Annotated in this window: 48 protein-coding genes and 3 tRNA genes (1 of these 51 running past the window's edge); 30 read left to right on the top strand and 21 right to left on the bottom strand. The window is 61.7% G+C overall.

Going from position 1 to position 57,671, the window contains the following annotated elements; genetic code table 11:
* Positions 1-139: 139 nt before the first annotated feature.
* The 6 genes from ACTIGF_RS09495 (at position 140) to ACTIGF_RS09520 (ending at position 7,246) form a co-directional block, all read left to right on the top strand.
* A tRNA-Met gene (locus ACTIGF_RS09495) sits at positions 140-216 on the top strand.
* A gap of 160 nt (positions 217-376) precedes the next feature.
* Positions 377-1,153, top strand: a complete 777-nt coding sequence (locus ACTIGF_RS09500; protein WP_439636663.1) for a methyltransferase domain-containing protein — start codon at positions 377-379, stop codon at positions 1,151-1,153.
* Positions 1,154-1,195: 42 nt separating this feature from the next.
* Positions 1,196-3,325, top strand: a complete 2,130-nt coding sequence (locus ACTIGF_RS09505; RefSeq protein ID WP_439636664.1) for a tetratricopeptide repeat protein — start codon at positions 1,196-1,198, stop codon at positions 3,323-3,325.
* Complete coding sequence (locus ACTIGF_RS09510) at positions 3,322-4,254, top strand: UDP-glucuronic acid decarboxylase family protein (RefSeq protein ID WP_439636665.1); 933 nt, start codon at positions 3,322-3,324, stop codon at positions 4,252-4,254. Before ACTIGF_RS09505 ends, ACTIGF_RS09510 begins: the two co-directional genes overlap by 4 nt.
* A gap of 38 nt (positions 4,255-4,292) precedes the next feature.
* Positions 4,293-5,522: a class I SAM-dependent methyltransferase gene (locus ACTIGF_RS09515; protein WP_439636666.1), complete on the top strand. Its 1,230-nt coding sequence runs from the start codon at positions 4,293-4,295 to the stop codon at positions 5,520-5,522.
* 368 nt (positions 5,523-5,890) lie between these two features.
* A complete protein-coding gene (locus tag ACTIGF_RS09520; RefSeq protein WP_439636667.1) occupies positions 5,891-7,246 on the top strand; it encodes a DEAD/DEAH box helicase in 1,356 nt (451 codons plus the stop codon).
* 68 nt (positions 7,247-7,314) lie between these two features.
* Here ACTIGF_RS09520 and ACTIGF_RS09525 read toward each other — a convergent pair whose 3' ends face one another.
* Together ACTIGF_RS09525 and ACTIGF_RS09530 are read right to left on the bottom strand one after the other, a co-directional pair.
* A complete protein-coding gene (locus ACTIGF_RS09525) occupies positions 7,315-8,256 on the bottom strand; it encodes a pirin family protein (RefSeq protein WP_439636668.1) in 942 nt (313 codons plus the stop codon).
* 37 nt (positions 8,257-8,293) lie between these two features.
* Positions 8,294-9,232 (bottom strand): FkbM family methyltransferase, encoded by a 939-nt coding sequence (locus ACTIGF_RS09530; protein WP_439636669.1) that lies wholly within the window; start codon positions 9,230-9,232, stop codon positions 8,294-8,296.
* A gap of 107 nt (positions 9,233-9,339) precedes the next feature.
* Between ACTIGF_RS09530 and ACTIGF_RS09535 the strand changes: the two genes are divergently transcribed.
* Both ACTIGF_RS09535 and ACTIGF_RS09540 read left to right on the top strand, forming a co-directional pair.
* Positions 9,340-10,782 carry a M20/M25/M40 family metallo-hydrolase gene (locus tag ACTIGF_RS09535; RefSeq protein WP_439636670.1) on the top strand — a complete coding sequence of 481 codons (1,443 nt, stop codon included), beginning with the start codon at positions 9,340-9,342 and terminating at the stop codon, positions 10,780-10,782.
* Between the two features lie 111 nt (positions 10,783-10,893).
* Positions 10,894-11,508: an FMN-dependent NADH-azoreductase gene (locus ACTIGF_RS09540; protein ID WP_439636671.1), complete on the top strand. Its 615-nt coding sequence runs from the start codon at positions 10,894-10,896 to the stop codon at positions 11,506-11,508.
* A gap of 72 nt (positions 11,509-11,580) precedes the next feature.
* Here the strand turns inward: ACTIGF_RS09540 and ACTIGF_RS09545 are convergent, their stop codons facing one another.
* Together ACTIGF_RS09545 and ACTIGF_RS09550 are read right to left on the bottom strand one after the other, a co-directional pair.
* Positions 11,581-12,369, bottom strand: a complete 789-nt coding sequence (locus ACTIGF_RS09545; protein ID WP_439636672.1) for a hypothetical protein — start codon at positions 12,367-12,369, stop codon at positions 11,581-11,583.
* 71 nt (positions 12,370-12,440) lie between these two features.
* Positions 12,441-13,394, bottom strand: a complete 954-nt coding sequence (locus ACTIGF_RS09550) for a hypothetical protein (protein WP_439636673.1) — start codon at positions 13,392-13,394, stop codon at positions 12,441-12,443.
* Positions 13,395-13,769: 375 nt separating this feature from the next.
* On the opposite strand from ACTIGF_RS09550, the gene ACTIGF_RS09555 reads away from it, so the two are divergent.
* Complete coding sequence (locus ACTIGF_RS09555) at positions 13,770-13,895, top strand: hypothetical protein (RefSeq protein ID WP_439636674.1); 126 nt, start codon at positions 13,770-13,772, stop codon at positions 13,893-13,895.
* 25 nt (positions 13,896-13,920) lie between these two features.
* Entirely contained in the window at positions 13,921-14,550 is a 630-nt protein-coding gene (locus ACTIGF_RS09560; protein ID WP_439636675.1) for a glutathione S-transferase family protein, read from the top strand.
* Here ACTIGF_RS09560 and ACTIGF_RS09565 read toward each other — a convergent pair.
* The 3 genes from ACTIGF_RS09565 to ACTIGF_RS09575 all read right to left on the bottom strand — a co-directional run bounded on the left by ACTIGF_RS09565 (position 14,541) and on the right by ACTIGF_RS09575 (position 18,472).
* Entirely contained in the window at positions 14,541-15,179 is a 639-nt protein-coding gene (locus tag ACTIGF_RS09565) for a class I SAM-dependent DNA methyltransferase (RefSeq protein WP_439636676.1), read from the bottom strand. The two genes, ACTIGF_RS09560 and ACTIGF_RS09565, sit on opposite strands and share 10 nt — an antisense overlap.
* Positions 15,179-17,236 carry a prolyl oligopeptidase family serine peptidase gene (locus ACTIGF_RS09570; protein WP_439636677.1) on the bottom strand — a complete coding sequence of 686 codons (2,058 nt, stop codon included), beginning with the start codon at positions 17,234-17,236 and terminating at the stop codon, positions 15,179-15,181. The genes ACTIGF_RS09565 and ACTIGF_RS09570 overlap by 1 nt, the downstream gene beginning before the upstream one ends.
* A 66-nt stretch (positions 17,237-17,302) precedes the next feature.
* The gene (locus tag ACTIGF_RS09575; protein WP_439636678.1) at positions 17,303-18,472 is read right to left on the bottom strand and encodes a hypothetical protein; all 1,170 of its coding nucleotides are present in this window, start codon (positions 18,470-18,472) and stop codon (positions 17,303-17,305) included.
* Positions 18,473-18,770: 298 nt separating this feature from the next.
* On the opposite strand from ACTIGF_RS09575, the gene ACTIGF_RS09580 reads away from it, so the two are divergent.
* On the top strand, positions 18,771-21,323 hold the full coding sequence (locus tag ACTIGF_RS09580) for a TonB-dependent receptor (protein ID WP_439636679.1): 2,553 nt from the start codon (positions 18,771-18,773) through the stop codon (positions 21,321-21,323).
* Between the two features lie 398 nt (positions 21,324-21,721).
* Positions 21,722-24,268 carry a TonB-dependent receptor gene (locus ACTIGF_RS09585; protein ID WP_439636680.1) on the top strand — a complete coding sequence of 849 codons (2,547 nt, stop codon included), beginning with the start codon at positions 21,722-21,724 and terminating at the stop codon, positions 24,266-24,268.
* Between the two features lie 167 nt (positions 24,269-24,435).
* On the opposite strand, the gene aceB is transcribed toward ACTIGF_RS09585, so the two are convergent.
* The 3 genes from aceB to aceA all read right to left on the bottom strand — a co-directional run bounded on the left by aceB (position 24,436) and on the right by aceA (position 27,983).
* Positions 24,436-26,034 (bottom strand): malate synthase A, encoded by a 1,599-nt coding sequence (aceB, locus tag ACTIGF_RS09590; protein WP_439636681.1) that lies wholly within the window; start codon positions 26,032-26,034, stop codon positions 24,436-24,438.
* 17 nt (positions 26,035-26,051) lie between these two features.
* Positions 26,052-26,537, bottom strand: coding sequence for a ribonuclease E activity regulator RraA (rraA, locus tag ACTIGF_RS09595; protein WP_439636682.1), 486 nt, complete (start codon positions 26,535-26,537; stop codon positions 26,052-26,054).
* Positions 26,538-26,687: 150 nt separating this feature from the next.
* Positions 26,688-27,983, bottom strand: coding sequence for an isocitrate lyase (gene aceA / locus ACTIGF_RS09600; RefSeq protein ID WP_439636683.1), 1,296 nt, complete (start codon positions 27,981-27,983; stop codon positions 26,688-26,690).
* A gap of 144 nt (positions 27,984-28,127) precedes the next feature.
* On the opposite strand from aceA, the gene ACTIGF_RS09605 reads away from it, so the two are divergent.
* The 3 genes from ACTIGF_RS09605 to ACTIGF_RS09615 all read left to right on the top strand — a co-directional run bounded on the left by ACTIGF_RS09605 (position 28,128) and on the right by ACTIGF_RS09615 (position 31,166).
* Positions 28,128-29,528, top strand: a complete 1,401-nt coding sequence (locus ACTIGF_RS09605) for a helix-turn-helix domain-containing protein (RefSeq protein ID WP_439636684.1) — start codon at positions 28,128-28,130, stop codon at positions 29,526-29,528.
* 70 nt (positions 29,529-29,598) lie between these two features.
* Entirely contained in the window at positions 29,599-30,681 is a 1,083-nt protein-coding gene (locus tag ACTIGF_RS09610) for a hypothetical protein (protein ID WP_439636685.1), read from the top strand.
* Entirely contained in the window at positions 30,681-31,166 is a 486-nt protein-coding gene (locus ACTIGF_RS09615; protein WP_439636686.1) for a helix-hairpin-helix domain-containing protein, read from the top strand. Before ACTIGF_RS09610 ends, ACTIGF_RS09615 begins: the two co-directional genes overlap by 1 nt.
* Positions 31,167-31,181: 15 nt before the next feature.
* Here ACTIGF_RS09615 and meaB read toward each other — a convergent pair whose 3' ends face one another.
* The 7 genes from meaB to ACTIGF_RS09650 form a co-directional block, all read right to left on the bottom strand.
* The gene (meaB, locus tag ACTIGF_RS09620; RefSeq protein WP_439636687.1) at positions 31,182-32,150 is read right to left on the bottom strand and encodes a methylmalonyl Co-A mutase-associated GTPase MeaB; all 969 of its coding nucleotides are present in this window, start codon (positions 32,148-32,150) and stop codon (positions 31,182-31,184) included.
* Between the two features lie 60 nt (positions 32,151-32,210).
* Positions 32,211-32,726 carry a CC0125/CC1285 family lipoprotein gene (locus ACTIGF_RS09625; RefSeq protein WP_439636688.1) on the bottom strand — a complete coding sequence of 172 codons (516 nt, stop codon included), beginning with the start codon at positions 32,724-32,726 and terminating at the stop codon, positions 32,211-32,213.
* A gap of 69 nt (positions 32,727-32,795) precedes the next feature.
* Positions 32,796-33,311: a CC0125/CC1285 family lipoprotein gene (locus ACTIGF_RS09630; protein WP_439636689.1), complete on the bottom strand. Its 516-nt coding sequence runs from the start codon at positions 33,309-33,311 to the stop codon at positions 32,796-32,798.
* 178 nt (positions 33,312-33,489) lie between these two features.
* Positions 33,490-33,927, bottom strand: coding sequence for a peptidase S1 (locus ACTIGF_RS09635; RefSeq protein ID WP_439636690.1), 438 nt, complete (start codon positions 33,925-33,927; stop codon positions 33,490-33,492).
* A 301-nt stretch (positions 33,928-34,228) separates the two neighbouring features.
* Positions 34,229-34,660: a hypothetical protein gene (locus ACTIGF_RS09640; RefSeq protein ID WP_022701919.1), complete on the bottom strand. Its 432-nt coding sequence runs from the start codon at positions 34,658-34,660 to the stop codon at positions 34,229-34,231.
* 191 nt (positions 34,661-34,851) lie between these two features.
* Positions 34,852-36,993 (bottom strand): methylmalonyl-CoA mutase, encoded by a 2,142-nt coding sequence (gene scpA, locus ACTIGF_RS09645; RefSeq protein ID WP_439636691.1) that lies wholly within the window; start codon positions 36,991-36,993, stop codon positions 34,852-34,854.
* A complete protein-coding gene (locus tag ACTIGF_RS09650) occupies positions 36,990-38,957 on the bottom strand; it encodes a methylmalonyl-CoA mutase family protein (RefSeq protein ID WP_439636692.1) in 1,968 nt (655 codons plus the stop codon). The genes scpA and ACTIGF_RS09650 overlap by 4 nt, the downstream gene beginning before the upstream one ends.
* Before the next feature lie 143 nt (positions 38,958-39,100).
* Between ACTIGF_RS09650 and ACTIGF_RS09655 the strand changes: the two genes are divergently transcribed.
* Complete coding sequence (locus ACTIGF_RS09655) at positions 39,101-39,922, top strand: DUF2793 domain-containing protein (RefSeq protein ID WP_439636693.1); 822 nt, start codon at positions 39,101-39,103, stop codon at positions 39,920-39,922.
* Between the two features lie 19 nt (positions 39,923-39,941).
* Here ACTIGF_RS09655 and ACTIGF_RS09660 read toward each other — a convergent pair whose 3' ends face one another.
* Positions 39,942-40,955 carry an alpha/beta fold hydrolase gene (locus ACTIGF_RS09660; protein ID WP_439636694.1) on the bottom strand — a complete coding sequence of 338 codons (1,014 nt, stop codon included), beginning with the start codon at positions 40,953-40,955 and terminating at the stop codon, positions 39,942-39,944.
* 212 nt (positions 40,956-41,167) lie between these two features.
* On the opposite strand from ACTIGF_RS09660, the gene ACTIGF_RS09665 reads away from it, so the two are divergent.
* Positions 41,168-41,572 (top strand): response regulator, encoded by a 405-nt coding sequence (locus ACTIGF_RS09665; protein ID WP_439636695.1) that lies wholly within the window; start codon positions 41,168-41,170, stop codon positions 41,570-41,572.
* Here the strand turns inward: ACTIGF_RS09665 and ACTIGF_RS09670 are convergent.
* Positions 41,566-42,948 (bottom strand): sensor histidine kinase, encoded by a 1,383-nt coding sequence (locus tag ACTIGF_RS09670; RefSeq protein WP_439636696.1) that lies wholly within the window; start codon positions 42,946-42,948, stop codon positions 41,566-41,568. The two genes, ACTIGF_RS09665 and ACTIGF_RS09670, sit on opposite strands and share 7 nt — an antisense overlap.
* A gap of 189 nt (positions 42,949-43,137) precedes the next feature.
* Positions 43,138-43,212, bottom strand: a tRNA-Thr gene (locus tag ACTIGF_RS09675).
* A gap of 116 nt (positions 43,213-43,328) precedes the next feature.
* Here ACTIGF_RS09675 and ACTIGF_RS09680 point away from each other — a divergent pair.
* From ACTIGF_RS09680 to ACTIGF_RS09720, 9 genes are all read left to right on the top strand, one after another.
* Positions 43,329-43,478, top strand: coding sequence for a hypothetical protein (locus ACTIGF_RS09680; RefSeq protein WP_439636697.1), 150 nt, complete (start codon positions 43,329-43,331; stop codon positions 43,476-43,478).
* A 152-nt stretch (positions 43,479-43,630) separates the two neighbouring features.
* Positions 43,631-44,908, top strand: a complete 1,278-nt coding sequence (gene murA / locus ACTIGF_RS09685) for a UDP-N-acetylglucosamine 1-carboxyvinyltransferase (protein WP_439636698.1) — start codon at positions 43,631-43,633, stop codon at positions 44,906-44,908.
* Positions 44,909-45,355 carry a DUF2948 family protein gene (locus tag ACTIGF_RS09690; RefSeq protein WP_439636699.1) on the top strand — a complete coding sequence of 149 codons (447 nt, stop codon included), beginning with the start codon at positions 44,909-44,911 and terminating at the stop codon, positions 45,353-45,355.
* Positions 45,356-45,383: 28 nt separating this feature from the next.
* Positions 45,384-45,857 (top strand): UPF0262 family protein, encoded by a 474-nt coding sequence (locus ACTIGF_RS09695; protein ID WP_439636700.1) that lies wholly within the window; start codon positions 45,384-45,386, stop codon positions 45,855-45,857.
* Between the two features lie 2 nt (positions 45,858-45,859).
* A complete protein-coding gene (locus ACTIGF_RS09700) occupies positions 45,860-46,282 on the top strand; it encodes a low molecular weight phosphatase family protein (RefSeq protein ID WP_439636701.1) in 423 nt (140 codons plus the stop codon).
* 153 nt (positions 46,283-46,435) lie between these two features.
* Entirely contained in the window at positions 46,436-46,654 is a 219-nt protein-coding gene (infA, locus tag ACTIGF_RS09705) for a translation initiation factor IF-1 (RefSeq protein ID WP_009800516.1), read from the top strand.
* 7 nt (positions 46,655-46,661) lie between these two features.
* Positions 46,662-47,246 (top strand): Maf family protein, encoded by a 585-nt coding sequence (locus ACTIGF_RS09710; RefSeq protein ID WP_439636702.1) that lies wholly within the window; start codon positions 46,662-46,664, stop codon positions 47,244-47,246.
* Complete coding sequence (locus ACTIGF_RS09715; protein WP_439636703.1) at positions 47,243-48,307, top strand: ribonuclease E/G; 1,065 nt, start codon at positions 47,243-47,245, stop codon at positions 48,305-48,307. The genes ACTIGF_RS09710 and ACTIGF_RS09715 overlap by 4 nt, the downstream gene beginning before the upstream one ends.
* Positions 48,304-48,504, top strand: a complete 201-nt coding sequence (locus ACTIGF_RS09720) for a DNA gyrase inhibitor YacG (RefSeq protein WP_022701932.1) — start codon at positions 48,304-48,306, stop codon at positions 48,502-48,504. Before ACTIGF_RS09715 ends, ACTIGF_RS09720 begins: the two co-directional genes overlap by 4 nt.
* A gap of 63 nt (positions 48,505-48,567) precedes the next feature.
* Here the strand turns inward: ACTIGF_RS09720 and ACTIGF_RS09725 are convergent, their stop codons facing one another.
* A complete protein-coding gene (locus ACTIGF_RS09725; protein ID WP_439636704.1) occupies positions 48,568-51,234 on the bottom strand; it encodes a TonB-dependent receptor domain-containing protein in 2,667 nt (888 codons plus the stop codon).
* 194 nt (positions 51,235-51,428) lie between these two features.
* Here ACTIGF_RS09725 and ACTIGF_RS09730 point away from each other — a divergent pair.
* The 4 genes from ACTIGF_RS09730 to ACTIGF_RS09745 form a co-directional block, all read left to right on the top strand.
* Positions 51,429-51,504: transfer RNA gene (locus ACTIGF_RS09730), tRNA-Phe, on the top strand.
* 348 nt (positions 51,505-51,852) lie between these two features.
* Positions 51,853-54,714, top strand: a complete 2,862-nt coding sequence (locus tag ACTIGF_RS09735; protein WP_439636705.1) for a S8 family peptidase — start codon at positions 51,853-51,855, stop codon at positions 54,712-54,714.
* A gap of 127 nt (positions 54,715-54,841) precedes the next feature.
* A complete protein-coding gene (locus tag ACTIGF_RS09740) occupies positions 54,842-57,400 on the top strand; it encodes an EAL domain-containing protein (protein WP_439636706.1) in 2,559 nt (852 codons plus the stop codon).
* 216 nt (positions 57,401-57,616) lie between these two features.
* On the top strand, positions 57,617-57,671 hold the start of the coding sequence (locus ACTIGF_RS09745; RefSeq protein WP_439636707.1) for a hypothetical protein. It continues 386 nt past the right edge of the window; the window shows 55 of its 441 coding nt (coding positions 1-55); the start codon lies at positions 57,617-57,619; the stop codon falls past the right edge of the window.

Raw genomic sequence — 57,671 nt, forward strand, 5'->3', positions numbered from 1 at the left:
GTAGGTCGCCGCCCGGTCCGCTAGACACGATGCAATTACATTCTCCTTTGCAGTGTTAAATGAGACCGACGCCGTTACTCAGAACGACGTTTGCTTCTGCAGCCAATTTGTTGTTAAAACAAAAGTGTTGCAGCCCTGATGCGGGGTGGAGCAGCCCGGTAGCTCGTCAGGCTCATAACCTGAAGGTCGTAGGTTCAAATCCTACCCCCGCACCCAAAATTAAAAAGCCCCGCGCCATTTGGCCGGGGATTTTTGCTTATCTACTGTCAATTTTGAATTTTCCCGCTCCAGCAGCACCTTGCCCCTTAAAAGCCAAGGGTTCGTCGAGTAGGTTGGATGCCTCCTATGCGGAGTTGTGAGTTCGGGGAAGGTGTTTATGGCGATTACGGCGATAGAATACGCCTTGTTCAAAGAGTTCAGGGACAAGCAAGTGCTGCCTTTGCAAGGCAGCGTGCTCGAGCTTGGCGAGTCCAACTGGTATGGCGATGTGGATATCAACCGCCTGAAGGGCGACATTCAAAAATACGCCGCTGAAACCCAAAGAGCGAGCCTGAATGAACGGCTTGGAGCAACCCTGCGCCCCTCAGCAAAGCAGGCGGGGTGGGAGCAGGCCAAGGTCTTCTGGTCCACCTTCCTGCAATATTCCAATTATAGCGCCATTGATTTTCACGGCACCGAGATCGCCTTGAAACAGGATTTGAACAAGCCGCTCAAGCTCAAGGACAAGTTCGACATGGTGCTCAATCTGGGCACGGCCGAACATGTATTCAATCAGGCGCAGGTTTTCACGAGCATCCACAAACATACAAAGCCCGGCGGACTGATGGTCCATGGGCTGCCGTTTACCGGGTATGTGGACCATGGGTTCTATAACTTCCAGCCTACCTTCTTCTGGGATTTGGCTAAAGCGAACGCTTACCAGGTCCTGGCCTTGATCTACGCCGAACTCAAACCGCTCAAGCTGGTTCAGCTGCAGAGCCGGGAAGCCATCATCGCAATGTACAAGAAACAGGCGCTCGGTGAGAATTCTCTGCTCTACGCCGTAATGAAAAAACCCGAGATCAACGCCAGCTTCAAGCCTCCCATGCAGGGCTATTATTTTGACGATGATGTCTCATCGCTGGTCTCTGCTGGCTGGTCTGCAATGCGATAACATCATGAAATCGCATCAAATCTTTCAAGGCGGAGAATGGGCGTGTCGGTAGCCAGAGCGCTGAGGGCCGCGGAAAAAGCGTTGAAATCCGGCCGATTTGAAGAGGCCGAAGCCCAGTTCGAGGCGATTTTGTCCAGCTACCCGCAAAATGCACGGGCGAGGGCGGGGCTCAAACACATCATGGAGACGCCGTTCAGTGCGCAGCTGAATGACACTGAACGGCATGCCGCAGCGCAACTCGCTTCGCTTGTCCAGAGCGCCAATCCACTTGAAGCCGCAGTCTTCGCCGAGGCCATGCTGGCCAGTCATTCTGGAAGTTTCGCCGTCGCCCAGGTCATCGCTGAGCAGTGCGCGCGGATCCAACGCTATGACCTGGCGGCCAAGGCTCTGCGCCAGGCCTTGGGGCTGCGTGATGCTCACCCACGCACTTGGTATAATCTCGCTATATGCCAGAATAAAAATCTGGACCACGCCGGAGCTATGGACGCGTTGGAAAAAGCGCTCGAGCTTCGACCGGACTATGATGAAGCCCTGCGTCTTCTGAAACTCACGGCGCTGAAATGCTCCAACGAGGAGCGGGCGCTTTGGGCCGTTCAGACATTGAGTGAGCGCCACCCCGAGAATGCTGGATATCTGTGCGACCTGGGCGACATGTTGGTGCGACTGGGCCGGTATGACGAGGCGGATCAAGTGTATCAGAAGGCGATAGCCTCAGATCCGACTCATCTGGAGAGCCAGCTCGCGACATGCTTGCGACTGAATCCGATCATGACCTCAAAGGCCATGATAGCGCAAAGCCGGGCGGGCGTTCATAAGGCGCTCGGCGTGCTCACATCGCTCGAGGCTTCTTTGGACCAAGTGCCTCGGCGCCTGTCTGACGAACCCTATTTCCTCGCGTATCACGCTGAGAACGATGCGCCGATCAAGTCCGAAATCGCTGCGACCTTGCGCTCCAGCTGCCCGGGCCTGAACTTTGAAGCGCCGCATGTGCGCAACTGGGCGGGCCCGGCTGAGAAGATCCGGCTGGGCGTGTGTTCGGAGTTCCTGTCCAATCACACCATTGGCAAGCTGTTCGGCGGCTATATCGAAAAGCTCGACCCAGAACGCTATGAGATCACATTGATCCGGCTGCAGAGCTCCAAGCCCGATGACATGTCCCGTCGCTTCGCGGGGCAGGCGGCGCGTGTCGTCACTTTGCGCTCTGAGCTTGTCCAGCAGCACACTCAGATAGCGGATCTGGAACTTGATATCCTTTTCTATCCAGATATCGGCATGAGTCCAGATACCTATAGTCTGGCCTTCGCACGGCTGGCGCCGATTCAGATGGTGAGCTGGGGACATCCGGACACCACGGGTATAGATACGCTCGACTATTATCTGTCAGCAGACAGTATCGAGGCTTCCGATGCGCAAGCGCATTACTCGGAACGTTTGATCTGCTTTGAGCGGCTCCCCTGTTATTATCAGGCGAAAACCTTGCGGCCTGCGGATCTGGATCGCGTCGCCCTGGGGCTGCCGGCATCCGGACGCCTGTATGGTTGCCCGCAGACCTTGTTCAAGTTCCATCCTGATTTTGATGCAGTGCTGAGCGCGATCGTGGATCAGGACCCTGAGGGACATATCGTACTGTTAGAGGGGCGGGTGCCGAGTTGGGTGCGAGCCCTGAAAGCGCGATGGGCGCAATCCGCCCCCTCCTTGCTGGAGAAATGCGTGTTTCTACCGCATCAACCTCAAGAGGCTTTCCTGGCGCTGATGCAGAGTATGGATGTGCTGCTGGATCCGATACATTTCGGCTCTGGAAACACGCTGTACGAAGCCATGTCCATGGGAGTCCCTATCGTGACCTGGCCGGGAGATTTCATGCGCGGGCGTATTGTGGCTGGCGCGTATGCCCAGATGGGAATCGAGAATCCTCCGATCGCCTCGTCTCTTGATGAGTATGCTCCACTTGCAATCAGCCTGGCTCAGGACGAAGGGCGTCGAGCGACATTGTCGGCGCAGCTGAAAGAGGCTGCCGGCGCTCATTTGATTGAGGACGATCTGGCCATCGAGGAGTTTGACCAGTTCGTCCAGGCGGCCCTTGATGCGCGACGGGCTGGAAAACTATTGCCAACACGCTGGCGCGGCAGTGACGCAACACTGTCCAGTGATCTGAGAGAAGGTGTGTCTTGAAACCAACCGTGCTTGTGACCGGTGGAGCAGGATTTCTAGGCTCGCATCTATGCGACAGGCTGATCGCAGCCGGTAATGATGTCTTGTGTGTGGACAATTTCTACACGGGCAATCGGGACAATATCCGCCATTTGCTGGGGCATCCCAGTTTTGAACTGATGCGCCATGACGTGATGCTGCCTCTCTATGTGCAGGTGGACCAGATCTATAATCTCGCCTGTGCGGCCAGTCCTGTTCATTACCAGACCGATCCGGTGGGAACGACCAAGACCTCGGTGATGGGGGCGATCAACATGCTCGGCCTTGCAAAGCGGCAACAGGCGCGGGTGCTTCAGGCTTCCACCAGCGAAGTGTATGGCGATCCGCGTCAACATCCGCAGCGCGAAGACTATTGGGGACACGTCAATCCGATTGGCGTTCGCGCCTGCTATGATGAAGGCAAACGGTGCGCGGAGACCCTGTTTTTTGATTATCACCGCCAGTCAGCAGTCGATATACGCATCATTCGCATCTTCAACACCTACGGTCCGCGATTGCAGATGCATGATGGTCGCGCGGTCGGCAATTTCATCTTGCAAGCCCTGCGCGGCGAGCCGCTGACAATCTATGGTGACGGAAGCCAGACCCGCTCCTTCTGCTATGTCGATGACCTGATTGAAGGCATGGTGCGCACGATGGACCAGAATGATGCGGTGGGGCCTGTGAATTTGGGCAATCCCGTGGAATGCACGATCCTTGAACTGGCTGAAACCGTGCTGGAGCTGACCGGATCAAAAAGCGAGCTGGTCTACAATCCGCTGCCTTTCGACGATCCCGTCCGGCGTCAACCTGACATTTCCCTGGCGCGCAAGCTGCTGGACTGGTCGCCTCAGGTTGAACTGAAGGACGGCTTACGAGAAACAATCGCTTACTTCAAAACACTGCTGTAATTCAGGCCGGTTTCCCTGCTGGCGACAAGGTGACGGACATGTCCTCCAACAAAGCCCAATCAGCCCAGTTCGTGGCGACGCTCTGCCCGGTCTGTCATCATGGCGTGGCCGTGAAATTCCTGGATGCCGGGCGACACCCCCTTGCCACGCTGGGATGGCCGGACAGTGAAGCGGCGGCGAAAGCCATGCCCGGCTTGCCGCAGGATTTCGTTCAGTGCCCGAAGTGCACACATGTCTGGAACCGCTCTTTCACATACGATGATGTGCCCTACACCAACAACGCCAACCGGATGTTCAATACGGGCGGTTTGTGGAAGGGGCATCTGGCGCAAACGCGTGATCTGATCCTGGACCGCCTGGACGCTTCACCGACGGTGATCGACATTGGCTGCGGAGAGGGGCATTTCGTCAGGGGGCTGGCAGAAGGACGCTCTGGTGCGGGTCGGTTTATCGGCTTTGATCCCAACACCACCCCGGAAAGCGGCAAAGGTGTGGAGTTTCACGCCCGCTATTTCAATGCGCTTGATGATTTTGATGCGTTCAAGCCCGATGCGATCACCATTCGCCATGTGCTGGAGCATCTCACCGATCCCGCCTCACTGCTGGAAGAGCTGGCCTGGGCGGCGAGCCGGGCGGGCAAGACCTGCTACCTGTTCGCCGAGACCCCCTGTATTGATCGTGTTCCAGAGACCCTGCGTCTGGCGGATTTCTTCTATGAGCACATGTCGCACTTTACGACGCGCTCCTTCCGCGCGCTCATGGAGCGGGCAGGAGACGTGATCACGCTGGAGCAAGGCTATAACGGCGAGGTGGTCTTCGCTCTCGTCAAGCTGGGCGTTCCAGAGGCGGCGCTTGAGCAAGCGGCTTCGGCCGGGGCGTTCTTTGACACGGTTGATGTCTCTCGCCAGACAATTTCCGACACGCTCTCAAGCCTTCACGAGGGCAGGAAACGGGTGGCGATTTGGGGCGGTACTGGAAAGGCGGCGGCGTTCATGCATCAGTTCGGCGTGGATCCGGATCGTTTTCCGATCGTGGTGGATTCTGATCCGGCCAAGGTCGGGACTTTCGTTCCGGGCCTTGGACAGGAAATCCAGGCGCCTGACGTGCTCAAACAAGCGCCAGTGGATGTGATCATTATTCCGACCCAGTGGCGGGCCAAGGACATCGCTCATGAAATTGAGCGCAAGGGTATCGAGGCAGGCCAGCTCCTTATCGAGCATAATGGGGGGCTGGTGAGTTTTCACACGGACCCGCACCCCTATCGCTGAAGGGCCGCTTCTGCCTGGTCCCACCCTCGCAATCCAAATGCCGTTGTCAGTTCAGAGCAAATTCGAAGCGCCCCAAGATTTATCTCGTGGCGTTTTGTCGTCGGCTAGAGCTCAACAGAGAGGTGCGCTTGCGAAATGATCGCTTGCGTTATCGGGCAATTCAGCGCACAGAGGCGGCACGCGAAGCACGCGCCCAGCATGAGGCTGGTTGCGCGGCGACGGATCAGCCGGAGTGAGAGCACTCCCGTTATGAGGTCCGGGCGGGGGCGATATTCGTCCCAGAACGGCGGCTGAACGATCCAGTTGTCTATATTTTTGAACGAAATAGCGCCCGGAGATCGTCCGTGAGCGCTGCTAAGAGGTTATCTTTGACCCGATTTACAGATCTTGGTCTGAACGACTCCATTCTCTCGGCGATCGCCGAACAGGGCTATGAAACGCCCACCCCCATCCAGGCGCGCGCCATCCCCCAGGTGCTCGCTGGCCGTGACCTGATCGGTCTGGCGCAAACCGGCACCGGCAAGACCGCCGCCTTCGTGCTGCCGCTGATCCATCAATTGCTGGCGGAAAACAAACAGGCGCCGGGCCGATCCTGCCGCGCCCTGATCCTGGCGCCGACGCGAGAGCTGGCCGCCCAGATTGAAGAGCAGGTTCGCGCTTATACCGCGCACACGCGTCTGACGAGCGCCGTGATCTTTGGCGGCGTCAAAGCCGGCCCGCAAATCCGGGTGCTGGCGCGCGGGGTCGACATTCTGGTGGCGACGCCGGGACGTCTTCTGGACCATCTGGGCGAGCGCAAGGCCCGTCTCGATCTCACAAGCTTTGTGGTGCTGGACGAAGCGGATCAGATGCTGGATCTCGGCTTCATCCCCGCGATCCGCAAACTGCTGCGCCTGGTCGGCAAAGAGCGTCAGACGCTGATGTTCTCCGCCACTATGGTGCCGGCGATCCGCCAGCTGGCGGACGACTTCCTGTCCAATCCGGAAACGGTGGCGGTGACCCCGCCCTCCAAACCGGTGGAGCGGATCGACCAGAAGGTGCTTTACACCGAAGCGGCCGACAAACCCGAAGCGCTGATTGATCTGATGGCGCCGGAAGCCGGCAAGCGCACGATCATCTTCACCCGCACCAAGCATGGCGCGGACCGGGTGGCGAAGCGTCTGGTGAAATACGGCCACAAGGCCAACGCCATCCATGGCGACAAGAGCCAGAACCAGCGCACCCGTGCGCTCGATGCGTTCAAATCAGGCGAGTCCCCCGTGCTGGTGGCGACCGATATCGCGGCCCGCGGCATTGATGTGGACGGCGTTGATCTGGTGGTCAATTACGAGCTGCCCAATGTGGCCGAGAATTATGTCCACCGCATCGGCCGCACCGCGCGCGCTGGCGCGACCGGCCGGGCTGTCGCTTTGTGCGCGCCGGACGAGCGCGTGATGCTCAAGGATATTGAGAAGACCATGGGCGTGCCTATCGCCGGCCTCAACGATGCGCCGCCAATGCCCAAGGGCGAGGCCGCCAAGTCCAAGAGCCGACGCCGGGGTGGTCGCCGCGGTCAGGGCCAAGGCCAGGGTGATGGCGCGCCGTCCGGTCAAAAGCGCGGGGGCGCTTCCGGCAAGCCGCGTCAGGGCGGTGAGGGCGCACGCGGCGGCGGCAAGCCTCAGCGTCATCGCCGAGGCGCGGGTGGAGGTCAACGCCGCGGCCCGAGCGCCACAGCCGCCGAATAAGGCGCACGACGAGACACGAGAACGGGCGCGGTTTTTCAAACCGCGCCCGTTTTGCGTTTGGCTGCGCCTCAGCTCGTCGGGTTTTCTTCCGTGCAGGCGGGCGGTTCGCCCGGTTCGGGATCGCCGGGCAGGGGGATGTATTCGTTTTCCTCGACCGGCATGCGGAAGGGCGTGTCCTTGAAGCCAGCGGCGATCGAGGCGCGCCAATCGGTTTTGGCTTGTTCGATCCGCTCTTTGCTGGTGGAGACGAAGTTCCATTCCATATAGCGCTGACCCAGGGGCTGGCCGCCGAGCAGCATCAGACGGGAGTCTTCCGTCACGCTGACGCGCGCTTGAATCTGGCCAGGTGTGAAAATCGCCATATGGCCGCCGGAAACGGGCTCGCCCGCAGTTTCAACGCGGCCTGAGACCACATGCAGCGCCAGCTCTTCATGGCCTTGAGGCAGGTCAAATGTCGCGCCCGCTTTCGCTTCGATATGGGCGTAGACGATGGGCGAGTGGACCTTCACCGGCGATGTCTGACCGTAGGCGCTTCCCAGGATCAGTCGGAAGTGTGCGCCGCCGATCTCGAACGCGGGCAGATCCTCTGCGCCATGATGATGAAACTCGGGCTCGATCTCCTGACAGTCTTCAGGCAGGGCGACCCAGACCTGAATGCCGTGCATGAACATGCCCTTGGCGCGGGCTTCATCGCCCGTGCGCTCTGAATGGGTGACGCCCTTGCCGGCCGTCATCCAGTTCACATCACCGGGATAGATGGTCTGATGCACGCCCAGACAGTCGCGATGGTCCATCTCGCCGTCAAAGAGATAGGTGACCGTCGCCAGTCCGATATGCGGATGGGGCCGTACATTAATGCCTTCGCCGGGGTTGAAACGCGCCGGCCCCATCTGGTCGTAAAACACGAAGGGACCCACATGGCGGCGCTGTGCGACAGGCAGGATGCGCGTGACGCAGAACCCGCCCAGATCCTTGCTCTTGCCTTCAAGAATGCGTTCGAGTTGGCTCATCAGGTGTCCTCTGGGCTGGGTGGGAGAGCGCAGAAAGCTAGCGCACGTCCCGGTCCAGGATGACGTTCATCCGGGTGCTTTGACGGATACGATATCCTTTGCTCAGCGCCAGTGCGGCGGCGTCGGGCGTCGTGCGGCCATCGGCCATGTCGGCGCGCTCCAGGATCAGCAAGTCCGGCCAGCGTGTCTTGTCGGCTTTCGCGAAGAAATGGGACAGGATGGCGGCTTCCCCGCCCTCGACATCCACCTTCATGGCGTGAGCCTTGGTGAGTTTGAGTTCGTCCATCAAGGTCAGAAGGGTGGTGACGCGCACCGCTTCGCCTTCAGATCCGCCCAGACGGGCCTGACCATGATTGCCCGAGATCATGCGCATGACCTCTTCGCCCTCATAGTCAGCAAGGGCCACGCCCGCCATCTCGATCTGGCCGAGGGCGTTCTGGCGTGCATTGAAGCTGAGCCTGCGGCGCATTTCGCGCTGGGGCTCGACCGCGATGACACGCGATTTGTCGCCGCCCGCCAGCGCCGCCACAAGTGCATACGCGCCGGCGTTGGCGCCAATATCCATGAACGCCTTGCCAGGGCCCATCACGCCGCGCAGCGCTTCGAGCTCAGCCGGGTCAAAGCATTGCGGCGTCATGAAAAGCCGCTTCTCCGACAGATTGTCGGTGGGGTGCAGCCGCAGCTTCAAGCCAAGCGCCTGAACATCCGCCACGCCCGCTTTCATGCCGCTGAGCGCCAGAGGGCGCGCGGCGCCGGCCAGCCGCAAGCCGGCGCGTGAGGCCGGCAAGGCGCGTCCGATGGCGAGCCCGATCTTGCTGACAAACCCTGGCGCATACGCGCCATATCCGGGGGCGGGCGGTTCATGAGACACAGGCCCGCCCTGGCTCCGCTTCACTTCAGGCGGAGCGGGCGGAATCGTCAGCATTTCGTCGGTGTCAGGCAAAGCCTGGTCGGAGTTTGAAGCGGTCTCGGTCATGCCATGACTTATAAACGCAAATGAGGCCGAGCGCCTACCACGAGATCAGGTTTCCAGTTTCGCTGGGCGCCTTTATGGTCACCTCAATTCTGAGGAGGAGAGACATCATGCTGCGCACGTTTGCGGTCGCCGCCCTGGTATCAACGGCAGGCCTGGCGCATGCCCAGACCGAGCCGTTCGATCTGGGACAAGATAACCGTGAGATCGCCCAGGCTCTGGGACAGGCCGCGCTCGAGAGCGATCTGGCCTATGAGATCACCGAGTCGCTGACCACCGAAGTCGGTCCCCGTCTGGCGGGCACGCCGCAAGAAGCGCGGGCGCGTGACTGGGCGGTCGAGATGCTTGAAGGGCTCGCGTTTGAAAACGTTCGGGTCGAGCCGTTCGAGCTTGATCTGTGGACGCGCGGGCATTCCGTCTACGAGGAAGTGGCGATCACGATGCCGTATCCACAGCCGATCTATGCGATCTCTCTGGGCGGCGCCGGCGCGACACCTGAAGGCGGGCTGGAAGCGGAAGTGGTGTTCTTTGAAAGCTATGACGCGCTTCTGGCGTCTGACGCGGACGAAGATGCGCTCGATGGCAAGCTGGTCTTCGTCAATGACCGCATGGTCGCCAGCCGCACGGGCGAGGGGTATGGCTGGGCCAATCGCAAGCGCCGCGACGCCTGGGTGCTGGCGGAAGACCGCGGCGCAGTCGGCGTGCTGATCCGCTCTGTGGGGACCAGCACCAACCGTTTTGCGCACACTGGCATGATGAGCTTCCCTGACGGGCGCCGCCCTGACATTCCGGCCCTGGCCGTTTCAGCGCCGGATGCGGACCAGCTCGAGCGTCTGCACGAGATGGGCGAAACCGTTTCGATCAATATGCGCACTTATGCCGGTTGGCGGGGCGAGGCGATGAGCGGCAATGTCATCGCCGAGATCACCGGGTCTGAAGCGCCGGACGAAATCATCATTATCGGCGCGCATCTGGATAGCTGGGACACCGCCACAGGCGCCCTCGACGACGGTGCAGGCGTGGGCATCGTCACCGCCGCTGCGCGCCTGATCGCGGAAAGCGGACATCGTCCGCGCCGCACCATCCGTGTGGTGCTGTTCGGCGCCGAGGAGGTGGGCCTGGTGGGCGCACGCGCCTACGCCAACGCCCGCATGGAAGACGGTACGGTGGGCGATCACATAATCGGGTCAGAATCAGATTTCGGCGCTCGGGAAGTCTGGCGCCTGCGGTCCAATGTGGGCGAGCACGCCGTGCCGGAAATCGACGCCATTCACCGCGAACTGCAAAGCCTGGGGCTGGTGCGCGGCGACAATTCAGGCGGCGGCGGACCTGACATGATCCCGTTGCAATTTATGGGCGTGCCCATGGTGCGGCTGGAGCAGAACGGCGAGGACTATTTCGAGTTCCACCACACGCCAAACGACACCTTCGACAAGATCGTGCCTGAAGAAATGGCGCAGAACGTCGCCGCCTGGACCATGATGGTCTGGCTGCTGGCCAACAGCGAGACGGACTTCCGCCCACAGGCGCCGCAAGCCGAGGCGAGCCAGTAATTCCGTTCTGGAAGCAATGAGCTTCCAGAAGCTGGGCTACACGCGGGATCGGGGCGTAGGCATATCTCCTCACATCAGGCGGCGCCGCCGCAACACATGATGGAGGTGATTATGTCTGCGCCCACTATTCTTCAGGTCAATTCCAGCGCCCGTCTCGAGGGCTCGGTCAGCCGCGAACTGTCGCAGCTGCTTTCCCGGGCCCTGGCCGGTGAGTCCGGTGCGGTGACCGTTCGCGATCTCGCCGAGACGCCAGTGCCGCAAGTGGATGCGGACTGGGTCGGCGCCAATTTCACCGATCCGGCTGAGCGCACCGAAGCACAGCGCGACATTCTCAAAGGATCGGACGCGTTGGTGGGTGAGCTCAAGGCCGCCGACCAGATCGTCATCGGCATGCCGATCTACAATTTCTCCATTCCCGCTGGCCTGAAGGCCTGGATCGACCAGATCGCGCGGGCGCGAGAAACCTTCCGCTATTCCGAAGCCGGGCCTGAAGGTCTGCTGACCGGCAAAACAGCCTGGATCGTGGTGGCGTCAGGCGGGGTGCCTCTGGATTCGGGCGTGGATTTCGCGACGCCGTATCTGCGTCAGGTGCTGAACTTTGTCGGCATCACTGATATTCGCGTCATTGACGGCTCGCGCTGGGATTTCCGTGAGGAAACCGATCGCGAGGCGATCCGCGCTCTGGCCCGCACTGCGGACGTACAGCCTGCGCAAGCGGCTGAATAAAGACGAGGCCGCGAAGGCGGCTAAGCGCGATGAGATCAGAGCAAGTCTGAGGTGTTGAGCATTGGCGGGCGTTCAGAGCGTCCGCCAATCATCCCTCACACCGAGCTGGCGGAAAACCTCCGACCAATAGGCCTGTAGAAGATCGCGCTGCTCAGCGCTCCAGCCCCGACGTTCGATCAGGTAAATCTCGATCCGGACGCCAGCGAGCACGTCGCCATATTCATCCTCGATCAACGCCGCGACACGGCCGGGCGGCGGCAGGCGGTTCGCCAGATCAGAGCGGGCGCGGCCATAGACGCTGAACAGGCGTGAATTCTGCAGCATGTCGGAGACAAGGATGACCGTGCGGCGCGGGGTGTCGGGGTCAAACCCCTCTTCCAGCGCCAGATCGGCCAAGGCCTCGATAATCGGGCTCGCCGGGCTTTCCTTGGGCTCCACAAGATCGGCGAGGGCGCTTTGCAGCGGGCCTTCAAACAAGGCCTGATAGCGCGCCTCGACCCGGGCCGGATTGCGATAGAGCGGGTTGATCTGGTCGCCACGGCCGGGATTGCACAGCGAGAAACTGTTGGTGTTGATCAGCTCGCCGCGCGCATCCAGCTCGTACAGGGACAGACGCTCGCCGATCTCCAGCCGGTCGCGGCTGTCGAGCGCAAGTTGCTCGATGCGGGCGGCCTGTTCAGGAGAATAAAGGTCCGTCTTGTCGATCACCAGCGCCATATGGGCAGGCTGTTCGCCGCTCAGGCATAGCGTATTGGGATCATATTCAGGGGGTTGCAGCACCAGCGCGGCATAGCTGATCGCGCCCAGCACACCGGCCACGATCACAATATTGATGATACCCAGGATATCCTTGCCGCGCATATGTCTGACGCCCCCTCTGCCAGCCGATAGCGAAGGGCATCATGGGGCGCCCGCCCGCATATGGCTAGACGTTATCGGCCCGGAAAAGGCGGTTTGTCCGACCCGCTCGCCTCCACCGGATCGGTGAGGTCGGTGTCCGCCGCCTGCTCATAGAGCTGGATCGAGCGTGAATTGTCGGCGGCGAAAAACTTGTCGATCTTGCGCTTGAGCGCGATCGCTTCACGACGCGTCGGCCCGCTCAGGCTTTCTTCGATCTCGACGGCGCTATCGGTGTTTTCGCGGTGGGTATGCGGCAATTGCTTGAGCACGCCAGACAAATGCGCCGCCGCGTTGATCGCCCGGCGCTGGGCGGTGCCATAGCCGATCAGGCGGTCGTCAAAGGTTGCGCCCTTGAATGCGGCGATGGCGGCGAAGGTGATGCCCAGTCCAAACAACAAGAGCCCTTCCAGCGTCTGGATGCCGGTTCCGGCCATGGCTGAACTCACGGGCGCCAGGATCGCCCCGGTCGGTTCCGCCAGATCGCCAAGCGCCAGAGTCGCGGCGTTGATTTCCAGCAGATCGCGGTAAAGCGCGGCGGTGTAGTTGAGAAAGACCACGAAGCCCAATGCCAGGGGCGTGCCGATGATGGCGGCGGCGAAGGAGAAGGGGCGGTCAGGGTTTTGCAGCAGTCGCAAACCCAGAAACCCGATCAGGAAGAAGGCGGTGATGACATTGGTGAAGGCCACGGTGATGGCCTGGATCCAGCCGCCCAACAGGCCCAGATCCGAACTTTTGGAGAAGAAGTATGCGTTGATCAGCCCTTCCACGAGCACCATCCCGGCCAGGATGGAGAAGTGCATGATATGGCTTTCAGGATAGGTCGCAGAGCGATTGACCCATTTGTCGCGCGGCAGCGCTTCTTCAAACATCCGTCCGCGGGTCTGGCGAAAATGCAGATAGGCGTCAAAACAGGCCGAGGCGCGGTAATACGCATCCGTCAGTCGATCAACGATCTGATGGGTCTTGCGATCAATTTCAGTATCCATGACCTCGTCCGAATCCTCCGACCGTCCCCGGTTGAAGCCGAGGAGGTTGTTCGTGATCGGCCGATCTTGGGTCTCAATCGTATCGCGTAGGGATTGTTCGTGCATGGTCCGGCCCCTTTTGAGTAAGTCTGTTCACAGCGCCCAAGAGTTAACCATGTCCTGACAATCGAGCTTAAGTTGGGCGAAATCAAATAAAACCAGGCGGAAAAGCGACGAAATGTGTCCTTTTATGGGACGCACTTCACTCTGTTTGCCTCCATGAGCAGGTTTGGCGCATCAGCGCCGTTAACATAGATGAACAACCTGGCGGCTGAACCGGAGCTGAACATCCAAACAGCCGTGTCATGCTCGCGCTCAGATTCGCGGGCGCTTCCGGTGCTGGCGACTCACAGTCAGCTCTGGGGCCTCTGGCTTCGCGAAGTTGTGACCCGGGCGCTGGGCGTGCAGATTGAAGCGCGTCTGGGCGTGGCCGATACTCGGCCGCAAGCGTTCGCCAAGTGACGCCAGAAAACCGGGAGAACCGTCCATGAAGTTCTATGATTGCGCCACCGCACCCAGCCCGCGCAGGGCGAGAATGGTCATCGCTGAAAAACGCGTAGACGTAGAGACCATCGAGGTGGATTTGCGGTCCGGCGCGCAATTCAGCCCTGATTTCATGGCGGTCAATCCCGGCTGCACCGTGCCGGTGCTGGTGACGGATGACGGCGAGAGCTTGTGTGAGAATGCGGCCATCGTTCGCTATCTCGAAGCGCTCTATCCCGATCCGCCGCTTCTGGGGGTGAGCCCGATCGAGCAGGCGCGGGTGGCCGAATGGGTGTTTCGGGCCGAGTTTGAAGGCCTGGTCAGCGTTATGGAAGTGCTGCGCAACACCTCCAAATCCATGAAGGATCGGGCGCTTCCGGGGCCGGAGCCGGTGCCGCAAATCCCGCAGCTCGCTGAACGCGGCATGATGCGCGGCCAACGGTTTTTCAAAACGCTCGATGCACGACTGGCCCAAACACCCTGGCTCGCGGGAGACGCCTTCAGCTTCGCTGACATCACCGCCTTCGTGTTCGTGGAATTTGCAGCCTGGGTGAAGATGGTCCCCGGCGAGGAGCTGGAAGCGCTGGCGAAATGGCGGGACGCCTGCAAGGCGCGGCCCAGCGCTCAGGTCTGACGTTTTCGCGTTAGCCACACGCTGGCGCCGCCGCATGTGTCATCCCAGAAGCGGCGGTCGATGACTTCCAGTCCGGCATCCTCGAGTACGCGTTCAAAGCGTTCGGGGGAGAGGCTGGCGTGAAACAGTGGATCTCCGAACATGTCGCCCCAGGCGACGCCATCGCCGTCTCCACTGGTGAACATGAAGGGCGCGCCGGGCGCCAGTGCAGGGCTGACGCGCGAAATCAGGCGCGCCTGATCGTCTGCGGGCAGGTGAAAACTGGAATGCCAGGCGAGGGCGCCGTCATAGGGGCCGGTCAGCTCCACCGTCCTCATATCGCCGACGCGCCAGCTCTGATCCGGCCAGTGCTCGCGGCAGAGCGCGATCATGGCCGGCGCAATATCCACGCCTTCAACTTTCAGGCCGTGTTCGATCAGGTGAGCGGCGATGGGGAACCCCGACCCGCAGCCCAGATCAAGTATGCGCTCGCCCGATCTTGCAGATGCAAGAAAGCGGGCCATCCAGCCTGCTTCCAAAAATGTTTCTGAATACCGCCGTCGAGCATCAAACCGTTCGGCATGGCGCTCATAAATGTCCGCGATTGCGGAGGCGCCGCGCGCCTCCGCTTCTGACTCGCGATCCGTCATCAGTCTTCAGCGTTCGCCGGATCGTATTGCTCGAACCAGGCGAGGACATGCCCGGCTTTTTGCAACAGGCGCGAAGGCCGGCTGTCCGCAATGCCGTGATAGGCGCCGGGAATCCGCACCAGGCGGCTGTCGATCCCGCGGATCTGCAAGGCATTGTAATATTGTTCGGATTCAAACACCGGCGTGCGGCGGTCTTCGCCGCCCACAAAGACGAGGGCCGGCGTCTCCACATTGCCCACCAGCGAGAGCGGGCTGCGGCGCCAGTATTCCTCCGGCGCGTCCCAGGGCGTCACGCCGAACCAGTAACGGTAGATGCTCGGGCCGATATCCGCGGCGAGGGTGAAACTGGTCCAGTTGATCACCGGTTTGCCCACGGCGGCCGCAGCGAAGCGGTCGGTCACGCCGATCAGCTGGGCGGTCAGGACGCCGCCGCCCGAACCGCCGGTGACGAACAGGCGGTCTTCATCCACGAACCCGCGGGCGATCAGCGCATCAACGCCGGACAACAGGTCGTCCACATCCTGACCGGGATAGGCCTTGTCGATCTCATTGGCGAAGGTTTCGCCATAGGAGGTCGAGCCGCGCGGATTGGTGTAGAGCACCACATAGCCCGCCGCTGCGTAGAGCTGGACCTCGCCAGAGAATTGCGGGCCATAGGCGGTGTGCGGGCCGCCATGGATCTCAAGGATCATCGGGTAGGTCTGGCTGGGGTCAAAGCCGGGCGGATAGGCGATCCAGCCTTCGATTTCCTGACCGTCCGCAGAGCTGTCCCAGGTGAAGCGTTCCACTTCGGCCAGGTCGCGGAGGCCCAGCACATCCGCGTTCACATCGGTGAGACGGTTTGCGAGGCCGCGCCGTGTGCCGACGCCTACATTGGCGAGGTCGCTGGCGCTGGCGAGCGTCGCCGCCCAGCGGTCATTGTCGGACACGGTGAAGATGCCCGAGGTGTAAGGCCGCCCAAAGGTCGTGCCGCCCAGATCGTCACGCACACGGTCGAGTCCGCCGTTCAGACCTGCATAGCCCAGAATGGTATGGCCGCGATCATCAAAGCGAACCCAAAGGCCGCGTCCGCGTTCATCCCATTCGGCCTGGTCAATACCACGATCAAGATCAGACAATAGCTCACGAGGCTCGCCGCCATTGAGCGAGACGACTTTCAGATCCGTATCCGCATGTGAGGTTTCAACGCGCGGAGTGGAGATATAGGCGAGCGTTTCGCCGTCCGGTGAGATGCGCGGGCTGGATTCTCCGCCCGGATAATCGGTGATCTGGACCGGGTCGGACGCATCGAGCGCGATGGAGTAGATGTCGGCTTCGCGGAAATCAAAGCCATCCGCTTGCCGTCCGCCGAGCGAGTAATACAGCGCTTGGGAATCCGGGCCCCAGCTGACGCCTGAAATGGAGCCGTCGCTCACTTGTGTAAGCTGTCGCGGAGCGCCGCCGTCTGCGGGGGCGACGAAAATTTGTGTGAAACCTGAGGGCAGCTCGCCTGCGCCGTCAAATTCATAGCGTGTGGTTTCATCCACCAGCGCCGGATCCGCCCATTCGGCGCCGCGCGGCTGAGCCGGCATGCCGATATCAACCTGGGGCTCAGGCGCGCTCATGAACATAGTGAAGGCGATCCAGCGTCCGTCCGGTGACCAGCTCAGATTTCCGGCGCCGCCTGGCAGATGTGCCAGGGTGGCGCTGCGTCCACTATCCACCCACACGGTCTTGAGCAGGCTTTGCCCGTCTTCATTGGCGATATAGACAAGCTGGTTTGAGTTCGGTGACCAACGCGGCGAGGAGTAATCACCGGCGCCGGTGATCAGCGGACGGTTCGAGCCGCCGTCATAGGGCGCAATCCACAGCGCGGACCGCGTCTGGTCGGTCATGATGTCGTTGGAGCGACGCTGATAGACGACAAATCGTCCATTCGGGCTGATTTGCGGGTCACTCGCCATTTCCAGACTGAAAATGTCGGCGGCTTGCAACGGGCCGCCCGCGGCTTGGGTCGACGCGAAAGCGCTGGGGGTCGCCAGCGCGCAGGCCAGCGAAGCAAGGAGTAGACGGTTCATCGTGGACGCTCCTAATCTCTGATCTGGCAACGTAAGGCGCTGAACTGCTTAAGGGCAAGGGGGAGGTTATCGAGCCGAGTTGAGCAGTCGCGCGCGTGTGAGCCGAAAGGGCGCTGCCGGATGGGGCAATTGCCCGACGGCGCGTCCTGCGAACAATTGCGCCCCGGTCCGCGTCGCCGCGCGAAACGTCTCCCAACTCTCAACCCGGTTGAAATACACCGCGCTGCCGCCACGTTTTGCACTGGCGAGCAAGCGCTCGATGTCCAGACGGTCATTCTCGGTCAGGCGTTCCGGCAGGTCTGCGCCGATGGCGTCCACGCCCAGATTCTCAAACCGACTCCAGAACGGCCAGTCCGTGCGCACATGCACATAGAGTTTCGCACTCTGCGAGCGCAGGATGCGCAAGGTTTCATCCAGCACGGTTGAGGGCGGGTCCGCAGGGGCGTCCTTGATCTGGACCCAGACAAGCTGCCGCAGTTCGGCCGGCAGGTCGGCCAACGCCATGACATATTGCGAACGCGTGCGCGGATTGCTCAGCGAGGTGTAACCCGCCGGCACGATCAAAGCGCATCGGGTGCCCGTCCGGACCAGGTCTTCAAGCGCTTCCGCAGCGTCGCCAAGCACCGCCATGTCCACCGCCAGACGTGCGTCGGGCTTGAGATCGGTCAGCATCAGGTCGGTGTTGCGCGCCTGATAGGGGGAGTCCACGTCTGCATTCACTGCGCGCACGAAGTAACTGGCGACCGCTTCCCGCTTCTTGTCCCAGACCGGTTGGTAAAACAAGGAGAAGGCCTTGTTCTGGTTGGGTTCTGTCTGGACGGTTTTGGATTGGCGGGGCTCGTCGATCTCGGCGGACGCCATCGTCGCGGCGAATTCCTCAACGCTCAGCTGTTCGCTTTTGGCTTCAACCTTGAGCTGGTTGATGAAGGCTTCCCCAAGGAAGAACTGTTCCATTTCATGGCTGATCTTGTTGGTCAGCTTTTGCGCTTCCGGCCCGGACAGGGCCTTGAAGATCACCAGATACCCGCTGGCGCATTGAATGATCAGGTCGTCTTCGGCCACCCGCTTGTCGATAATGGAGCGAGAGGCGATGAAAACCCGCTCGCGCCATTCCGGCCAACGATCGCCCGCCGCATCGCGCACCCGGTCCATATTCACGAACTGGTAGCGGCTTACGTCAATCTGCTCCGCGCTCGCCAGATGGCGCTTGAGCTGGGTCATCACGTCGTCGTTCACGCCCGGGCCTTTCCTTGTTCCTTCCGATCTTAACCGTGAAGGCGTTGTCAGAGCGTAACTGTTTTCAGCTGCGGCTCTGCGCGCTGGGCGAGGGAAGGATGCTGCAATCTGTTGCTGCGCCGCACCGGTAATAAATTATTCAAACAAAAAGGCCTTTTTCAGCCATTCTCGATTGAATGGCGCGCATGCAGCATCTTTTTATTGCGTTGCAAATCAGTCATGGTCCGCGCGTCCAGCCTCAGGCTGATCAGATAGACAAGCAGTCAATGAAGACTGCGTTCAATCAGGGAGAGTCTCCATGGTGCCATCCTTTAATCGGATCGCCTTGCTTGCAGCGGCGTCGAGCCTGACGCTCAGCGCAGCATCTCAAGCGCAAGTTTTTGATCAGGTCGGCGGCGGCGAACGCCGTACGGTCGACGTGATCACGGTCACCGCCCAGCAACGTGAAGAAAGCGCACAGGACGTTCCGATCTCCATTGGCGCCTATGACACCGAAGCGCTGGCCAACGCTGGCGTTCGCGACATCAAGGATCTGCAGGCGATTGCGCCGGGCCTGATCGTGACCTCGACCCAGTCCGAGACCATCACTACCGCCCGTATTCGCGGCATCGGCACCGTGGGCGACAACTTCGGCCTGGAAAGCTCGGTCGGCGTCTATATCGACGGCGTGTTTCGCGCGCGTAACGGCGTGGGCTTCAACGACCTGGGCGAGCTTGAGCGGATCGAAGTCCTGCGCGGCCCGCAAGGCACGCTGTTCGGCAAGAACACCTCCGCCGGCGTTCTGAACATCGTCACCGCAGGCCCGGAATTTGAAAACGGCGGCGCTCTTGAAGCGACCGTCGGCGATTACGGCTACTCGCGTCTCAGCGGCCATCTGACCGGCGCCATCATCGAAGACGTCCTGGCGGGCCGTCTGTTTGCGGTGCAAGGTCAGCGCGACGGCTATATGGACCTGTATGTTCAGGACCAGAACGGCCAGTACACGGATACGGACTCTGACGATCAGGGTTTTTGGTCCGTGCGCGGTCAGCTGGAGTGGACCCCGAGCGAGTCTGTCACCGGGCGCCTGATCGCTGATTACACAAAGCGTGATGAAGTGTGTTGTTCGGCTGCGTCCTGGGATTACACCCCGGCCGGCATCGCACTGGTGAATTCGGTTGGCGGTGACGCCCTGTATCCGGCGGATCCGGAGGAGCGCGTCGCATTCTCCAACCGTACATATGAGCAGATGGTTGAAGACTGGGGCATGTCCGCGGAGTTCGATATCGAGCTGCCGATCGGTACGCTGACCACCGTCACCTCCTTCCGCAACTGGGAGAATGCACGCAGCCAGGACATCGACTACACCAGCGCGGACCTGGCCTATCGCGACAGCGACAGCAACTACACCGATATCGAGCGCCTCTCCCAGGAAGTGCGCCTGAACGGTCAATGGGGCGATCTCGACTGGCTTGTCGGCGCGTTCTACTCCCATGAAGATCTTGTTCTGGGCGACGCCATCCGGGTCGGTGACGACTGGGAAGCCTTCCTTGGGCGTTCGCTGACGGCTGGCACCGTGCCGCCGCTGGGAACTCCGGCGGGCGTCAGCGCCGTTCTGGCTCAACTGACGGGCGGTCTGATCAACATTCCGCCGGGCTCCGCCTATGTCGGCGGCCAGGGCGTCAACCAGGACGTTTATAATCAGACGGCTGACAGCTGGGCGGTCTTCACCCACAACGCCTATCGTCTGACCGACAATCTGACGGTGACCGCAGGCCTGCGTTATACGCATGAGAGCAAGGACGTTTACGCGACGTTCGACACCAACCAGCCGCTGGCTTGTGCGGCTGTCGAGCAAGCGTTTGGTTTTGATCCGATCAACGGGTTCATCGCCGCAGCTACGGCTCAGAACCTGCCGGCAGCAACCATTCAGGGCGGCGCCACCGCCATCGGCAATATCTGTCTGCCGTATCACCGCTCCGGCCTTGATGCGAACGGTTATGATAACCAGCGCACGGACGAGGAAGTCTCCGGCACCCTGCGTCTGACCTACGACATCAATGATGACGTCATGGTCTTCGGCGGCTATTCGCGCGGCTTCAAGGCGGGCGGTTTCAACCTGGACCGCCAGCTTAACGGCCCGATCGGCGCGGACGGCTATCTGAACTCGGACAATTCGTTTGCGGCTGAAACCGTGGATTCCTACGAGATCGGCTTCAAATCCCAGCTGTTCGGCAATGTGGTCCAGCTCAACGGCTCGGCGTTTTTCCAGCAAGTCGGCGACTTCCAGCTCAACACCTTCAACGGCATCGCCTTTGTGGTTGAGAGCATCGATGAAGCTGAAACCTATGGCGTGGAACTGGACTTCTTCTACGCCACGCCGATCGATGGTCTCGATCTGACGGCGGGCTATGCCTACACCAACACCGAGTACACCGAGGTGAATACGGGCGACCCGCTTGTGGATGCGCTGCAAGGCCAGGATTTCTCGCTGGTTCCTGATCAGACCTTCACCACTCAGGTGATCTATTCGCGTCCGGTGTTCGACAACCTGCTGGCCAGCGCCAGCGTGGATGCGCGCTGGGCGTCTGAGTACAACACCGGTTCCGACCTGGATCCGGAAAAGGTTCAGGACGCTTTCACCACGGTGAACGCCCGTCTGGGCCTTGGTCGTGAAGACGGCGCCTGGTCGGTCGAGCTGTGGGGCCGCAACCTCACTGACGAGACCTACGCACAAGTGGCGATCGACGCCTTTGCTCAAGGCCGCCGCGCGGGCTCGGGCACGTCGCTCGACGCACGCGGCACGGCCAGCTATGCGGCCTTCCTGGGGGCTCCGCGCACCTGGGGCGTGACCCTGCGTACGGAGTGGTAAAACCCCACTTCGCGACTTAGCTGCAGATGCGAAAGGCCGGTTCCGAGAGGAATCGGCCTTTTCTTTTTTGTGCTTGTGTGATTCTGACGCTGAGTCGGCTGACGGGTTATGCTGCACGTGCAGCGCGTGTTTTCAGTAAATAATCCAATTGGACTGTGCGACTGCAGCATAGATTGACGTTCGCGTCATCGTGACTGTGCCGCAACAGTTGTATATCAAAATTCAAAAAAGCACCCTATATGGCCTCTGTGGGAATGCTTAAGCGCTATTGGGTGCTTCCATGCCTTTGCAAAATCAGTCACCTTTGTATGGACATTAGTCAGCGATGAATGGCGCGGACTCGCGCCCAACGGCCACCGGCGATGCCGGACGCGCTGAATTAGGGAGGAGACAAATTCATGATGTCTAAGTTCACGCGCACCGCTCTTTATGCGGCCGCATCCACTTTCGTGCTGGGCGCGGCTGCGCAGGCGCAGGTCTTTGAGCAGGTCGGGGGCGGCGAGCGCCGCACTGTCGACGTCATCACTGTTACGGCGCAACAGCGTGAAGAAAGCGCACAGGACGTGCCGCTGTCCATCGGCGCCTATGACACTGATGCGCTCGCCAACGCAGGTGTGAAGGACATCAAGGATCTGATCTCGATCGCACCGGGTCTGATGGTGACCTCGACCCAGTCCGAGACCATCACCACCGCCCGTATTCGCGGTATCGGCACCGTGGGCGACAACTTCGGCCTGGAAAGCTCGGTCGGCGTCTATATCGACGGCGTGTTCCGGTCCCGGAACGGCGTCGGCTTTGGCGACCTTGGTGAAATCGAGCGCATTGAAGTGCTGCGCGGACCTCAGGGCACGCTGTTCGGCAAGAACACCTCCGCCGGCGTTCTGAACGTGGTTACAGCGGCGCCTGAGTTCGAAGCGGGCGGCAGTCTGGAAGCCTCGGTCGGCGATTATGGCTACAGCCGTTTCAGCGGTTCGATCACAGGACCGGTTTTTGAAGACGTTCTGGCCCTGCGCCTGTTCGCCGCCTCGGGCGAACGTGACGGTTTCCAGCAATTGATCCTGGATGACGGCAACGGCCCGGCGGAAGTCACCGATTCTGAAACGCAGCAGTATTACACCTTCCGCGCACAGGCCTTGTGGACGCCGAGCAATTCTGTCGAAGGTCGCTTCATCGCGGATTACTCCAAGCGTGACGAGCTTTGCTGTTCGGCGGTGCAATGGGATTACGCCGCAACGCCGGCTGTCTTCGTCGGCTCTGTCGGCGGGCAGGTGATGCAACCGGCAGACCCTGAAGCGCGCGTTTCCTATGCGAACCGCGAATATGCTCAGAACGTCGAGGATAAGGGTGTCTCCGCCGAGTTCGACATTGAATTGCCGATCGGCACGCTGACCACGGTCACCTCCTGGCGTCAGTGGGAAAACAGCCGGACCCAGGATATCGACTATTCGACCGCCGACATCGCCTATCGGGCTGACGGCAATTACACGGATCTGAGCCGTTTTTCCCAAGAAGTCCGCCTGACGGGCATCTGGGGTGATCTGGACTGGCTGGTCGGCGGCTTCCTCTCCCATGAGGAGCTGGAGCTGGGCGACGCCATCCGGTACGGCGATGATTGGGAAGCCTATCTGGGCCGCCTGCTGACGGCGGGCAGCGTGCCGCCGCTGGGCACGCCTGCAGGCGTTTCCGCAACGCTGGCATCCATCGCAGGTCTTGCTCCGGTCGCGGCTCTGATCGGTGTGCCGGGGGCGCAGGGCTTCCTGCCTGTTCCCGCGCCGGGCGCGGCCATTCCTGAAGGCACGGGTGTGGCTGGCGACGTCTATGACCAGACGGCTGAAAGCTGGGCGCTGTTCACTCACAACACCTATCGTCTGACGGATAATCTCAGCCTGACCGCTGGTTTGCGCTATACGCATGAAACCAAGAACGTGTTCGCTACGTTCAATACAAACAGTCCTGCGGCTTGCTCCGCGCTGGAAACGGCCTTCGGCCCGGATCCTGTGGCGGGCCTCGTCGCCGCTGCGACTGCAGCAGGTTTGCCGGCGGCGTCAATTTCCGGTCTGGCCACGGCTGCAGGCAATATCTGTCTGCCCTACGCTCGGACGGGACTGGATCAGACCGGTTATGACCGTGAGCGCACGGACGAACAAATGTCCGGTACGATCCGCCTGACCTATGATTTCTCGGACGATGTCATGGGCTATGTCGGGTATTCGCGTGGCTTCAAGGCAGGTGGTTTCAACCTTGACCGTTCGTTCAACGGTCCGATTGATCCCGTGCGTGGATACACCGATGTGGATTCCGGGTTCGCGCCTGAAATCATCGACGCTTACGAAGTCGGCTTCAAATCTCAGCTGTTCGGAAATGTCCTGCAGCTGAACGCCAACGCGTTCTATCAGGAAGTCGAGGACTTCCAGCTCAACACCTTCACCGGCATTTCCTTCGTGGTGAACTCCATTGAGAGCATTGAAAGCTACGGCGTTGAAATCGACTTCGCCTACGCCACGCCGATTGACGGCCTCGATATCACGGGCGGCTACGCCTATGTGAACGCCGAGTATGGCGATGAAGCCTCGATCGCGCCGAATCTGCGTGGCAATCAGATTTCTCTGTCGCCGGAAAACTTCCTGACGGCGCAGGTGATCTATGAGCGTCCGCTTTGGGGTGATGTCTGGGGTCTGGCGAGCCTGGATGCCCGTTATGTCAGCGAGTACAATACGGGCTCTGACCTGGATCCGGAAAAGGTGCAGGACGCCTTCACCATCCTGAATGCGCGTGTGGGTCTGTCACAGGCAGACGGCCAATGGTCTCTCGAAGCCTGGGGCCGCAACCTGACCGACGAAGCCTATGCTCAGGTGGCGTTCGACCAGTTCGCTCAGTCTGGCGGCTTTGGCGCCTTTATGGGCGCTCCCAGAACCTGGGGTGTGACGCTTCGCAAGGAGTGGTAAGATCAAGACAACTGATTGGCGAGAAAAGACCAGTCAGGGAGGACGGCGAGGGCCGGAGCGAAAGCTCCGGCCCTTGTCTTTTGCGCCGCCGGTTTGAGGCGCGGGCCTGCCGCAGAACAAAAAAAGGGCGGCCCTCGGGCCGCCCTCAATCAGTCATTTCGCGTCGCTCAACGCGACTGGATTTTCTGGTAAGCGGGCAGGGTGAGGAATTCCTCAAACGTGTCGCTCAGCGCCAACTCCGCCAGGATGTCAGCGGCTTCTGAGAAGCGTCCGCCAGCCCAGGCGTTGTCGCCGACTTCTGATTTGATCGCGTCAGACGCCTTGGCGATTACCGTCTTGATGCGATCGGCGTCGATCAGTTGACCATCATCGGTCTTCGCGCCGTGCGTGCGCCATTGCCAGAGCTGGGCGCGGGAGATCTCCGCCGTGGCGGCGTCTTCCATCAAGTTATGAATGGGCGCTGCGCCGCGCCCTTGCAGCCAGCTGGCGATATAGCGGATGGCGACATCGACGTTGCCGTAGAGACCCGCCTCGGTGATCGTGCCCTCGCAAGGCTCTGTCAGCGCGACTCGGTCTTCTTTGACCTCTGGTTTTTTGTCGAGTTGGTTCGGGCCGGGCATAACGGCGTCAAACGCCGCCATGGCCACCGGGACCAGCGCGGGGTGCGCCACCCAGGCGCCGTCATGGCCGATACTGGCTTCGCGGGTCTTGTCCGCTTTCACCTTTTCAACGGCCGCTTCATTCGCCGCGTCATCGCCTTTGACCGGGATGAAGGCGGACATGCCGCCCATGGCGTGGGCGCCCCGGCGATGGCAGACGGCGATCACGCGCTGGGCGTAGGCCGCCATGAAGGGGGCGGCCATGGTGACCTGGGCGCGATCGGGCAGCACTTTGCCGCTGTCTGATTTCTGGCGCTTGATATAGCTGAAGATGTAATCCCAGCGGCCGGCGTTGAAGGCGGTGATGTTCTCACGCAGCTCGTAGAGGATTTCGTCGAGCTCAAAGGCCGCCGGCAAGGTCTCGATCAGCACCGTGATGCGCACCGTGCCGCGCTCAAGTCCCAGATGTTCTTCGCAATGGCGGATCACCAGCGACCAGAGGCGCGCCTCAAACCGCGTTTCCAGCTTGGGGATGTAGAAATAGGGCCCGGAGCCGTTTTTCGCGGTGCTGGCATGGTTGTGGAAGAGATAGAGGACAAAGTCGAAAAAGCCGCCTGACACCGGCGCGCCATCGACAGTGACATGCGCTTCATCCAGATGCAGGCCGCGCGCACGGGCGATCAAAACCGCCGGATCCTCTTTCAGCGCATAGGACTTGCCCGATTTCTCATCCGTGAAACCGATGGTGCGCGCATTGGCGTCACGCAGATTGATCTGGCCCTCGACCATGTTCTCCCAGGAGGGAGTCGAGGCGTCCTCGAAGTCGGCCATGAAGCATTTCGCGCCGGAGTTCAGCGCGTTGATGACCATTTTGCGATCCACAGGGCCCGTGATCTCGACCCGGCGATCCTGGAGATCAGCGGGGGCGGCGGGGACTGTCCAGTCGCCCTTGCGGATGGCTTGGGTCTCAGCCGGAAAATCGAGAATTTCCTCGCCTGAATCCAGACGCGCCTGGCGCTTCAGCCGCTCTTGCAAGAGCGCGAGGCGCTCATCGTCAAAACGGCGGTGTACGTCAGCGAGCAGGGTCAGCGCGTCCGGGGTGAGAATCTGTTCAAAGCGGGGCTTCATCGGGCCATGGATGACAAGGCCTTCGGGGGCGACGCTCATGAGGCGCTCCTATGGTTTCAGGTTTGCAGATGCAGCGGCTCGGCGGAGACGATGACGCCGTCCCGGTCAGCATAGAGCCAGTCGCCGCGGCGCACGACGGCGCCCGCCACGGTGACCGGGACGCCGCGCACGCCAAGATCGCGCTTTTCGGTTTTCATCGGGATCAGCGTCAGGGCGAGTACGCCGAGCGCTTCTTTTTCCAGCTCCGCCACATCGCGCACGGCGCCATTGACGATGACGCCCGCCCAGCCGTTGTTGGCGGCCTTGCCGGCGAGGTCTCCGCCCAGCAGCGATCGCTTCAGCGATCCACCGCCGTCAACGACCAGTATGCGGCCGGATCCAGGCTCATTGACCGCTTCGCGAACGCGCGAATTGTCTTCATGGGTGCGGATGGTCTCCACCTGGCCGTAGAAGGCCTGTTCGCCGCCATACGATTTGAGGACGGGCGCGAGCACTTGAACAGTCTCGGGGAACGCGTCGCATAAATCGCAAACCGGGGTCATGGAGGTCTCCTGGTCAGGGGTAAGCAGAGGTGGAAAACTCGGGTCCGGAAATGCTTGAGAGCGCCGGGCGGGCATCCAGCGGCCCGCCACAGCGCCCTCAGTCAGGGATTGCGTGTCCACCAACGCAATCCCTGAGGTCGATAGAGCGGATTATTCCGCTGCGTCGGTCTTGAACTGGTCGGTCTCGGTGGAGGCGCCCATGGCGGTGGTCGAGGCCTTGCCGCCGGACAGGGTCATGTTCACGAGGTCGAAATAGCCCGTGCCCACTTCGCGCTGGTGACGGGTGGCGGTGTAGCCATCCTTCTCGGCGCCGAACTCGGCCTGTTGCAGCTCGGAATATGCGCCCATGCCGCGATCGCGGTAGCCGGAGGCCAGCTGGAACATGCCGTAATTGAGCTGGTGGAAGCCCGCCAGCGTCACGAACTGGAACTTGTAGCCCATCGCGCCCAGCTCACGCTGGTAGGTTTCGATGGTGGCCTTGTCCAGATTGGCTTCCCAGTTGAAAGACGGCGAGCAGTTATACGCCATCATCTTGCCGGGATATTCTTTCTGCACGGCCTCGGCGAAGCGCTTGGCCTCATCCAGATTGGGCTTGGAGGTCTCCCACCACAGAAGGTCGGCGACTTTGGCGTAAGCCAGGCCACGCTTGATGCAGTGGTCCACGCCCATGCCCGGCTTCAGGCGATAAAAGCCTTCTGCGGTGCGGCCCGCGTCATAATCGATGAACTCATGGTCGCGCTCGTCAACGTCAGAGTTGATCAAGGTGGCGGATTCCGCATCGGTGCGCGCCACAGTCAGGGTCGGCGTGCCCATCACGTCGGCGGCCAGGCGCGCGGCGTTGAGGTTGCGTTCGTGCTGGCTGGTCGGGATCAGCACTTTGCCGCCCAGGTGTCCGCATTTCTTTTCTGCGGCGACCTGATCTTCGAAGTGAACGCCCGCGGCGCCGGCTTCGATGAAGGCTTTCATGATCTCATAGCAGTTCAGCGTGCCGCCAAAGCCGGCTTCAGCGTCGGCCACGATCGGTGCGAACCAGTCGCGGCTGGCTTCACCGTTCTCGGCGACTTCAATCTGGTCGGCGCGTTGCAGGGTGCGGTTGATCTTCTTGGCCAGCTCAGGGGCGGAGTTCGCCGGATAAAGCGATTGGTCAGGATACATGGCGCCGGCGACGTTGGCGTCGGCGGCGACCTGCCAGCCAGACAGATAGATCGCCTTCAGGCCTGCGCGCACCATTTGCATGGCCTGGTTGCCCGACAGGGCGCCCAGCGCGTTGATATAGGGCTCGGTGGTGATCAGCTCCCACAGCTTGGCCGCGCCGCGCTCGGCGAGGGTGTGCTGGATCTGCACGGAACCACGCAGCTTGAGAACATCCTCAGCGGAGTAATTGCGCTCAATGCCGTCAAAGCGGCCTTTTGCGGCGGCGGGAACCAGATCATAAAACGTCGTCATCGGGGTTACCCCTTCATTGCAAGATTTGTTGTCAACGACCTTACAACGCAGTTGCAGCGTGGCCATGACCTCATTGCATAAAAAGAGGATACGAGGTATACGATACACACTTGTCATAGTGTGTGGATGTAACAAAGTTTACAAATGAGCGCGTCCCAGGAAAAGCTTTTCGCCGGCGCCCGCTTGCGTCGCCTCCGTAAGGAGCTCGGCCAGACACAGGCTCAGTTCGCCGAGAGTCTGAATGTCTCCGCCAGCTATCTCAATCTGCTTGAGCGCAATCAGCGCCCGGTTACAGCGCGTGTCCTGTTGTCGCTCGCAGATGTTTTCGATGTGGATGTGCGCGCGTTCGCCGCGGAGAGCGATCGTCAATTGCTGGCGGACCTCAAGGAGGCCGCCGCTGATCCGGTGCTGAAGAGCGCGGATCTGGACGCGCGCGACGTGCAGGAGCTGGCGGACGCCCATCCGCGCGCCGCCGAAGCGCTCGCCAAGCTTCATCAGGCCTACCGGGAGAGCAACGCCGCCGCAGCCGATCTGGCCCTGCGCGCGACCGGGGAGGAGGGAGCGTCCATTCTCAGTCCGCTTGAGGAAGTGCGCGACGCGCTGGACGCCGCTTCAAACTATTTCCCTGCTATTGAAGACGCTTGCGACCGGTTCCGCGCCGGTCTGGATGAAACGGTTGATCTGGGCGCGGCGCTGACCGCGCGTTTGAAGTCCTCTCATGGCGCCGCTGTACGCCTGTATGACGACGCGGTGATGGGCGGCGCCTTGCGGCGGTTTGATTTTCACGCGCGCAAGCTGTTGCTCTCTGACTTGTTGGAGCCGTCGGGCCGGGTGTTTCATCTGGCGGTGACCTTGGTCAATCTGGAATTGGGCGATGTGCTTGACCAGGAGGCGCACCGGGCGTCCGGGCTCAGCGATGACGCACGCGCCATGCTGCGGTCGACCTTGGCGAGTTACGCCGCCGCTGCACTGATGATGCCGTACCAGACCTTCTTCGAGGCGGCGGAGCGCAGCCGCTATGACATCGACGCCTTGCGCCGCCGATTCGAAGTGAGTTTTGAGCAGGTCTGCCATCGCCTGACCACGCTGCATCGTCCCGGCGCGCGCGGCGTGCCGTTTTTCATGATCCGGATCGATCAGGCCGGCAATGTGACCAAGCGGTTCGGCGGCGGGGTTCTGGCTTTCGCCCGTTCAGGCGGCGGTTGCGCCCGCTGGCGGCTCTATGATGTGTTCCGAACGCCGGAGCAACTGCATGTGCAGGGGCTTGAGCTGACCGATGGCAGCCGCTTCATCTCCATCTCCCGCGCGGTCACCCGCCCTCTGGCCGATGGCGGGGCGGCGCTGAACGCGGTCGCGGTGGGATGCGAAGTCAGCGCCCAGGACCGTATCATCTATACCCCTGGCGAGCGCTTCACCCCGATTGGCCTGTCCTGCCGTCTGTGTGATCGGAACGATTGCGCCGTGCGTGCGTTTCCCCCTATGCAACGCGCCTTGCGCGCTGATCCTCATCTGCGCGGCGCCGCGCCGTTCAGTTTTGGGGAGTAATAAGCTTTTCCATCCTTGGGAGTAGGTCGTATGATCACACTCCTTCAGCCGCCGATTCCGGATCGCCGCCATGCTGTCTCCACGTCGAAAAGCCGCTCTCATCGCGGGCGCAGTGTTCCTTGTGCTCGGGGGTGTCGCCATCCACGCCAGTCCGATGTCCGCTCAGGTGCTTGAAGAGCGCCTTCAAAGCGCTGCGGATGACGCGCTGTACGCCATGCGCGCGGATGAATGGGCGCGTGTCGAGATGAACGGGCAGTCCGCCACGCTCAGTGGTCTGGCGCCGTCGCGCCAGGCGCGTGATTCTGCGTTGCAGGCGGTCGCCACCGCCAGCTGGGCGGGCGGCGTCGTCGCAGGCGGCGTGACGGAAGTGGTCGACCAGACCCGTTTGCCCGGCGAAGCGGGGAGCTTCGCCTTGCGGCTTGATCTGACGGGCGGACGCATGCGTCTGGACGGTCTGATTCCCGATGCCGAAACCGGTGAGCGCCTGGCTGATCTGGCGCGCGAGCAAAGTTCTGGACGCGTTGACGTCCAGTTCCGTCTTGCTCCCGGTGCGGCGCCTGCGGGCTGGGAGCCGATGGTGTCTGAGGTGATCCTTGCGCTGGGGCAATTGGATGCAGGGGCAGGGCTCGTCACGCGCGATCGCGCCGCCTTGACCGGGCTTGCGCCCAGCTCCGCCGTTGCGCGAGAAGTGCGGCGCCAGTTCCTGGATGCGCCAGCGGGATTTCAATCAGCCGCGCTCGTTCGGGCGGACGGCGAAAGCTACCAGACCGAACTCAGCGACGCAGGTTTATGTGAATTGTTGATCCGGGGCGCGCTGGGGCGCCGCCCCATCGCCTTTGCGCCAGGCCGAAATGGTTTGACCGCGGACAGTCGCGCCGCGCTGCGCCGTGCAGGCGAAGTCTATGCCGCCTGCGTGGGTGCAGGCGATCTGATCATCGCCGTGCGCGCTGACGAACCCGGCGACCAAGGGGCAGGCCTGGCGTTGATGCGCGGTGAAGCGGCTGCGGACGCCATGGCGGAAGCCGGGGTGGAGCGCACTCATTTTCTGGCTGAGGCGGCGCCGCTGGGCGCCCAGGACGCATTGCAGTTCCGGTTGACGCCTCGACCCGCCCCCGAACCCATGACCGCCGAACTTGAAGAGGAACAAGGCTGATGATGTGGCTGATCTGGAATATGTGGATCCTGTTGCTGCTGGCCTTTATCGGCGGCGTGGTGACAGGCTGGATTCTGCACGGCAAATCCGATGAGACGCCGAAATCCGGCCCGCGGGGGCTGCTTGAACCCGCCCAGGGGCCGCACAGTCACGCCAGCAGCGCGACAGTGGACGCAGAGCCGCTCAAGGCCGAACCGGCGGCGCCGAAAAAGCGCGCCGCGGATTTGTTGCAAGAAGCGGCGCCGGATCTTGTGACCCGCACCGAGCCTGAAACCGAGACCGCGCCCGTCAGCGACGACCTCACCCGGATCAAGGGGCTTGGGCCCAAAGCGGCGGCGAAACTGTCTGAGAACGGAGTGACGTCCCTGGCCCAGATCGCGAACTGGACGGCGGACGATATTGCGCGCATGGACGATGTGATCAACGGTCGCGGACGCATTGAACGCGATGACTGGGTGGGGCAGGCGAAAGCGTTGTCCGCCTAGGCGCTTTGATATGCTTTAGTTCTGGTTGGCCCGCCACAGCCGCTCCGCGGCTTCACTGGCGGGCAGACGCCCTTCGGCCACAGCGCGTTCAAGCTCCGGCGCAAGAGTTTTGATGTCAGGGTCGGCGTGAAAGCTCTGCAATACGCGCTCTTCCACCATCGACCACAGCCAGCGCACTTGCTGGCCGGAGCGTTTGGCGTGAAGCGCGCCAGCGCTTTCCAGCGCCTGGCGGTGCTTCTTGACCGTGTCCCACAGCGCTTCGACGCCGTCGCCGGTCAGGCCTGAGCCTCGTAAAACCGCAGGGCTCCAGTGCGGGCTCACCGGGGCGAACAGATGCAACGCCGCCTCCAGATCGCGCTCGGCGCGGCGCGCGCGGGTTTCATTTTCACCGTCCGCCTTGTTGACGAACAGAATTTCAGCCAGCTCCAGCAGACCCTTCTTGATGCCTTGCAATTCGTCGCCGGCTCCGGGCAGCATCAGCGCGACAAAGACATCGACCATGTCCGCCACGACAGTTTCAGACTGGCCCACGCCGACGGTCTCGACGATCACCACATCATAACCTGCAGCTTCGCACAGCAGCATGGATTCGCGGGTCTTGCGGGCGACGCCGCCCAGGGACCCGGCGCTGGGCGAGGGGCGGATGAAGGCGTTGCGGTCCACCGCCAGCGCGCCCATGCGGGTCTTGTCGCCCAGAATGGAGCCTTTTGTGCGTGATGAAGACGGGTCCACCGCCAGTACGGCGACCTTGCGGCCCTGCGCCGTCAGATGCCCGCCCAGCCGTTCTATCAAAGTGGATTTGCCGACGCCCGGCACGCCGGTCAGACCCACACGCCAGGCCTTGCCTGTGCGGTCCATGACGTGAGTGAGCAGATCCCGCGCCCGGGCCTGGTGCTCGGGGCGCGTGGACTCCACCAGGGTGATGCCGCGGGCGAGGGCGGCGCGATCTCCGTTGATCAGCTTGTGTGCGAGCGCGTCTGTCATGGGTCTGTTCAAACGCGAGCCGGGACGGGGGGCAAGCGCAATTGTGACATTCGTCCGCGATTACGGATAAGAGCCGATGATCACCACCGGATCATGCGCGCCGCCCGGACGCGCGCCACGCCCGCCCTCCACATCAAGGATTGCGGTGATCTGGCCTTGCGGGCCTTCACGGAAAATCCAGTTGCGCACCAGCCCCATCGGCCCGGCGCGCTCCACCTCGTCCACATAGGCGGGCGTGATGTCGCCTGACCGGTTGACCGGGCGATACCCGTCTGCATGGCGCGGCGTCGCATCATATCGGATGCGGAACCAGTCATAGCCGGCGGTGTGAACCGTCTCGGCGGCGTGGCGCAGGGCGTACTGCTCAACCTGCGCGTCGTCTGTGCGTGCAGGGGCGGTGTACCAGACCCGCCAGGTGTCAGGCCCGGTCCGCAGGGCGTCATAGCCCAGCCCGTCCACGCTGGCGCTGGCGGGGCCATAGGCGCTGAGCGGCGGGCTGACAAAAGCGTCTGAGGTGACGGCGCACCCTGTCAGAGCGACCAGGGCGAGCGGTCCGGTGAGCCATAGCGCGCGCATGCCCGCCTCTTTCCTGTGACAACTGGTCTTGAAAAGTCGACCGGTTCGCGGGTTTTCGCAAGTCAGGCCCTAGAGGGCGCCTGGGGCGTAGGCGCCGGCGGGATTGGCCATGCGCGCCGCGTCATAGGCGCCGTCCGGGCGGGGCTCGCCGCGGCCGGCGATGATCTCGAGGCTCAGCTCGGTTTCCGTCTTGCCGGCGCCAGGATTGATGGCGATGCCGATGCCGACGCTGGAGCCGCGAAAACCGCCTGAGCCGAAGGTCTGACCGATTGAACCGCCGACGCGCACCGGCCGTTCGTCTTCATCGCCCTCGGTGTCGACCTGGCGGTGGACCACGGTGAACCAGTCATAGCCATTGGAAATCGCAAGCTCACCCGCGCGCCGCAAGGCCAGCCGCTCGATATCATCCTCATCCTGACCGCGCGCGCCGGTATAGCGGATACGCCAGCGATCATTCTCGATGCGATAGTCGGAATAGCCTGCGCCATCGGAATAGGCGCTGGACGGGCCATAGACCGGCCCGGCGCTGGAAGCGCAGGCGGCGAGGCTGAGTGCAGTCAGGCTGACAAGGAGGGCGCGAGGCATGGCAAATCTCCCGAAACGGATTTGCCGTCAGACTAACCTGATTGTCGTGGCGAAACAGGGGCAAACCCGAAGCTTGGGCGTAAAGGATGACGGTTCCGGTGTTCACAGGTTCAGTCACCAACAAAAAACGGCGCCCGCTACGGGCGCCGCTTCATGTCGTTCGATCAGGCGAAACGTCTTAGTATTCGGTGACGTAGAGCACTGCAGATGCGGTGCCGCCATTATAGGTGCCGACCCAGATGTCGTATTGACCGCTCTGGTTGAACACCATGGCCGGGTCCAGGCCGTTGGCGTCGTCATTGCAATACCAGCTGCCGTCCGGACCGTTGACCACAAGGGTGGTGTCTGAACCCGAGCGCGCGCCGATGGTCATGCGACCGCCCGACCACTGCAGACGCACGTCCGGCGCGTTGGAGATGTTGCCGGCGCAGCTTCCGCCCAAGCGAGAGGCGTTGATGGAGCCGCCTGCGACAATGTTCACTTCAGACGGATCCGGCAGGAATCCTGCATTCAGCGAGTACGTGCCGAAATTCGGGTTCAGGCTGAAATCTTGAGCGATGGCGGCGGTGCTGGCGACTGCGGCGATTGCGACGGCGGTCAGGAAGGTCTTTTTCATGGCGTCCCCCAAAAGAGATTAATTGAACTGACGATCATCGCCAGCGTAGCGCTCGCTTCGTCTTGGGTGCAAGTCGAACGCGAGTACCGGGGCACCATGCCCCGCTAAACATGAACGCAAGGTGATCGTTCTGGAAAACTGTATAAATTTGTTCTTTTTGAGGGTGTTGCGTGTGTCGGAGCGGGCGCTTCAGTCCAAAGCGAAGCGAGATTTCCTTTGAGTGTTCGACGGGGATTGAACAGAAAAAAGGCGGCGCCCGGGATGGACGCCGCCTTTGGGCGGTCGGTTCGAAGCGGAACGCCTAGTATTCGGTGACGTACAGGGTCGCCGGGGCGTTGGTTCCTTCATAGACGCCGACCCAGATGTCGTACTGGCCGGCCTCGCCGAAGCGGATGGCCGGATTGAGGCCATTCACGTCATCTGAGCAATACCATTCGCCGTCCGGACCATTCACCACCAGCGTGGTGTCGGCGTTGGAATTGGCGCCGATGGTCATCTCGCCGCCGCCCCACATCAGGCGGGCGTCCGGCGCGTTGGCGATGGCGCCCGCACAGCCCACATTGCCCGCATCAACCATGCCGCCGGCGGTGATTTGCAGCTCGGCGGGATCAGGCAGGAAGCCGGCGTCCAGCGAATGCGTGCCATAGGTCGGGTTCAGGGTGTAATCCTGAGCGATGGCGGCGGTGCTGGCGATTGCGGCGATCGCGACGGCGGTCAGAAAGGTCTTGTTCATGGCGTCCCCCAAGAAAGGTCTGTTCGTCTGGCGCCTGTCGCCAGCCCGGCTCGTCCGCCCTGTGTTGTAGAGTGGCGGCGAATGCAGGCGGACCTTGCCCCGTCAAAGATGAACGCAAGGTGATCGCGATCTGTAAATCGCAAAAATTTCATGGTTATCTCAGGGGGTTGGGGGAAGTCGCGCGCGTCCCCTCAGCCCGCGCTTGCCTTCTCGACGATCGAGATCAGCTCCACCGCCGAATCCGCAATCACCGTGCCGGGCGGGTAGACCGCCGCCGCGCCCATATCCTTCAGGATCGGGACGTCTTCGGGCGGGATGACGCCGCCGACGATGATGGTGATGTCGGGGCGGCCCATTTCGGCGAGCTGTTTCTTCAGCTCGGGCACGAGGGTGAGGTGACCGGCGGCCAGTGATGACGCGGCGACAACGTGGACGTCGTTTTCCACCGCCTGACGCGCGGCCTCTTCAGGGGTCTGGAAGAGTGGGCCGATATCCACGTCCCAGCCGAGATCGGCGAAGGCGGAGGCGACGACCTTCTGGCCGCGATCATGGCCGTCCTGGCCCATTTTGGCGATCAGGATGCGCGGGCGCCGGCCTTCGTTTTCAGCAAAGGCGTCAGAGGCTTCGAGCGCCTTCTTGACCTTTTCGTCATCACCTGAGGCTTTCAAGAACACCCCCTGAACCGATTTGATTTCCGCCTTGTGGCGACCGAACACTTTTTCCATGGCGTCCGAGATTTCACCTACCGTCGCCTTGGCACGGGCGGCCTCGACGGACAGCTGCAAGAGGTTGCCGCCGTGTTCCGCGGCGTTGGTCAGCGCTTCAAGCGCATGCTCCACGGCTTTCGGATCACGCTCCGCACGGAGCTTTTCAAGCTTGGCGAGCTGTTCGGCGCGGACCTTGGAATTGTCCACCTTCAGAACCGGAATGTCTTCAGGCTCGTTGAGGCGGAACTTGTTGACGCCGACAATCGTCTGCAGGCCGGAATCGATCTTGGCCTGGGTCTTGGCGGCGGCTTCCTCGATCCTGAGCTTGGGCAGGCCCTCTTCGATGGCTTTGGCCATGCCGCCCAGCGAATCCACTTCGGCGATGTGATCGAGCGCGCGGGCGGCGAGATCATGGGTCAGCCGCTCCACATAATAGCTGCCGCCCCAGGGATCGATGGCGTCGGTGAGGTGCGCCTCTGTCTCCAGCACCAATTGCGTATTCCGCGCAATCCGGGCGGAGAAGTCCGTTGGCAAGGCGAGCGCTTCATCCAGGCTGTTCGTGTGCAGCGACTGGGTATGGCCATCGACCGCCGCCATCGCCTCGACCGCGGTGCGGCCCACATTGTTGAACACGTCCTGGGCGGTCAATGACCAGCCCGAGGTCTGGCTGTGAGTGCGCAAGGCGAGGGATTTGGCGTTCTTGGGATCAAACCGCGCCTTCACAAGGCTGGCCCAGATCAGGCGCGCGGCGCGCATCTTGGCGATCTCCATGAAGTAGTTCATGGAGACGCCCCAGAAGAAGCTCAGACGCGGCGCGAAAGCGTCCACATCCAGCCCCGCCTCGACGCCAGAGCGAATGTAATCAAGACCGTCGGCGATGGTGTAGGCGAGCTCGAGATCGGCGGGGGCGCCGGCCTCCTGCATGTGATAGCCGGAGATCGAGATCGAGTTGAAGCGCGGCATCTCCTTGGCCGTATAGGCGAAAATGTCGGAGATGATCCGCATGGAGGGGCGCGGCGGATAGATATAGGTGTTGCGCACCATGAACTCTTTCAGGATGTCGTTCTGGATTGTTCCTGAAAGCTGTTTGGGGCTGACGCCCTGTTCCTCGGCGGCGACGATATAGAGCGCCAGAACCGGCAGCACGGCGCCGTTCATGGTCATGGACACGCTCATCTGATCGAGCGGAATGCCGTCAAAGAGCTGGCGCATGTCGAGGATGGAGTCGATGGCGACGCCCGCCATGCCCACATCGCCGATCACGCGCGGGTTATCGCTGTCATAGCCGCGGTGAGTGGCCAGATCGAAAGCCACCGACAGGCCCTTCTGACCGGCCTTGAGATTGCGGCGGTAAAACGCGTTTGATTCCGCAGCCGTCGAGAAGCCGGCATACTGACGGATCGTCCAGGGGCGCTGCACGAACATGGTGGGGTAGGGGCCGCGATGATAGGGCGCGGCGCCGGGATAGCCGTCGGTGAAATCGAGCCCGGCCACGTCTTCGGCGGTATAGGCGGGCTGGATCGGCAGCTCTTCCGCTGTCATGTGCGGCGCGCGCTCCGGCGCCGGGCCGGGCTGGATGTCAGGCTGGCCGAGGCCGATCTGGGTGAAATCAGGATGCTGGCTCATGAGCGCACTCCCAGGACGGCGTGGGCGCGTTCGCCATCATGCAGGCTATGGCTGCGCATATGGATGAAATGGTCGACGCCAGTGATGAGGCCTGGCTTGCCCGCAACCCAGATTTCTTGCGCGCCGGCCTGTTTGAGCGCTTCAGCCAGTTCTTCAGCCATGTCGGAATAGGCGTCGTCCGTACCGCAGATCACGGCGAGCTTGGCGCCTGACTCGGCGAACGCATCTGCGCAGGCGTCGATGTCGGCGTATTCGCGCGCGGAATCGGTTTCCACGCCGGACACGGCCAGCCGGTTTGAGGCGAAGCTGGCGCGGGCGTTGAAATCCGCCAGTGCGCCCAAAGTGGCGAGGAACGCCCTGGGCGCCTGACCGGTCTTTTCCGCATGGGCGTCTGCGGCGTCGCGCAGCGCTTCAAAGGGCTCGGCCATGCGCATATACCGCAAGGGCGGCCAGTTCTGCTCCGGCGCTTCCAGCAGGCGGATGGCGTGGCCTTGGGCGGCCGCTTCAAGCTTGTCGGCAAAGGGTTGCGGCGCCAGCGTCGGCGCATCGAGCTTGGGCGGCGTATAGCTGCGCTGACTCGCCTCGACGGGACGCTCTTCCAGATTGGCGTATTGCGTCACCCCGATCAGGCTTTCGCGGCCTTCAGCGTATTGCGCGACATAGGCGTCGCGGGTCTTGGCGACTTCGTTCTGGAGCCAGCCCGCCTTGACCGTTTCAAACAGGCCGCCGCGGCGTTCGATCTGCTGGAACAGGTCCCAGCCCGCCTGCGCCAGCCGGTGACCCAGGGTTTCGTGCAGATAGCTGCCGCCCGCCGGGTCTGCGGTCACGCCCAGATGGCTCTCTTCCATCAGCATGATCTGAAGATTGCGGCCGACACGTCGGGCGAAGGGAGTCGCCGCGCCCAGAGGTTCGTTGAACGGGCGCACAGTGATGGAATCCGCGCCGCCCGCAGCAGCCCCAAGGCCCGCGCAGGCGTTGCGGATCAGATTGGTCCAGGCGTCGCGCGCCGTCAGCATGCGCGAGGAGGAGATGGCGCAAATGCGCATGCCTTGCGCTTGCGGCGAACAGCCGAAGGCTTCCGCCACGCGCGCCCAGACACGACGCGCCGCGCGCAGTTTGGCGATGGTCAGATGCACGTCAGCATCGGCGGCGAAGCTGAATTCCAACGCATTGGCCGCCTGATCCGGCGTCAAACCATGATCGATGAAGGCGCGCATATAACTGGCGCCGCCGCCGCAGGCGAAAGCCAGCTCCTGCGCCGCTGAGCCGCCGGCTTCATGGGGGGCGTTGGCGGTGATGGAGACGACCTTGATGTTGGGCGCATGATCGGCGCACCAGGCGGCGGCCTCCGCCGTTCGCTTCAGGCGTTCAGGCAGGTTTTCCGCGCCGCCGCCGGCCAGGGATTTCTGACCGATGGGCGACAGGCCGAGCCCGCCTTTCAGCGTGCTCAGATCCAGTCCCTGATCGCGCATATAAGCCAGCGCCAGAGCCGCATATTGCGGCGCCATGCGTGAAGGCTGCAGATAAACCGGCGCGAGATCGAGCATGACCCCGTCCAGCACGGTTTTCAGCTCGTCGAGCGTCCGGACCGCGACGCCCATGGCGCCTGTAGGATCGAGGGTGAGCGCAATCTCACTGACCCCGCCTGACAGTTCGCTCAAGAGTGCAGCGTTTGCGGCCTTGGGGTCTGGATCGTCAATGATCTGGCGTATGCCCCAGGGCAGATAGGGGTCACGCTCCGCCGTCAATCCGCGCAGATAGGGCGCGGCGCCTGGCGTAGGCAGCGGTCCGATCTGGTCACGGTCTGTCCGCGTGAATAACGGTCCACGCGCGACACCGTCGAGGGTTTTGCGAACAAGCCGCTCCAGCGGGGCGCCCTTGAGGGCGGCCTCTGCCATGACACGCCATTGCGCGTCGTCGATGGCCTCAAATCCCTCGGCCAGGGGGCGGATAGAGTCAGTCATAGCGTGTGGGTACACCGGCTTCGCCGATTAGAAAAGCCGCCCGTGTCGGCGTTTCGCCACTGCGGAAAGCGGCCCAGCTTATCCGCCACCACCGCTCCGCCTTCTAAGCTGGGTCCTTGTCAGCGGTGAAAGGACCCATCCCCATGCAAGATCGCACCCCCCGGCTGGACCTGCCATGGCTGATGCCGGCCCAGGCCCAGAAACATGTGACCGTCAATGAGGCGCTGGCGCGTCTGGATATGCTGGTGCAAGCCAGCGTGCTGAGCCGCAGCCTTGCAGACCAGCCGCCAGCGCCAGCGGAAGGCGAGGGCTATCTGCTGCCAGACGCGCCTCAGGGCGAAGTCTGGTCATCGCACAGCGAAGGCGTGTTGATGGTGTTTCACGAGGGCGTCTGGACCGCCGTTCAGCCTTGGGCCGGGCTCGCGGTTTATGTGGCCGATGAAGCGGTGAACCTGGTGCATGACGGCGCACAATGGACCGCGCTCTCAGACCAGATCCGCACGCTGGGCGAACTTGAAGCGCTGGGAGTGGGGACGCAGGCGGATGCGGTCAATCGCGTCGCGATCAAGTCCACCGGCGTTCTGATGTCAGCTGATGACGCCGGGCCCGGCGATATGCGCCTCACACTGAACAAGTCAGACGCCTCGCGCACGGCGAGCCTGGTGTTTCAATCAAACTGGTCCGGCCGCGCCGAGTTCGGCCTGGCGGGCGAGGAGGCGTTTTCCATCAAGGTCTCAGAGGATGGCTCCAGCTGGCTGGAAGCGCTGAAGGTGTCGCACGCGGATGGCGTCGTGCGGCTGTCAGGGCTGGCGGTGCTCTCAGATCGGCTGAGCTTGAGCGCCAGTCACACGCCGGCAAGCGCGACTGCGCCGGGCGAGGCGGGCGCACTCTGTTGGGACGCCGCTTATCTCTATGTCTGCGTGGCGGCCAATCAGTGGCGACGCGTAGCGTTGGCCGCGTGGTGAGCGGGCGCACAGCTTCAGCCTAGCGCCGACTGGAGGCCAGCGCCTCGAACACGGCGCGGACTTCGCGATGCACCGGTGTGGTCATGATATGCCCTGACCGCTCCACCCAGTGCAAACGCGCATGGGGCGTGACTTCGGCGAGTCGTTGGGACGCGCGCCCCGGGCAGACCAGATCATAACGGCTCTGGATGATGTGAACCGGCATTGTCAGCCTGTGGGCGTTGTCCAGAATCTGCCCCGGTTCCAGAAAGCAGTCATGGGCGAAATACCAGGCCTCTAACAGCGAATGCGCAGTCAGCCAGTCGGCGCCGCGCTCGGCATAGTCCTTCTTGATCTCAGCATTGGACTTGTCCAGCCAGCCCAGGGTCTCTTCATACTCGCTCCAGCGATACAGAACCGACCTCTGCAGGATTTCCCGCGGAGTATCCGGATCTTCAAGCCCTGCCAGAAGCGGCCGCCCGGCGGCGATTTCATCTTGCATCCGTTCAAGCGCCCAAAGACGAAATTCGAGCGGGGTCTGACAGGCGGTCGGTACGCCCTGCATCAGGCGCTCGAGCGCGTCAGGCCGGATCGAGCCTGCGCCGGCAGGATCATGGAACCAGTCCATCTCTTCGCGCTCGCCGAGCATAACGCCTTCAATCACGAGGGTTTCAACACGGTCCGGATGGGTTTGCGCATAAGCGAGAGCCAGCGTGGAGCCCCAGGACGGACCAAACAGGGTCCAACGCTCCAGACCCAGCGCCTCTCGCACGCGCTCCATATCCTCGATCAGATGTGCGGTGGTGTTGGTCTCCAGCTCGAACAAGGGGCGTGAGCGACCGCATCCGCGCTGATCAAACAGAACGATATTCCATTTGCTGGGGTTGAAATACCGCCGGTGCCTCGGGCTCGCGCCGGAGCCTGGCCCGCCGTGAACGAATACAACGGTGGGCGCATCGGGGCTGCCCGAACACTCAACGTAGAGCGCGTTCGTATCGTCGGCTTGAACTTGGGCGCTGGAATAGGGCTCAAGCGCAGGAAAGAGCGGTGTCATCAAGGGCATTCAGTGGGACCTGACAAGGTTGGCGTGTGTAGTCCAGCGCATCAATTGTGTTTCTTCTAACGCTTGGTCAGGTGGTGATAATCCGACTCACTTCAAATCACATAGACAGGCGCACACCTTCTGATTGCAAGAAACCATCTTGGTGATCGCATTCAACAATGTTACTTATCTTTCTGCAAATGTTTGACAGGTAAGGCTTACTCATGACGCGTTCAGTGTTGTTCGTGGACGATGATGCGGTTGATCGCATGTTTCTTGAAATGAGTTTGAAAGAGAGCGGCCTCGATATCGATGCGACGTATTGTGAAAACGGCGTAGAGGCGATGAAGTCTCTCAGAGAAAAAACGCCGGATCTGGTTGTGACGGATCTGTCCATGCCTGAAATGAGCGGCATAGAGCTGACCCAGGCGCTAAAATCCGACGATGCATATAACAGTATTCCGGTGCTGATGCTGTCGACATCAAATAACAAATCCGATGTCCGCGATTTTTATAGTACATTCGGAAACGCTTATATCCGAAAACCGGAATCGATCGAAGGTTATGAGCGTGTGATCAAAGAAATTTCGCGATTCTGGTTTGGCCTCGTCGTGCATGCTGTTCAATAAATTTGAAGCCCCGGTTGGGCTAAAGGCAGTGTGAAGGCAAATCGGGCGCCTTGCCCCTCATGAGCCTCTGCGCTGATCTCTCCGCCATGGGCGGTGATGATGGCTTTACACAGTGCAAGGCCCAGACCGATCCCTTCCGGCGCTCTATCGCGTTCACCCTTGCCGCGAATCCGGGGCTCAAACAGGGTGTCGCGAATATCATCTGGCACCCCAACCCCGTTATCGGCCACTGTAATTTTGAGCCTGTCATGGATACGCCTCGCATCGACGCTGATCTTCAGCAATTGATCTGGGCGCGCGTATTTGACGGCGTTGGTCAGCAAATTTACGGCGACTTGCCGAATTAGATCGCGGTCGCAAAAGGCTTCGCCAAGGGGTGAAATCTCTACGCTGTCCGATTCGACTTTATGCACCGCCTGAACTTCATCGAGGGCTTCGTTGAAGATGCAGCTGATGTCTTCAAGGTTTGTATCGGGCGGTTGATCTCCGAGCTGAGCCAGGTTGAGAAAGCAGTCAACGATCGTGTTCGCCCGGGTAATGCATTCCGTCGCTTGCGCATAACGCTCGTCTCGCTCGGCTTTGTCCGTCGTCCGACCTGACAGTTGCAGGAAGATCGCGGCCTGTCGAAGTGGGGATTTCAGGTCATGAGCGACCATTCCTGAAAACCGGCTCAGAGCTTCATTGCTCTTCTTGATGCGCCCGATCGTCAGTGTCTGGGCGTCGAGTGAAGCGCGCAGATTGCGCAATTGGCGGTCAGCCTGATGCGCCGACTGCACATGGTTGCGGTGCATTTGCGACCAGAGGAAGAGCATGAAAGCCAGCATGGTCATCTGCAGGAGTGGCGTCAGGATATCCTGGATGGTGCTCGTCCGACTCAGCCGGGCAATCTGGGTGCGGGTGACCAGAGCGACTTGAGCTTCGAGAAAAGCCAGCTCTTGCAAGGCCGCAGCGTCATTAATGCGGACAGCATCATCGATCTCGTCAATTGGACGGTTTTCCGCCCGCATGCGTGTCACCACAGGCAATTGATCGCTATAAGCTGTGATGGTTCTGCGAAGATTGCCGAGCTCGACATCTAGGCCCAGCGACTCACTCGCGAGTAGAAGTCGGTCTATGCGGATCAGGATGGAATGGGCTTTGGCTCTCACCGTGTCCGAATACCGGGCGTCGCCGCGAAGCACATAGTTCTTGAAGGCGTGAATCATGCCGCCAAATCCGAACTCTTCATAGAGTTTGGCGGTCTCATGACGGGCAGTGGAGACGGTTTCGAATAGGGTGCTGCGCTGGCTGCGCACCTTTTGGCTGATCCAGAAGTCGCTAGCCGTCACGATGAGCAAGCCCGTGATGGCGAGTGCTATAAAGGTTTTGTGGCGCATTTTTCCCCCGGACGCTTAGGCCTCAAATCCTGTTGGCGAAACGCTTCTCGGGATTCAGGCCTCTGCGCGTTGCGTCGACCTTAGCGCACATGCATTTTCGCTCAAGGCGTGCGCGGTCAAGTTGAAAAACACTCAAGACCGTCCCGCCTATGATCGGAATCGACATCTGTTCGGAATGTAATCGGGGAATGGTGCCGCTAGAGTGAATTGAACACTCGACCTCTCCCTTACCAAGGGAACGCTCTACCCCTGAGCTATAGCGGCGTCCGGAAAGCAAGAGCAGGCTCTCGCGTCGTCGGAGCCGGGCTTATAGCGTTTGATTCTTCTCGCGCCAAGACCGGGCTTGACCTCTTTTGCAGATATAAGGCAGTTGAGAGCCCATGAGCACCTCAGATCACAAGCCTGCAAAGGGCGAAACACCGCCCACCGATCGAGAGCAGCGTCTGGCCCAGGCCTTGCGCGTCAATTTGCGACGACGCAAGGCGGCGGCGCGCAAGAGCGATGCGCCAAAACCGGGCGACGCGTCTTAAAGCGTTCAGCGCCCTTGCGTTCCAAGCGCGGCGCCCACAAATCATGGCCTCTGTGACGCCCTCATTTCGTCATTGTGCGAATGCCTCTACATACGGGCGCTGAAGGGTGGGGCGCTGGCGTCGGCGCACGCTTCAAGGACCATGAGGGCAGTATGGACAGCATTTCTATTCGCGGCGGATCGCGCCTTTCCGGTGACATCGAGATTTCAGGCGCGAAAAACTCCGCGCTCAAGCTGATGGCCGCCTGTTTGTTGACGGACGGGCCGCTGGAGCTGTCGCGCATGCCGCGGCTCGCCGACACGCGCTTTCTGGGGCATTTGCTGGCGCATCTCGGCGTCACTGTGGAAGAGCGCGCCGGTGCGAAGCTGTTCATGCATGCGAACGCTCTAGGAGACCCCTTCGCGCCCTACGATCTGGTGCGCAAGATGCGGGCGAGCTTTAATGTGCTCGGACCTCTGATCGCGAGGGTCGGCCATGCCAAGGTCTCGCTGCCGGGGGGCTGCGCCATCGGCGCCCGGCCCGTGGACCTGCATTTGCAGGCGCTTGAGGCGCTGGGGGCCGAGATCGAACTGTCCGAAGGGTATGTGAACGCCAAGGCGCCCTCAGGCGGGCTGACCGGCGCGCGGATCGTCTTTCCCATGGTCTCTGTGGGCGCCACCGAGCACGCCATGCTGGCGGCTGTTCTGGCGAAGGGCGAGACGGTGCTGGAAAATTGCGCCCGCGAGCCTGAAATCGCCGATCTGGCGGGCTGCCTGAACGCGATGGGCGCGAAGGTCAGCGGCGCCGGCACGGCCACCATCACCATCCAGGGTGTTGAGACGCTTCATGGCGCGGACTGGTCCGTGGTGCCGGATCGGATCGAAACGGGCACCTACGCCATGGCGGCCGCTGCGGTGGCGGGCGGCGACGTTCTGCTCAAGGATGCGATCTTTGATCATAATGGCGCGCTTTGGGACTTGCTGCGCAAGGCCGGGGTCGAGGTGCATGCGGAAGAGGGCGGCGTCCGTGTCCGGCGCAGTGGAGCGCTGAAGGCGGTTGATATGCAAACGGCGCCCTTTCCGGGGTTCCCGACAGACCTTCAGGCGCAATTCATGGCGCTGATGAGCCTGGCGGAGGGCGCTTCGGTGATCCGCGAAACCATTTTTGAGAACCGTTTCATGCACGCGCCGGAATTGTCGCGTCTGGGCGCCCGGATCGACGTGCGCGGCAATGAGGCGGTGGTGCGCGGCCCATGTGCGCTGAAAGGCGCGCCGGTGATGGCCACCGATCTGCGCGCATCTGTCAGCCTTGTCATCGCCGGTCTTGCTGCTGAAGGTGAGACAGTGGTCAACCGAATCTACCATCTGGACCGGGGATTTGAGCGCCTGGAGGACAAGCTGTCCGCCTGTGGCGCGCAGATTCGCCGCGTCGCTGAAACTGCGGAGAACTGAATGGCCGGCTACACGCCGATGCGCCTGCTGGCGCAATCCCCGGACGACCTCGCTGTGCTCTCGGCCGCGTTGCAGGACGCTGTGGGGCTGCTGGGCGATTTTCAGTATGAGCCGAAGGCGCGCCAGTTCACGCTGGCGCTCAACCGGTTCCGCTGGGAAGGGCCGAGCAAGGGGCATGGCGAGCGCGTGCGTGCCGCGCTGCAGGTCGGTTCTGTGCTCAAGGCGCAGGCCAAACGTCTCAATCAGACCAATGAAGACGGGGTGATCAGCCTGCTGGCGTTGGCGTTTGAGCCAGCCGAAGCGCCGGGCGGGGTGCTCAGCTTCACCTTTTCAGGTGGCGGTGAGCTGCGTCTTGAGGTGGAATGCATTGATATGGCTCTGGCGGACGTGTCCGAGCCCTGGCGGGCGGCGGCGCGGCCGAGCCATCCAGACGAAGACGAGGCATGACCCCGAGCAGGGTCGACAGGAGTTCTTTATGACCGATCAGCGCCTGGTCGCGGTCGAGCTTGACCAACTGACCATCGGCAAGGCCGATGAGGCCGTGGAGCATGAGCGCCGCGTGGCTATTGCTGATCTATTGGATTCCAACATGTTTCATCCCGCCGATTCCGAGGCGGGACCCTATGCGCTGCGTCTCGCCATTGAGGACCAGCGTCTGGTTTTCGACATCAAGCGCGAAAACGGCGAGGCCGTTCGCATGTTCGTGTTTTCGCTGGGGCCGCTGCGCCGCATCATCAAGGATTATTTCCTGATGTGTGAAAGCTATTACGCGGCTGTGCGCGACGCGCCTTTAGGGCAGATCGAGGCGATCGATATGGGGCGGCGCGGGGTTCACAACGAAGGCTCAGAGCTGCTGCGCGAACGTCTGGCGGGCAAGATCGAGGTGGATTTCGACACCTCACGGCGCCTGTTCACCCTGATATGCGCGTTGCATCGGCGAGGCGCCTGAGCATGGCGGTCCCCTCCGTCGTTTTTGTGTGCGGCCGCAATGCGGTGCGCTCTCCCATGGCTGAAGGCTTCTGGAAAGCGCGTTTCGGCGCCGATTGCCTGGCGCGATCGTGTGGTGTCGAGCCCGCCGCCTGGCCGGACGGTTTCATGATCAATGTGATGAGTGAGAGCGGCGTCGATCTGTCAAATTTCGAATGTCGCGATCTGGCTGACACCGCTGACGACCCGGTCGAACTGGTCGTGTGCCTGGCCCGGGACGCTGATCCCGCCGCCAGCGCCTTCGCCGAGGCGCGCGGGGCGGAGTATCACCTCTGGGCGATTCCCGATCCGGCGGCGGCTGAAGGCCGTCATGAAGCCCGTCTGGACGCCTATCGCGCTGCGCGCGACGACATAAAAGCGCGTATTTCAGCCTTTAATCCGGACTAGTCCTTACAACCGCGCTCGACGATCGCCGCGATCACGCTTATATAGCGGCTCGAGACCGCCCGACGCTGGCATGACATCTCATGCTAAAGCGTACGGGGTTTTTGCGTTTGGCGCACTCGCGCCTGATATACGCCATTGATCAAGAGGAGCTGCATGGCGAAGGAAGAACTGCTGGAGTTTCCAGGCGAAGTCGTGGAACTGCTGCCCAATGCGACCTTTAAGGTCAAACTGGAAAATGATCACGAAATCATCGCTCATACGGCGGGCAAGATGCGCAAGAACCGCATCCGCGTGCTGGCGGGCGACAAGGTTCTGGTCGAGATGACGCCTTACGACCTGACCAAAGGGCGCATCACTTATCGCTTCAAATAAGGTGAGCGTGACGCCTGATTCCGTGCGCGCGCCGTTTGTGCTGGCGAGCGCCTCTCCGCGTCGACGCGATCTGCTGGTCGGGATCGGCGCGACGCCCGATCAGATCGCGCCCACCGATATTGACGAGAGCGAGCGACCTGGCGAGCTGCCGCGCGACCTTGCGCTGCGGCTGGCGGTTGAGAAGCTCGCCGCCGCCCGGCACCCAGGCGCTTTTGTGTTGGCGAGCGACACGGTTGTGTCCGTCGGCCGCCGCATCCTGCCCAAATCGGAAGACCGGGAGACCGCCGAGGCGTGTCTGCGGCTTTTGAGCGGTCGCAATCACCGGGTCTATACCGGCGTCGCCGTGCGCGCGCCGGACGGTCGCGAGATCAGCCGCGTGGTCGAAACCCGGCTGGCTTTCAAACGGCTGAGCGAAGATGAACTCACCGCTTATCTCGATAGCGGGCAGTGGGATGGAAAAGCAGGCGGATACGGCATTCAGGGCCGCGCCGGCGCTTATATCAGCAAGCTGATCGGCTCTTACACCGGGGTGATGGGACTTCCGGTTTATGAGGCGCGGCAGATGCTGGTCGGATTGGGATATGTGTTTTGAGAATCGTCGCTGCTGATCATGTGGGAGAAACCCGCGCCGCCGTTCTCGATGGTGACCGCGCCATCGAGCTGCACCTGGAGCGCTGGTCCGAACGCGGTCAGCGCGCTTTGCGCGGTGAAGTGTTTCGCGCCCGGGTGACCAAGGTGGACGGATCGCTGAACGGCGCATTTTGCGAGATCGGACGCGGCCCGACGGCCTTCCTGCCGTTCGGCAAGGCGGGACGCCCAGAAGGCTTGCATGAAGGCGCCGCCATCGGCGTTCAGATCGCGCGCGAACAGTTTCAGGAAAAAGGCCCCACGCTGACCCTGTTTGAGGTCGAGCCGGGCGAAGCGCCGGAAATCGTGGTCGCCGCGCCGCCATTGGCCGAACGTCTGTCGATGATGTTTGAAGCGCCGGTGCGCACGCCCAAAGAGGCGGATATCGCCCTTGATGAGTTGTTTGACGAGGCGCTTGAGGCTGTGGTCCCGCTGCCGGGCGGCGGCAAGCTGGTCATTGAACCTGTCACCGCGATGACCGTGATCGATGTGGACGCCGCCGGTCGCCAGTCCCAGGGCGGCGCGCCGAAAATGGCGCTGGATCTGAACAAGACCGCGGCGCGCGAAGCTGCGCGGCAGATCCGTTTGCGCGGCATTGGCGGCGTCATCGCCATTGATTTCCTGCCGCTCAAGAAGAAACAGGACCAGAGCCAGCTCGACCAGACGCTGAAGGGCGCGTTCAAGCGCGACCCCGCCAAGGTCGATGTGGCGCCGTCCAGCCGGTTCGCCATCGTCGAGCTGGCGCGTCAGCGCCTGGGCCGCGCCCTGCATGAAATCGCCTGGGAACGCTTTGGCGTCGACAGTGTCGAAACCTGCGCGCTCGCCGCCTTGCGTCGTCTGGATGCGGAAGGTCAGGCCAAGCGCGGCGGTCGTCTGGCGCTGCTGGCCGGTAAAGAGGTTCACGCCTGGCTTGAAACCGATCCCATCGGATGGTCAAAGGCGATGAAATCGCGCCTCGGCGACCGGTTTGAACTGGTTCTGGATGAAGCCAAGGGGGCGCGCGATTTTGAGGTGCGCCCGCTATGAGCAAATCCAAACCCGGCTGCCCGATCTGCAAGAAACCTGTCGACCCGCAATACAAGCCCTTCTGTTCGGCTCGCTGCGCCGATGCAGACCTTGGGCGTTGGTTCTCAGGCGCTTATGCAGTGCCCGGCGAACCGGTTCCGCCCGAAGCCCTGCCGCCTGAAGCGCGCGGCGATGAGGAGGGCGGCGATCAACACTGATCCGCTCTCGACTACAAAAAAAGCCCCGCAGCTATGCTGCGGGGCTTTTGTTTGCTCTGAACCCTAGCGCTGGACGCTGATCCGCGCGTAAAGCACGCGACCGCGCGCATCATGCACCTTGGTGTCATAGCCCAGCGGCGTGTTCACGGTCGGCGCCGCTTCGTCAAAGACGTTCAGGGCGCCCAGAGAGGCGGTCAGCACATGGCCGCGCACCTCATCGCTCCAGCCCGCCTGAAGGTCATAGGCGGTCCAGCTGTCGATTTCAGCGCCGCCGTTTTCATCATCGTCATAGGACGAGATGAAGCGCGCTTGCGCATTGACGCTCCACGGCCCGTTTATCCAGCCGGCGCGGGCGCTGGCGCGCCATTGCGGCAGGGAGCGGGCGAAGTTGGTGAAGTTGCGGTTGCCTGCGGCTTCGATCGTGGTGTTGAGAACGGGGTCAAAGAGGGTGAATTCGTCGGTATAGACCGCGTCCAGCCCTGCATTGATCAGGCCGAACCGGCCCAGGTCCACGCCGTCATGGGCGAGCGCAAAGTCCACGCCCTGCGCCTCGACGCTGGGAGCGTTGACGAAGTTGGCGCGCACCAGCACCACGTCGCCAGCCTGGGACAGCTCGACGCGCGGGTCGTTATAAAGGCCGTCATCGGCGAAATCGGCGGCGAGGATGGCGTTGGCGCTTTCTTCGACGATCAGATCTTCGATCTCAAGCCGCCAGGCGTCCACGCGTGCGCTCCAGCCGGCCTTGCGCCAGCTGGCGCTCAGCGTGACGCTGTCAGAGGTTTCCGGATCGAGCGCCGTGGAGCCCACAGTGCGCACCGGGCGGAACAGGCTCTGATTGCCGATGGTCAGCGATTGCAGCGTCGTGGTGGCGCTGACTTGTTGATGCAGGGACGGCGCGCGGAAGGATTGCGACCAGCTCGCCGACAGGGTCAGGGTCTCGGTGACATCCACCGCCAATGCGACTTTGGGATCAGTGGAGGAGAACGCTTCAAGGTCCTCATATCGCGCCGCCAGCGTCAGCCGGGCGCGCTCGTGAAGCGGGATGACGCTTTCCGCGAACAGGCTGACCACGTCACGCTCGCCCGCATAATCGGGCCCGCCGACAATGAACAGGAAGGCGTCGTCATTGAAGGTCTGGCCGTGATCCACCTCAAGGCTTTCGGTGCGCAATTGGCCGCCCAGCGTCAGGGATACGTCGCCAGCAGGAAGCGCGAACAGCGCCGCCGTGGTCATGCTGGCGTCCAGGCTTGCGAGTTCGGAGGTGGAGGTGCGCACATCCTCGCCTAGCATCCAGTCAAGAAGCGCGGGGTCGTTATAGCGCGGATCTGACGGGTCTGTGACCAGGACGCCGGATCCGAACGGGTTGAACCAGTAACAGCCCGCGCTCTGATCGCCCGCGCTGGCGCCGGGCTGGCAATTGGCGCCGCCAAAGCCGTTGAGCGCAGCGTCGAGCCGCTCGCCGATATGGTCTGTGATGGTCGCTTCCAGCTCGTTGCGGGAATATGCGAGCGTCGCCGCCCCTGTCCATGCGCGTCCCAGAGCATCAAAGTCGTGCTCCAGCCCGGCGTCAAAGCGCAGCGTGTCATGGTCAAAGCTGCGCCGCGCTGCGCCGGCGTTCACCCCGCGCGGGCGTCCATTCCAGGTCAGCTCCCGACCGAAATAATTGCCCGGATGGGCGACGGGGATGGTGGGAAAGCTCAAGGCGGGCAGGGAAGGCGAGTTGCCGCGGGTCAGTTGCGTATCGGCCCAGGCCGCCCGCACGGTCAGGCGCGTATCGCCCCAATCGCCCGACAGCGCGCCATAGACATTCAGCCGACTCTCGTCCGGGATCAGAGAGAAGAACTGGCCGTAATCGAGCCGGCAATAGCCCGGCGTGCCGAATGCGGTATCCGCGCCCAGCACCAGCGGCTGGCCGCCCGCCGCCGCGCAGTCGCGATCAAGGATCACTTGCGGGCCGCCAGACGGGGTCGTCACTTCAAACCCTCCGCCCGGCGCCAGGATGTAATAGGCGCCCGGCTGGCCCAGAGCCGACAGGCCGGTGCCCGGGATGAAGTCGGTCTCAAACCCTTCCACGCCATCGGTGTCGCGATAGCTGATCGCGCCCGTGAGGTGCACAGCGCCCATCTCGGTCCCGGCGATGGCGGAGAGGATGGAGGTGAAACCCGCGCCGTCAAACCCGTCTGGTCCGCGCGCCTCGGCCTGGACCTGAAAACCCTCAAACCGGTCGCGAGTGATCACATTGACCACGCCCGCCACAGCGTCCGAGCCATGCAGCGGCGAGGCGCCGTCTTTGAGGATCTCGACTCGGCTGATGGCGATGTCGGGCACAAGCGCGTTCATGTCGACAAAGCTGGCGCCGTCGTCAGACGCGACCGATGAGGGCGTCTGGCGCACGCCGTTGACCAGCACCAAGGTCGCGCCCAGGCCCAAGCCGCGCAGATTGACGCTCGACGTGCCGGAGGTGTCGTTTTGCGTGCCCGGATCGTCATTGAACTCCGAGCCGACAATCGCGGGGTTGAACGCCAGCGCATCGCCCAGATCAGACAGGCCGCTAGCGGCGAGCGCCTCAGAATCAAGCGTGATCACAGGCCGGTCGCCTGTCTGCGCGCCGGGCGCGCGGCCGGCCGTGATGGTGATGACATCGTCGGTGACGGACTGGCCGAACGCCATGCCGCCTTCACCCAGAACGGCCATCAGGGCCAGCGCACTGACGCAGACTTTGTTTTTCATTGCTCGCCTCGGAGGTTTTAGTCGTATTCCTTGCAGAGCGCGTAGCAGCCCCCGGCCTGCATGGGCAAGCATGAAGGCAGACCGGACAAATCTGAAATTGACTGCACAAGACTGATTGGAGGGCATGGACAGCCCCGGCGCGCTTGCCTATAAACCGCGTCCTCAGCGCGACGCACATTGATTTGCGTCTCGCCGCCCGGGTAGCTCAGTTGGTAGAGCAGCGGATTGAAAATCCGCGTGTCGGTGGTTCGAATCCGCCCCCGGGCACCATTCTTCTTTTCCTTGCCCTGGCAGTCCTTCCTCGCTCCCGTTTCCGGGGCGACGCCACGCATCTCTGTCAGCGCCTATGAGAGCCGGGATGGTCAGCAGGTGAAAACCGGGGCGAGCCGGACTTTATGAATTTTGATATGAGTCCGACCTTGCTCGCGCGGGCTAGGCGGCGCGCTTTCGGGCCATGTGTGCAGGGTTGCAGGGAGCTGTAAATCTTCAGGTTTTTGCGTTCGCGCACATGCTTTAATATTTGCTAAGTAAAAGACAAAATTAAGGTTTTGCAAACCCTGCCTGTTAGGCTGTCATAACAGTATGACCTCTTATCCTCATGGTATGGAGGTCGCCAAAATGACAATTCGGACACTGAACACCTTTCTGATGAGCGCGGTTTCGGCTTCGGCCTTGAGCCTGGCGCTTTCAGCGGGCGCCATGGCGCATAACGGCCAGAAGCCGGATAGCGATGACCAAGTCACCTTGCGTCTGATTTCACCCTATTATGGCGACATCAATCCGTTCTACGGCGACATCAATCCGTTTTATGGCGATATCAACCCGTTCTATGGCGACATCAGTCCGTTCTGGGGGGATATCAGCCCGTTCTGGGGGGATATCAGTCCCTTCTATGGCGATATTGACGCGTTCTGGGGCGATATCGATGCGTTCTATGGCGACATTGACCCCTTCTACGGCGACATCGATGCTTTCTATGGCGATATCGGCGCTTTCTGGGGGGATATCGGTCCCTTCTGGGGGGATATCGACGCCTTCTGGGGCGATATCGGCGCCTTTAATGACAGCGAGTACGGCACGCTCCTGACCGATCTCAACGCGTTGTTTGACCGGGCGGAAGATATTTTCGGCCCGGCCTATCAAGGCGTCACGGGGACGGATTTTGAAAGCGGCTTCCAGGCCGAGCTGACCGCGCGCTTTGGCATTGATTTGGACGATGCGCGTACTCTGGAAGATATCAGCGCTGAAGACCGCGCCCGTTTCTTCCTGGAATTCTATGACGGCTTGATGCGCTATTCCGGCCGCGATCATGTGGATCACTGGATGCCTCAGATCAACTGGACGCCGCGACTGTCGCATGAGGCGGGCGCCGGAGCGCATGTGCGGGTTGGTCTGGTTGACTTCTCCGTCCCGTACCGGATGTCGGGCCTGACGGGTCGCAATAACGGTAATGACTATCTCAATTTCAATCACGGTCTCGGCGTCGCCAGCCTGATCGGCGCAGACCATGACGGCGAGGGGCTGATGGGCGTCGCGCCGGATGTCCTCTTGACCCTGTCCAATCCGTTTGATGAAAGCCTGAGCACGAACTGGACGGATGTGCGGTCGAGCGTGCGTCGTCAGGTCATGACGTCACACATCATGAATCTGTCGCTCGGCATGCCGGGCTGGACGTTCAACGAAGGCTGGGCGGATGTGCTGTCAGACAGGTTTGTTTCATGGTTCGCAGACAACACCTTGTTCGTCTTTGCTGCTGGCAATGACGGGGTCTCCCAGACAATTGATGTGAACTGGACCGATGTCCGCGAGGTCGAGAACCTTCTGATCGTAGGCTCTGTGAGCCCGACCGGCGAGATTTCCAACTTCTCAAACCGCCCCGGTGACGCCTGCTTCACGGTCCGCAATCAATGCGCCGAGGGCGCACGCCTGATGGACCGCTTCCTGGTGGCGCCAGGTGAAATGATCCTGATGCCGGACGGCGAGGGCGGTTATGTGCGTCTGTCCGGCACGTCCTTCGCGGCGCCGCTGGTGACCGGCGCAGCTGCGCTAGTCAAAGGCGAGTGGCGCTGGCTGGGTGCGGGCGATATTGCTGAGGTGCTGCTCTCCACCACGCAGGATCTCGGCGCGCCGGGCGTCGATCCGGTCTATGGACGCGGTCTGCTGGATGTGCAGGCGGCGTTGGGGCCGATCAACCGTGATGACTTGTACACCTATACTTGGCGTGGACAGCGCGTCTCCGCCAGTGAAGTCGGCTTCTTGAAGTCGCGCTTCAACCTGACAGACCAGTCCAGCATCACGGTCTTTGAAGACTTGCGCGACACGTTCCGCGATTTCGAAATGACTCTGGCAGAGCTGAGCCTGGGCGAAGAGGCGGTGAGCGCCAGCGCGGCCGCGGCCAACCAAAGCTATGTCTTTGAACGGGTCGGTCAGCCTGTGGGCGTCGATTTCCGACAGGGTCCGGCCCGGTCTTACGTCGTGGACCAGCGCAACGGCCTTGTGGTCAGCGCCTTCGCTTCGTCTCTCGATGCGGGGCAAGCCTGGGCGGACGGCGATCTGCCGTTCCAGGCCGGCATGGCGCTGGAAAACACGGAAGCCGGGTATCTTGTCCGCTTTGGTGTGGGCGAGGGCGCCTTGGCGTTCAGCGAGGATAGCGGGTTTGGGCTGGCGAGCGACTTCCGCCCTGAAACCGGCGGCGTCAATCCGCTGCTGGGATACGCTTCGGGCGGTCCGTTCGCCATGGCGGGCTTTGACATGGGGACGGATACCCGTCTGTCCATCGCCGCCAGCACGACACGCGACTCCTATACGTTCAGCAATCCATTGACGGGCGAACGCACCGCAATTTTTGAAACTCTTGACGCGTACGCCGCATCAGCTGTGGCGCTGGATCTGCGCCACCAGCTCAATGACGTGACCTCGCTTCAGGCTGGCTATACCCACCTGTCCGAAGAGGCGGCCCTTCTGGGCGGCCAGGGCCTGGGCGTTCTGGCGTTTGACGGCGGCTCTGAAACTGACGCGCTGACCTTCGGCGCTGATATGCGACTTGGCGACAGCATGCAGCTGAGTGTTTCAGGCGCAGTCGCCCGTACGGCGGCGACGGCGTATGGCGATGCGGGCATGGCCTTGTCTGATCCAGCTCTGTCCACCGCCTTCCAGGTGTCGCTCAGCCGGAACAACATCCTGCGACGCGGGGACGCCGTGCGTGCATCCTTCATCCAGCCTTTGCATGTGGAAAGCGGCGTGGTCGAGTATTCCGGCCTGGCCGTGACGGACGCGGAAACCGGGACGCTCGGGGTGCAAACCCAGCGCTGGCGCCTGGGTGGAGATCGCCCGCTGGCGATGGAAATGCTGTATGGCATGGACGCGTTTGACGGCCGTCTCAGCCTGAACGCTTTCGGGCGAGTGGAAGGTCCGAACGCGGATTTCCAGGCGCCGGGCGCCAATTGGGCGGGCGGCATGCGAGCCCGCCTGCGCTTCTGATCACCTTGAGGCCGCACCGACTGGACTGTCTTCAACGGTGCGGCCTCAAAGTCGATACGGATGATTCCGGGAATATTAAGAATACACGTGTAAGTTATTCTTAGTATTTTGTTATGGGGGTCATCTGATGTTGCGAGCTGTACTGGCCGCTTTCATCTTGCTGTCTTTCGTCTCGTCCCAATCTTTTGGGCAGGCGGCTCCGTCTATCTATGATGCTCTGATTGAAGAGGCTCAGGCCGCCATGATGGCGGATCCGGCGCAGGCTCTGGCCAGCGCCCAAGCGGCTGAAGCCCAAGCGGAAACCAACAACCGGACAGAAGGACATGCGCACTCCGTAGCGGCGGCTCTTTGGCTGCAAGGAGAAGCGTTGACCCGGCTTGGACGCGCCAATGACGCCGGCCCTGTGGTGGACCGCGCCATATCCCTGTTGGGCGTTTCCCCGCCCCCCACACGATTGTATGCCGATCTTCTGGTCGCGCGCGGGCGCATCGCGAAAGACCGTGGAGACTATGCGCTGGCGCTTGATAGCATGGGGCAGGCCTATGATATTTATCTTGAAATTGGTGCGCTGAGAAATCAGTCCATTGTGCTTCAGACCATCGGTTCGATTTATTCCGCCAGCGGGCGATATCAGCAGGCGATCGAACATTTTTCCGATGCGGCTGAGCGGTACGAAGACCCCGTTCTGGAACTGGCCGCCTCAAACAATATGGCGAACGCCTATCGCGAAATGGGCCGCTATGACGAGGCGCTGACCGCATTTGAGGCGGCGCTTCAGATCGCAGACTCCATGGGCAGTCAGGTGCTGCAGGCTCGCATCCTGAACAATCTGGGGGCGCTGCATGCGGCCAACTCAGCCTATGACGAAGCCGACCAGGTGATTGATCAGGCTTTTACGCTGTTTGATGGGCAGGAAGCCGGCGAATGGTCGCGTTTCCTGTATGGAGTGCGGGCGCAGACGGCGCTGGGTCGCGGCGAGCTGGAGGCCGCCCGCGATGCGATCGAGCGCACGTTTGATGGCGTGCCGCTGGACGCGTCGACCCAGCCTTTCACGGACTTTCATGAAACGGCCGTCGAAATCTATACCCGTTTGGGCGAGTTCGAGCGCGCTCTGGACCATGCGCAAGCCTTCAAGCGGCTTGAAGACGCTTCGCGCGATATCGCTGCGTCCGCGAACACGGCCTTGCTGGCCGCGCAATTTGAATTCACTGAGCAAGAATTGCAGATCAACCAGTTGCGCACGACAGGCCTTGAGCAAGACCTGGCGCTGGCGACGGCTCGCAGCCGAACCCGGCTGATCGGCGCCGGAGCGGCCCTGTTTCTCATTTTTGGCGCCTTGCTGTTCAGCCTGTATCTCTATCGGGCCTCCAAAGAGCGACAGGCGATCCTCGCGAATGCGCTTTACACCGACGCCATGACGGGACTGCCCTCTCGCAGCGCGCTGGAGCGCACGCTCGCCAAAGCCCAGGCGCGTGATCGTGAAGTGGCGTTGCTCGTGGTCAGCATCAACCGGCGCGACGCCTTGAACGGGGCGCTTGGTTTTGGCGCCTTCGCTGATTTGTGTGTGCAGCTGGCTGAACGCTTGAAGACGGATTCGGCGACTGAGAAGGTCGGACTGATCGCCACGGGCGATTTGGGCGTGATCCTGGATTACGCCCCGCAGGACTCCTTGCTGGATGAGGACTATCTCGAGCAAGTGGCGATGCGTTTGCACCGGCTGGTGCAGGAGCCGTTCAAGATCGATGACATCGATATCGACCTGACGGTGACGGTCGGCGGCATGCCCCATGAGGGGAATGATTGTATCAAGCAAGCGATGATCGCGGTGGAACAGGCGCGTGAGACGCATGTGGCTTTTGCACGTTTTGACGCCAAGGCGTTCGGCGACCCGTCTGAGAATCTGGCGTTGATGAGCCGTATGGCCGTCGCCATTTCCGAAGGTCATATGGACCTGCATTATCAGCCCAAGTTGAATTTACGCACCGGCCAGTTTGATGGCGCTGAAGCGCTGGCGCGCTGGCATGATCCCAAAACCGGAAATATCTCGCCCGGCCAGTTCGTGCCGCTGGCTGAGGAAACCGGCCATATCTGGCGTCTGACGGAATGGGCGCTCAAGCGCATCGCGCGCGATCAGCTCGCCTTGTCTCGCGCGGGTCATGATGTGGCTTTGTCGATCAATATTTCAGGGTCTTTGCTTACAGATCCCGATTTTGCCGCGCTCGCCGCCCGGATCGCGGCGCAAGCGCCGGGCCAGCTGATCTTCGAGATCACGGAAACCGCGATCGTATACGACATGAAACGCGCGGCGCACACATTGGAGCAATGGGTTCGGGCCGGCGTGAAATTGTCTATTGATGATTACGGCGTCGGTCAGTCTTCGCTGGCTTATCTGAAGGATTTGCAAGCGCATGAATTGAAGCTCGACCGCTTCTTCTTGCAAGATTTCAACGACTCCCATCGCGATCGTTTGCTGGTTCGTTCCTCAGTGGAGATGGCCCACACCCTGGGCATGCAATGCACGGTCGAGGGCGTGGAAGATGCCGACATGTTGCCAGCGCTGCAGGGGCTTGGGGCTGATTGGGCGCAGGGCTTTGGCCTGGCGCGCCCCATGCCGGTGATGGATCTGGTCGGCCTGTTCCAGCATCAGGCGGAAGGCGAGGCGCCGTTAAGCCGGACCCGCCCCTGACATCAGCAAATCGCAAACGGTCTTCACGCTGTGAAGCTGAAGCTTCCAGAGCACCGCTAGTCATTCTGGCGGGATTTGCGTTTCGAGCCCTCTTGTTCGGGTTGAATTGGCCCTTGAAAAACCCGTTAATGGCGCATTCAGGCGTTTGAAGGTCTAATGGTCGCGTTTGCGGCCTGTCTGCAGGCTGCAGTGACGCTCAGGGGAGGGCGGACCAGTATGCGCAATCACTCATATTCTGTGATCATGATCACAGCCTTGAGCGCTGCACTGG

The sequence above is a fragment of the Oceanicaulis sp. genome (genome assembly GCF_051859625.1).
Classification (GTDB): domain Bacteria; phylum Pseudomonadota; class Alphaproteobacteria; order Caulobacterales; family Maricaulaceae; genus Oceanicaulis.

Excerpts from the sequence above, each read along its gene's own strand:
- ACTIGF_RS09500 (WP_439636663.1), top strand. The coding sequence starts at position 377 with ATGGCGATTACGGCGATAGAATACGCCTTGTTCAAAGAGTTCAGGGAC.
- ACTIGF_RS09515 (WP_439636666.1), top strand. The coding sequence starts at position 4,293 with ATGTCCTCCAACAAAGCCCAATCAGCCCAGTTCGTGGCGACGCTCTGC.
- ACTIGF_RS09525 (WP_439636668.1), bottom strand. The coding sequence starts at position 8,256 with ATGAGCCAACTCGAACGCATTCTTGAAGGCAAGAGCAAGGATCTGGGC.
- ACTIGF_RS09530 (WP_439636669.1), bottom strand. The coding sequence starts at position 9,232 with ATGACCGAGACCGCTTCAAACTCCGACCAGGCTTTGCCTGACACCGAC.
- ACTIGF_RS09535 (WP_439636670.1), top strand. The coding sequence starts at position 9,340 with ATGCTGCGCACGTTTGCGGTCGCCGCCCTGGTATCAACGGCAGGCCTG.
- ACTIGF_RS09540 (WP_439636671.1), top strand. The coding sequence starts at position 10,894 with ATGTCTGCGCCCACTATTCTTCAGGTCAATTCCAGCGCCCGTCTCGAG.
- ACTIGF_RS09545 (WP_439636672.1), bottom strand. The coding sequence starts at position 12,369 with ATGCGCGGCAAGGATATCCTGGGTATCATCAATATTGTGATCGTGGCC.
- ACTIGF_RS09550 (WP_439636673.1), bottom strand. The coding sequence starts at position 13,394 with ATGGATACTGAAATTGATCGCAAGACCCATCAGATCGTTGATCGACTG.
- ACTIGF_RS09560 (WP_439636675.1), top strand. The coding sequence starts at position 13,921 with ATGAAGTTCTATGATTGCGCCACCGCACCCAGCCCGCGCAGGGCGAGA.
- ACTIGF_RS09565 (WP_439636676.1), bottom strand. The coding sequence starts at position 15,179 with ATGACGGATCGCGAGTCAGAAGCGGAGGCGCGCGGCGCCTCCGCAATC.
- ACTIGF_RS09570 (WP_439636677.1), bottom strand. The coding sequence starts at position 17,236 with ATGAACCGTCTACTCCTTGCTTCGCTGGCCTGCGCGCTGGCGACCCCC.
- ACTIGF_RS09580 (WP_439636679.1), top strand. The coding sequence starts at position 18,771 with ATGGTGCCATCCTTTAATCGGATCGCCTTGCTTGCAGCGGCGTCGAGC.
- ACTIGF_RS09585 (WP_439636680.1), top strand. The coding sequence starts at position 21,722 with ATGATGTCTAAGTTCACGCGCACCGCTCTTTATGCGGCCGCATCCACT.
- aceB (WP_439636681.1), bottom strand. The coding sequence starts at position 26,034 with ATGAGCGTCGCCCCCGAAGGCCTTGTCATCCATGGCCCGATGAAGCCC.
- rraA (WP_439636682.1), bottom strand. The coding sequence starts at position 26,537 with ATGACCCCGGTTTGCGATTTATGCGACGCGTTCCCCGAGACTGTTCAA.
- aceA (WP_439636683.1), bottom strand. The coding sequence starts at position 27,983 with ATGACGACGTTTTATGATCTGGTTCCCGCCGCCGCAAAAGGCCGCTTT.
- ACTIGF_RS09605 (WP_439636684.1), top strand. The coding sequence starts at position 28,128 with ATGAGCGCGTCCCAGGAAAAGCTTTTCGCCGGCGCCCGCTTGCGTCGC.
- ACTIGF_RS09610 (WP_439636685.1), top strand. The coding sequence starts at position 29,599 with ATGCTGTCTCCACGTCGAAAAGCCGCTCTCATCGCGGGCGCAGTGTTC.
- ACTIGF_RS09615 (WP_439636686.1), top strand. The coding sequence starts at position 30,681 with ATGATGTGGCTGATCTGGAATATGTGGATCCTGTTGCTGCTGGCCTTT.
- meaB (WP_439636687.1), bottom strand. The coding sequence starts at position 32,150 with ATGACAGACGCGCTCGCACACAAGCTGATCAACGGAGATCGCGCCGCC.
- ACTIGF_RS09625 (WP_439636688.1), bottom strand. The coding sequence starts at position 32,726 with ATGCGCGCGCTATGGCTCACCGGACCGCTCGCCCTGGTCGCTCTGACA.
- ACTIGF_RS09630 (WP_439636689.1), bottom strand. The coding sequence starts at position 33,311 with ATGCCTCGCGCCCTCCTTGTCAGCCTGACTGCACTCAGCCTCGCCGCC.
- ACTIGF_RS09635 (WP_439636690.1), bottom strand. The coding sequence starts at position 33,927 with ATGAAAAAGACCTTCCTGACCGCCGTCGCAATCGCCGCAGTCGCCAGC.
- ACTIGF_RS09640 (WP_022701919.1), bottom strand. The coding sequence starts at position 34,660 with ATGAACAAGACCTTTCTGACCGCCGTCGCGATCGCCGCAATCGCCAGC.
- scpA (WP_439636691.1), bottom strand. The coding sequence starts at position 36,993 with ATGAGCCAGCATCCTGATTTCACCCAGATCGGCCTCGGCCAGCCTGAC.
- ACTIGF_RS09650 (WP_439636692.1), bottom strand. The coding sequence starts at position 38,957 with ATGACTGACTCTATCCGCCCCCTGGCCGAGGGATTTGAGGCCATCGAC.
- ACTIGF_RS09655 (WP_439636693.1), top strand. The coding sequence starts at position 39,101 with ATGCAAGATCGCACCCCCCGGCTGGACCTGCCATGGCTGATGCCGGCC.
- ACTIGF_RS09660 (WP_439636694.1), bottom strand. The coding sequence starts at position 40,955 with ATGACACCGCTCTTTCCTGCGCTTGAGCCCTATTCCAGCGCCCAAGTT.
- ACTIGF_RS09665 (WP_439636695.1), top strand. The coding sequence starts at position 41,168 with ATGACGCGTTCAGTGTTGTTCGTGGACGATGATGCGGTTGATCGCATG.
- ACTIGF_RS09670 (WP_439636696.1), bottom strand. The coding sequence starts at position 42,948 with ATGCGCCACAAAACCTTTATAGCACTCGCCATCACGGGCTTGCTCATC.
- ACTIGF_RS09680 (WP_439636697.1), top strand. The coding sequence starts at position 43,329 with ATGAGCACCTCAGATCACAAGCCTGCAAAGGGCGAAACACCGCCCACC.
- murA (WP_439636698.1), top strand. The coding sequence starts at position 43,631 with ATGGACAGCATTTCTATTCGCGGCGGATCGCGCCTTTCCGGTGACATC.
- ACTIGF_RS09690 (WP_439636699.1), top strand. The coding sequence starts at position 44,909 with ATGGCCGGCTACACGCCGATGCGCCTGCTGGCGCAATCCCCGGACGAC.
- ACTIGF_RS09695 (WP_439636700.1), top strand. The coding sequence starts at position 45,384 with ATGACCGATCAGCGCCTGGTCGCGGTCGAGCTTGACCAACTGACCATC.
- ACTIGF_RS09700 (WP_439636701.1), top strand. The coding sequence starts at position 45,860 with ATGGCGGTCCCCTCCGTCGTTTTTGTGTGCGGCCGCAATGCGGTGCGC.
- infA (WP_009800516.1), top strand. The coding sequence starts at position 46,436 with ATGGCGAAGGAAGAACTGCTGGAGTTTCCAGGCGAAGTCGTGGAACTG.
- ACTIGF_RS09720 (WP_022701932.1), top strand. The coding sequence starts at position 48,304 with ATGAGCAAATCCAAACCCGGCTGCCCGATCTGCAAGAAACCTGTCGAC.
- ACTIGF_RS09725 (WP_439636704.1), bottom strand. The coding sequence starts at position 51,234 with ATGAAAAACAAAGTCTGCGTCAGTGCGCTGGCCCTGATGGCCGTTCTG.
- ACTIGF_RS09735 (WP_439636705.1), top strand. The coding sequence starts at position 51,853 with ATGACAATTCGGACACTGAACACCTTTCTGATGAGCGCGGTTTCGGCT.
- ACTIGF_RS09740 (WP_439636706.1), top strand. The coding sequence starts at position 54,842 with ATGTTGCGAGCTGTACTGGCCGCTTTCATCTTGCTGTCTTTCGTCTCG.